42 protein-coding genes and 2 pseudogenes (1 of these 44 running past the window's edge) are annotated in these 57671 nt (G+C 40.0%); 29 read left to right on the top strand and 15 right to left on the bottom strand.

Going from position 1 to position 57671, the window contains the following annotated elements; translation table 11 throughout:
• Both recD and L1264_RS11890 read left to right on the top strand, forming a co-directional pair.
• A protein-coding gene (recD, locus tag L1264_RS11895) for an exodeoxyribonuclease V subunit alpha (protein ID WP_199526350.1) crosses the window boundary here: on the top strand, positions 1-1330 show its 3' portion. The gene continues 746 nt to the left of window position 1, outside the view; only the last 1330 of its 2076 coding nucleotides appear in the window; the start codon falls outside the window, past its left edge; its stop codon occupies positions 1328-1330.
• Positions 1317-1772 carry a GNAT family N-acetyltransferase gene (locus L1264_RS11890; protein WP_199526351.1) on the top strand — a complete coding sequence of 152 codons (456 nt, stop codon included), beginning with the start codon at positions 1317-1319 and terminating at the stop codon, positions 1770-1772. The genes recD and L1264_RS11890 overlap by 14 nt, the downstream gene beginning before the upstream one ends.
• Here the strand turns inward: L1264_RS11890 and L1264_RS11885 are convergent.
• Positions 1769-2398 (bottom strand): trimeric intracellular cation channel family protein, encoded by a 630-nt coding sequence (locus tag L1264_RS11885; RefSeq protein ID WP_062565213.1) that lies wholly within the window; start codon positions 2396-2398, stop codon positions 1769-1771. The two genes, L1264_RS11890 and L1264_RS11885, sit on opposite strands and share 4 nt — an antisense overlap.
• Positions 2399-2514: 116 nt before the next feature.
• Entirely contained in the window at positions 2515-3804 is a 1290-nt protein-coding gene (locus tag L1264_RS11880; RefSeq protein ID WP_199526352.1) for an amidohydrolase, read from the bottom strand.
• A gap of 56 nt (positions 3805-3860) precedes the next feature.
• On the opposite strand from L1264_RS11880, the gene L1264_RS11875 reads away from it, so the two are divergent.
• From L1264_RS11875 to L1264_RS11850, 6 genes and pseudogenes are all read left to right on the top strand, one after another.
• The gene (locus L1264_RS11875) at positions 3861-4523 is read left to right on the top strand and encodes a Crp/Fnr family transcriptional regulator (protein WP_199526353.1); all 663 of its coding nucleotides are present in this window, start codon (positions 3861-3863) and stop codon (positions 4521-4523) included.
• 54 nt (positions 4524-4577) lie between these two features.
• Positions 4578-4982, top strand: a complete 405-nt coding sequence (locus tag L1264_RS11870) for a hypothetical protein (protein ID WP_199526354.1) — start codon at positions 4578-4580, stop codon at positions 4980-4982.
• Positions 4983-5087: 105 nt separating this feature from the next.
• Positions 5088-5591, top strand: a complete 504-nt coding sequence (locus tag L1264_RS11865) for an Mpo1 family 2-hydroxy fatty acid dioxygenase (protein WP_199526355.1) — start codon at positions 5088-5090, stop codon at positions 5589-5591.
• A gap of 21 nt (positions 5592-5612) precedes the next feature.
• Positions 5613-6401, top strand: coding sequence for an SDR family oxidoreductase (locus L1264_RS11860; RefSeq protein ID WP_199526356.1), 789 nt, complete (start codon positions 5613-5615; stop codon positions 6399-6401).
• 177 nt (positions 6402-6578) lie between these two features.
• Positions 6579-7580 (top strand): annotated as a pseudogene (locus tag L1264_RS11855) (branched-chain amino acid aminotransferase); the annotation flags it as partial.
• 171 nt (positions 7581-7751) lie between these two features.
• On the top strand, positions 7752-9905 hold the full coding sequence (locus tag L1264_RS11850; RefSeq protein WP_199526358.1) for a prolyl oligopeptidase family serine peptidase: 2154 nt from the start codon (positions 7752-7754) through the stop codon (positions 9903-9905).
• A gap of 63 nt (positions 9906-9968) precedes the next feature.
• Here L1264_RS11850 and L1264_RS11845 read toward each other — a convergent pair whose 3' ends face one another.
• Together L1264_RS11845 and L1264_RS11840 are read right to left on the bottom strand one after the other, a co-directional pair.
• Positions 9969-11060: a DUF481 domain-containing protein gene (locus tag L1264_RS11845; protein ID WP_199526359.1), complete on the bottom strand. Its 1092-nt coding sequence runs from the start codon at positions 11058-11060 to the stop codon at positions 9969-9971.
• Between the two features lie 226 nt (positions 11061-11286).
• On the bottom strand, positions 11287-12582 hold the full coding sequence (locus L1264_RS11840; protein WP_135925001.1) for an anti-phage deoxyguanosine triphosphatase: 1296 nt from the start codon (positions 12580-12582) through the stop codon (positions 11287-11289).
• 216 nt (positions 12583-12798) lie between these two features.
• Between L1264_RS11840 and L1264_RS11835 the strand changes: the two genes are divergently transcribed.
• From L1264_RS11835 to L1264_RS11820, 4 genes are all read left to right on the top strand, one after another.
• On the top strand, positions 12799-13617 hold the full coding sequence (locus L1264_RS11835) for a glucosaminidase domain-containing protein (RefSeq protein WP_138558904.1): 819 nt from the start codon (positions 12799-12801) through the stop codon (positions 13615-13617).
• Positions 13610-14278, top strand: coding sequence for a DUF2987 domain-containing protein (locus tag L1264_RS11830; protein WP_199526360.1), 669 nt, complete (start codon positions 13610-13612; stop codon positions 14276-14278). Before L1264_RS11835 ends, L1264_RS11830 begins: the two co-directional genes overlap by 8 nt.
• A 528-nt stretch (positions 14279-14806) precedes the next feature.
• On the top strand, positions 14807-15697 hold the full coding sequence (gene ppk2 / locus L1264_RS11825) for a polyphosphate kinase 2 (protein WP_135924996.1): 891 nt from the start codon (positions 14807-14809) through the stop codon (positions 15695-15697).
• A 15-nt stretch (positions 15698-15712) separates the two neighbouring features.
• Positions 15713-16027: a hypothetical protein gene (locus L1264_RS11820; protein ID WP_199526361.1), complete on the top strand. Its 315-nt coding sequence runs from the start codon at positions 15713-15715 to the stop codon at positions 16025-16027.
• Between the two features lie 371 nt (positions 16028-16398).
• Here L1264_RS11820 and L1264_RS11815 read toward each other — a convergent pair whose 3' ends face one another.
• Complete coding sequence (locus L1264_RS11815) at positions 16399-18621, bottom strand: NADP-dependent isocitrate dehydrogenase (protein WP_199526362.1); 2223 nt, start codon at positions 18619-18621, stop codon at positions 16399-16401.
• A gap of 487 nt (positions 18622-19108) precedes the next feature.
• Entirely contained in the window at positions 19109-19324 is a 216-nt protein-coding gene (cspD, locus tag L1264_RS11810; protein ID WP_036968098.1) for a cold shock domain-containing protein CspD, read from the bottom strand.
• Between the two features lie 208 nt (positions 19325-19532).
• Between cspD and clpS the strand changes: the two genes are divergently transcribed.
• Together clpS and clpA are read left to right on the top strand one after the other, a co-directional pair.
• A complete protein-coding gene (clpS, locus tag L1264_RS11805; RefSeq protein ID WP_171040478.1) occupies positions 19533-19841 on the top strand; it encodes an ATP-dependent Clp protease adapter ClpS in 309 nt (102 codons plus the stop codon).
• A 72-nt stretch (positions 19842-19913) separates the two neighbouring features.
• Positions 19914-22178, top strand: coding sequence for an ATP-dependent Clp protease ATP-binding subunit ClpA (clpA, locus tag L1264_RS11800; RefSeq protein WP_199526363.1), 2265 nt, complete (start codon positions 19914-19916; stop codon positions 22176-22178).
• A 174-nt stretch (positions 22179-22352) separates the two neighbouring features.
• Here clpA and infA read toward each other — a convergent pair whose 3' ends face one another.
• From infA to trxB, 4 genes are all read right to left on the bottom strand, one after another.
• Positions 22353-22571 carry a translation initiation factor IF-1 gene (infA, locus tag L1264_RS11795; protein WP_002962494.1) on the bottom strand — a complete coding sequence of 73 codons (219 nt, stop codon included), beginning with the start codon at positions 22569-22571 and terminating at the stop codon, positions 22353-22355.
• 90 nt (positions 22572-22661) lie between these two features.
• On the bottom strand, positions 22662-23366 hold the full coding sequence (locus L1264_RS11790) for an arginyltransferase (RefSeq protein ID WP_199526364.1): 705 nt from the start codon (positions 23364-23366) through the stop codon (positions 22662-22664).
• Complete coding sequence (aat, locus tag L1264_RS11785) at positions 23359-24075, bottom strand: leucyl/phenylalanyl-tRNA--protein transferase (RefSeq protein WP_199526365.1); 717 nt, start codon at positions 24073-24075, stop codon at positions 23359-23361. The genes L1264_RS11790 and aat overlap by 8 nt, the downstream gene beginning before the upstream one ends.
• 104 nt (positions 24076-24179) lie before the next feature.
• The gene (gene trxB, locus L1264_RS11780) at positions 24180-25130 is read right to left on the bottom strand and encodes a thioredoxin-disulfide reductase (RefSeq protein WP_135924978.1); all 951 of its coding nucleotides are present in this window, start codon (positions 25128-25130) and stop codon (positions 24180-24182) included.
• A gap of 288 nt (positions 25131-25418) precedes the next feature.
• Between trxB and pssA the strand changes: the two genes are divergently transcribed.
• On the top strand, positions 25419-26744 hold the full coding sequence (gene pssA, locus L1264_RS11775) for a CDP-diacylglycerol--serine O-phosphatidyltransferase (RefSeq protein ID WP_138558710.1): 1326 nt from the start codon (positions 25419-25421) through the stop codon (positions 26742-26744).
• Positions 26745-26803: 59 nt separating this feature from the next.
• Here pssA and L1264_RS11770 read toward each other — a convergent pair whose 3' ends face one another.
• On the bottom strand, positions 26804-27547 hold the full coding sequence (locus tag L1264_RS11770) for a YciK family oxidoreductase (RefSeq protein WP_135924973.1): 744 nt from the start codon (positions 27545-27547) through the stop codon (positions 26804-26806).
• Between the two features lie 228 nt (positions 27548-27775).
• Between L1264_RS11770 and L1264_RS11765 the strand changes: the two genes are divergently transcribed.
• Entirely contained in the window at positions 27776-30208 is a 2433-nt protein-coding gene (locus L1264_RS11765; RefSeq protein WP_199526366.1) for a VolA/Pla-1 family phospholipase, read from the top strand.
• Between the two features lie 114 nt (positions 30209-30322).
• The gene (gene sohB / locus L1264_RS11760) at positions 30323-31339 is read left to right on the top strand and encodes a protease SohB (protein ID WP_199526367.1); all 1017 of its coding nucleotides are present in this window, start codon (positions 30323-30325) and stop codon (positions 31337-31339) included.
• 81 nt (positions 31340-31420) lie between these two features.
• On the opposite strand, the gene L1264_RS11755 is transcribed toward sohB, so the two are convergent.
• Positions 31421-32752 carry a dicarboxylate/amino acid:cation symporter gene (locus L1264_RS11755; protein WP_135924966.1) on the bottom strand — a complete coding sequence of 444 codons (1332 nt, stop codon included), beginning with the start codon at positions 32750-32752 and terminating at the stop codon, positions 31421-31423.
• A gap of 193 nt (positions 32753-32945) precedes the next feature.
• On the opposite strand from L1264_RS11755, the gene L1264_RS11750 reads away from it, so the two are divergent.
• A complete protein-coding gene (locus tag L1264_RS11750; protein ID WP_135924963.1) occupies positions 32946-36272 on the top strand; it encodes a hypothetical protein in 3327 nt (1108 codons plus the stop codon).
• A 303-nt stretch (positions 36273-36575) separates the two neighbouring features.
• The gene (topA, locus tag L1264_RS11745) at positions 36576-39242 is read left to right on the top strand and encodes a type I DNA topoisomerase (RefSeq protein WP_138558714.1); all 2667 of its coding nucleotides are present in this window, start codon (positions 36576-36578) and stop codon (positions 39240-39242) included.
• Positions 39243-39326: 84 nt separating this feature from the next.
• Here topA and L1264_RS11740 read toward each other — a convergent pair whose 3' ends face one another.
• Entirely contained in the window at positions 39327-39569 is a 243-nt protein-coding gene (locus tag L1264_RS11740; RefSeq protein WP_135924959.1) for a hypothetical protein, read from the bottom strand.
• A gap of 238 nt (positions 39570-39807) precedes the next feature.
• Here L1264_RS11740 and L1264_RS11735 point away from each other — a divergent pair, with 238 nt between their 5' ends.
• Positions 39808-40356, top strand: a complete 549-nt coding sequence (locus L1264_RS11735) for a TIGR00645 family protein (protein ID WP_235404037.1) — start codon at positions 39808-39810, stop codon at positions 40354-40356.
• Positions 40357-40416: 60 nt separating this feature from the next.
• Here the strand turns inward: L1264_RS11735 and L1264_RS11730 are convergent, their stop codons facing one another.
• Positions 40417-42042, bottom strand: coding sequence for an alpha-glucosidase family protein (locus L1264_RS11730; RefSeq protein ID WP_199526368.1), 1626 nt, complete (start codon positions 42040-42042; stop codon positions 40417-40419).
• Between the two features lie 675 nt (positions 42043-42717).
• On the opposite strand from L1264_RS11730, the gene L1264_RS11725 reads away from it, so the two are divergent.
• From L1264_RS11725 to L1264_RS11690, 8 genes are all read left to right on the top strand, one after another.
• Positions 42718-45507, top strand: coding sequence for a TonB-dependent receptor (locus L1264_RS11725; RefSeq protein WP_135924951.1), 2790 nt, complete (start codon positions 42718-42720; stop codon positions 45505-45507).
• 104 nt (positions 45508-45611) lie between these two features.
• Positions 45612-47108, top strand: coding sequence for a tryptophan halogenase family protein (locus L1264_RS11720; protein ID WP_235404035.1), 1497 nt, complete (start codon positions 45612-45614; stop codon positions 47106-47108).
• Positions 47109-47110: 2 nt separating this feature from the next.
• Positions 47111-48961, top strand: coding sequence for a glycoside hydrolase family 13 protein (locus tag L1264_RS11715; protein WP_199526370.1), 1851 nt, complete (start codon positions 47111-47113; stop codon positions 48959-48961).
• Between the two features lie 94 nt (positions 48962-49055).
• A complete protein-coding gene (locus L1264_RS11710; RefSeq protein ID WP_425343227.1) occupies positions 49056-50930 on the top strand; it encodes an alpha-amylase family glycosyl hydrolase in 1875 nt (624 codons plus the stop codon).
• Positions 50923-52404: an MFS transporter gene (locus L1264_RS11705; RefSeq protein WP_199526372.1), complete on the top strand. Its 1482-nt coding sequence runs from the start codon at positions 50923-50925 to the stop codon at positions 52402-52404. The genes L1264_RS11710 and L1264_RS11705 overlap by 8 nt, the downstream gene beginning before the upstream one ends.
• A 15-nt stretch (positions 52405-52419) precedes the next feature.
• Complete coding sequence (locus tag L1264_RS11700; protein ID WP_235404034.1) at positions 52420-54819, top strand: glucan 1,4-alpha-glucosidase; 2400 nt, start codon at positions 52420-52422, stop codon at positions 54817-54819.
• Between the two features lie 233 nt (positions 54820-55052).
• On the top strand, positions 55053-55454 hold the full coding sequence (locus tag L1264_RS11695; protein WP_168246736.1) for a hypothetical protein: 402 nt from the start codon (positions 55053-55055) through the stop codon (positions 55452-55454).
• Between the two features lie 26 nt (positions 55455-55480).
• Complete coding sequence (locus L1264_RS11690; protein ID WP_235404032.1) at positions 55481-55900, top strand: hypothetical protein; 420 nt, start codon at positions 55481-55483, stop codon at positions 55898-55900.
• Positions 55901-55908: 8 nt separating this feature from the next.
• Here L1264_RS11690 and L1264_RS11685 read toward each other — a convergent pair whose 3' ends face one another.
• Positions 55909-56553 carry a hypothetical protein gene (locus tag L1264_RS11685; protein ID WP_199526374.1) on the bottom strand — a complete coding sequence of 215 codons (645 nt, stop codon included), beginning with the start codon at positions 56551-56553 and terminating at the stop codon, positions 55909-55911.
• Between the two features lie 319 nt (positions 56554-56872).
• Between L1264_RS11685 and L1264_RS11680 the strand changes: the two are divergent.
• Positions 56873-57465: pseudogene (locus L1264_RS11680) on the top strand (DUF1287 domain-containing protein).
• Positions 57466-57671: the final 206 nt, after the last annotated feature.

Genomic DNA, 57671 nt, shown 5'->3' with positions numbered 1-57671 from the left:
CACCACGGTAACTAAGCTACTAGCTATTTTACAATCTTTGTATGTCAGTGCGCCGCTAACAATTAAGCTGGTTGCACCGACAGGCAAAGCGGCAGCTCGTTTAACCGAGTCGATTTTAGGGGCAAAGCAAAAGCTCAGTATGATCCCTAATAATATCGCGCCACTTATTCCTGAGAGTGCGCAAACGATTCACCGTTTACTGGGCGTTATTCCGCATACCAATAAGTTTCGCCATAATAAGCGTAACCCACTGCATTTAGATGTACTGATCATTGATGAAGCATCGATGGTTGATTTGTCACTTATGGCAAAACTCATCGAGGCATTACCGAGCCATGCAAGGCTTATTTTACTGGGTGATAAAGACCAATTAGCCTCGGTTGATACGGGCAGTATTCTTAGCGACCTCTGCCAAGGGTTAGAGCTTGGCAAAATGCCAGATTACAGCAGTGAAAGAGCAGCGCAGCTTAATCGCGTTTGTTTTAATAATCAGAGCGAGATACCTGCGGCGAGCAGTCATTTTGTACTTAACGATTGTATTGCGTTTTTACAGCAAAGTTATCGTTTTGATGGCAGCAGCGGCATTGGTCAATTAGCACAAGCTGTAAATACCAATAACACAGGCTTACTGGGCTATGTAGAGCAAACGATTAATCAAGGTGGCTTTAAAGACCTTAAACTTAATTACAGCGTAATTAGTAAACCGATAGAGCAGTTTGTGCAACAAGCGGCGTTGCAATACCACGATTATTTGCAACTTATACAGCAAGGGGCAAGTGTTGCCAGTGTGCATAAAGCATTTGCGCATTATCAGTTACTAGCTGCCGTCAGAGAGGGAGATTACGGTGTAAATAGCCTTAATCAGCGTATTGAAAAAGCACTGGCTCAACAAGGTTTAATTTCGCCATATCAAAGGCATTATGTGGGTATGCCAATTATGATCAGTCAAAACGACTATCAGCTAAAACTGTTTAATGGCGACATAGGTATTTTAATGCATGATGAGCAAGGTCAGTTAAAAGCCATGTTTGTTGATGAACAAGAAAATATTCGCGCCTTTTCGCCTGCACGTTTACCTGCTCACGATAAAGTGTATGCCATGACAATTCATAAGTCGCAGGGCTCTGAATTTGCTTACACTGCAATGATTTTACCACCAATAAAACAGGCTAATCAGGGCATTAACAGGCAATTGGTCTATACGGGGATCACCCGTGCGAAAACCACATTTGAGCTGGTGGCCGATAAAAATGTATTGCTTATGGCGATGAATAAATCTGTTACTCGTGCATCAGGTTTATACGATAGATTAAAACATGAAGCTAGTTAAAGTAACGAGTGAGCAACTCAACGAGTTAATGGGTTGGTTTAACACAGAGGCAGAACTGCGTATTTGGTCTGGGCCATTTTTTAGTTATCCATTTGATACGCAAAGCTTTAAAAACGATTTAAACCTAGATAAGCTGAATTCTTACGCGCTGGTTAATGACGAAGGCCGCATGTTAGGGTTTGGGCAATACTATTTACGCGAAGGGCGTTGCCATTTAGGGCGGCTAGTTATCGCGCCAAGCGAGCGTGGTAAAGGTCTTGCAAAAGTGCTGATAAACTTACTAGGAGAGCAGGGCAAACAGCAGTTGCAGTGCGATAGCTTGTCTTTGTTTGTGTATACCCACAATACCCTTGCTAAAACAGCCTATGAAAAACTGGGTTTTATACAAACCCAGTATCCAGAGGACATGCCACTCGATGGCTGTATTTATATGACTTGCTAAGAGCGTTTAAAGCTGCTTTTACGAAACAGATTAGGTTGCCAGCCAAAGTGTATGGCGCCTAATCTTAAACATACCGTCACAGCAAATGCGCCAAGAATGCACCAAATATAACTCACCTCAAGGGTGAATAAAGCCGCGTAAGTTAATCCGCCAGATAAGCAAGCGGTTGAATAAAGTTCTTCGCCCATTACTAAAGGCACTTCTCGGCAGATCACATCACGCATCAGGCCACCAAAAATACCTGTGGTCATACCCATGGTGATGGCTACAACCATATCTGCGCCGCCAATCAGTGCCTTTTCGATACCGATAATGTTGAAAATCGCCATCCCTACAGCATCCATTAATAGCATGGTGGTGTTACTTAAATCGGGTAAGTGACGAATAGATAAAATAGAGGCGAATATGGCTATATAAGTTGCGTACAAATAATCGGGCTGAGCTATCCAAAATACTGGTTTGTTAAGCAATATGTCTCGAAGTGTTCCACCCCCAAGGGCTGTGACTGTGGCAACAACCACCACACCAAAACCACCGACACTTTTTTCATGGCCCAGCAAGGTGCCAGAAATAGCAAAAAACGCTACACCGATAATGCTTAAAAAATGAAAGTATTCAGATGTCATGGGGCTTCCTTACCTGTTTATAGTAATCTAACCCTAGCAAAATGAACTTTATTGATGCTGAACAGCTAAGAAAATAGGGCGGGTAGTGATGTCACCCGCCGGTAAGAAAATTATTATTATTTTAGGTAATCAACCACTAATTGCGTCATTGCGTTTACACCAAGCTGTAAAGCTTTTTCGTCTGCAAAAAAGTGTGGTGAGTGGTTACTAGGTGCTGTAACTGCATCTTGACCTTTTGGTGTGACACCTAAGAAAAAGAACATGCCTGGTGTTTCTAAGGCGTAGTAACTAAAGTCTTCGGCACCTGTGATAAGTGGTGTTGTGATCAGGTTTTCTTTACCAACTACACCAGCAAGTGTTGGTGTCATTTTCTTGGTTAATTCAACATCGTTCACTGTTACTGGGTAACCATGGTCAATGTGAACATGTGCTTCTGCGCCACCTGATTCAGCTACCATCTCAGCGGTTTTAGCTAAACGTTTTTTTATGTCAGCACGCATTTCTTGGTCAAAGGTACGAATTGTGCCCACCATTTCAACTTCATCAGGGATGATGTTGTTACGCACACCGCCATTAATGGCACCAAATGAAACCACAGAAGGCGCTTTGGTCACATCAACTTGGCGAGAAGCGATGGTTTGTGTTGCCATAATAATTTGTGATGAAGCTACAATTGGGTCAACCCCATTCCAAGGACGTGAGCCGTGAGTTTGGCGGCCTTTTACTGTGATTGTAAACTTGTCGGCGCTGGCCATTAGCGGCCCTTCACGAAAACCAATTTGTCCGGTATTAAGTGAGCTGGTTACGTGTAAACCAAACACGGCTTCTGGCTTTTCTTTAAATAAGCCTTCTTTAAGCATAAGCTCAGCACCACCTTCTTCGCCATCTGGTGCACCTTCTTCAGCAGGTTGGAAGACAAACAGAATATCACCCGCGAGCTCTTCTTTAATTTTTACTAAAGACTCAGCGGCTGCCATTAAAATAGCCACATGGTTATCATGACCACAGGCATGCATTACGCCAACGGTATTGCCTTTGTACTCTGTTGTTTGCGTTGACGCGAAAGGTAAGTCTACTTGCTCTTTCACAGGGAGTGCATCCATATCAGCACGCAGGGCAATAAGCGGGCCTTTTTTGCCCCCTTTAAGTTTGGCAACAACACCGGTATGAGCTACACCTGTTTGAACCTCAAGGCCTAATGAACGTAAATGCTTAGCCACGTATTTGGCTGTTTCAAACTCACGGTTACTAAGCTCTGGATATTGGTGTAAATGACGGCGCCATTTAATGACCTTTTCGCTGACGCTTTTATTGGCAGACTTAAGTTCAGTATTAATATCACTAGCAAATGCAGGGGTCGAAATCGCACTGAGAAGTAGGCTGGTCGAAAGTAGTTTGTTTAACATCCCGTATCCTTTTATTATTAGTTACTAATTATTTAATCAATGTAAAGTATAACCACTTGAATGAACAAGATCTTTCGGTAATTAACCAAGACAAATGGTTTAAAAATCGCACACAATTATTTAAAGACAAGCTAGTTAAACATGCTAAATTAATCACCTTAAAGGCAGGTGATGCATTGTTTTTGCGTGGTGATGAAAATACCGGTCTGTATTGTGTTATTAATGGCGTGCTTAGAGTTTCTGGGGTTAATAGCCAAGGCAAAGAAGCGGTGCTTAGTTTTGTAACCAGTGCGATGTGGTTCGGTGAGGTTGCTTTGTTTGATGGCGGTCATCGCACCCACGATGTGTATGCACAAACTGCGGTACGGCTACTACACGTGCCTGAGCGGGCATTAACTCAGTTATTACAAGAGCATCCCGCTTATTGGCATGATTTTGGGCTGTTGCTTACCGATAAAGTGCGAAGCCTGTTTGACTCCTTAGAAGATCACGCACTCCTTACAGCAAAGCAAAAGGTGAGTAAGCGGTTATGTATGCTTTATCAGTCGTCACTCCAAAGGTGTTTGCCGCTTACCCAGCAACAACTTGCCGATATGACCTATTTAACACGGCAAACCATTAATCAAATATTACAATCCCTACAAGCTGATTCAATTATTAATCTTAAATATCAATCAATTGAAGTAATTGACATCGAAAAATTACAATCTCAATGCTAGTTTGGAACTAAAATTGCTACAAAGTTGTAATGAAGCTTAAACGGAAGATAACTTGTGGCAATAACATTTCATAATCAATATAACCCTTATCACGCTTCGGCTGCTGCTAAGCTGTCGCAAACAACCCGCATCGATGATGTGAAGGCCATGCATACGCCTGCATCTTCAGCACAGCAACTTTTACAAAAGCAGTCTGAGCCCAGTTCTTTTTTAGCACAGGCGCAAGAAGCCTTGGTTTATCAGCGACTCGGGGTTGATAAAGAGAAAATTGACGAAATAAAAGCGCAAATAGAAAAACTTGCCGAACAAATGCAGCAACAAGGTGCCGACACCAAAGCGCTGCAAGAAAAAATGAATGAGCTGCAAGCGATGCTTGATGAAGAATATCAAAAAGGACGCGAACGCATGGATATGCAACCAGAAGCTGAAAAAGGCAAAGTTATTGATGCGCTGGTTTAATGTGTGAGTTTAATATAGCCATTTTGAAATGTCGGTTAGTTGACATTCTTGACGGTGAATTTTCTGCTAATCTGAGTTTTGAACACAGTTTTGGCAGGAAAAATAATGAAAACTTTAAAACAACAACTGACAAATTACGCTCTCTATCACCGCTCTAAACGTAATATTTACACCCATTTTATTGGCATCCCATTAATTGTATTTGCGATTATTTGTTTATTGCAACGCGTCACGCTTATTTCAGAGCCTGCTGTTATCTCCTTGGCAACAGTGGTGATTGTACTTAGCTGTCTTTATTACTTGATGCTAAGTTTATCAATGGGGTTAATTATGGCTGTATGCTTAAGTTTGTTGAGCATTGCCGCTGAGCCCGTGGTGTCACTTGACGTGGAATTATGGCTAGCGGTAAGTATTGGTAGTTTTGTTGTAGGTTGGGTATTTCAGTTTATTGGCCATTATTTTGAAGGTAAAAAGCCAGCCTTTGTTGATGATTTAATTGGTTTAGTAATAGGGCCTTTATTTGTATTAGCTGAGTTATTGATTATGCTTGGTTTTTATAAAGATATTGCTGAACATATCGAACAACATGCAGGCCCTAACAAAGCATAACAACAATAAAAAGGAACACATATGCAATTAAATGGTAAAACAGTTTGGGTAACTGGGGCATCTTCTGGAATTGGTGAAGCACTTTGTGAGCAATTAGCTGCAAAGGACGCAGTACTGATATTGTCTGCTCGTAATGAAGAAAAACTCAACGCTCTAAATACAAGGCTCGGTGGCAATCATCATGTGGTTGCCCTAGATTTGGCAAAACCCGAAGCCTTACTTGAAGATATGCCCGCAGTGATTGAGCGAATTGGCCGCATTGATGTGCTTATCAATAACGGTGGGGTGTCGCAGCGTAGTTTATTTTTAGAGAATGAATTTACGGTTTATCGCCAACTGATGGAAGTGAACTATTTTGGTTTAATAGCTTTAACCAAAGCGGTAGTACCGCAAATGGTTGAACAGGGTATGGGCATGGTCGTTTCAATTAGCAGTGTAGCGGGTAAAGTCGGTTCAAAGTTCAGAACAGGTTATTCGGGTTCTAAATACGCGGTAGTGGGTTTTATGGATTGCTTAAGAGCAGAGTTAGCCGACAAAAATATAAAATGTTTAACCATTTGCCCAGGTTCAATTAAAACTGCAATTGCGCATAATTCGTTAGATGGCCAAGGTAAACCGCAAAATAAGCCAGAGGAATCAATCGAAAACGGCATGGATGTGGCAAAAGCGGCTGCAAAAATGATTAAAGCCATTGAAGCCGAGAAAGATGAAGTTGTTATTGGTGAAGGAATAAGTGGTTTAGCACCGACTATAAAGCGTTTTTTCCCGGGCTTTTTTAATCGCCTCACAGCAAAAATGAACTACAGGTAATTTCGCTTAGTAAGCGTATAAATAATTATCATTAAACAATGCGCACATGGGTTGCGCATTTTTTATACCAGGCGAACGTTTTTTTATCGTTTTTATCGAGAAAAGGCACTAGTTTGCTATGGTTAAACAGGGATGGATTAGCATACAATGGGGCAAAAGTAGTCCAAACAAGAGAGAACAACAATGGCCGCATTTGGTACTGTATTTATGCCACAAATGATCCAAGCACGTTTTGCTGATAACTCATGGAGTGAAAGCGCGCTGGTCCCATCTGATAAAATCGAATTACATGCGGGTGCACACGTATTACATTACTCAAGCACCTGTTTTGAAGGATTAAAAGCGTTTCGTCACGAAGATGGCTCGGTCTATATCTTTCGTATGGATGCTAACATTGCTCGTATGAAGCAAAGCTCTAAGTTACTAAACTTACCTGACTTTGACGAAAGCATGCTTGAGCAAATGATCAAAGACATTGTTAAAGAGTATGCAGACGAAACACCAGCACCGCCGGGGTCTATGTATATTCGCCCAACTCACATTGGTACAGAAGCCGCAATTGGTAAAGCCGCTGCGCCGTCAATGAGTTCCTTGCTTTATGTATTACTTTCGCCAGTGGGTGATTACTTTGCAGGTGGTGCTACTGCACTGCGTGTATTACTTGAAGAAGACGGCATGCGCTGTGCACCTCACATGGGTATGGTTAAAAGTGGTGGTAACTATGCAAGTGCATTAGGTCCAATCTTACAAGCTCGCTCTGATCATCAAGCTGACCAAATTTTATTCTGCCCAGGTGGCGATGTTCAAGAAACCGGTGCTGCGAACTTTATTCTAATTGATGGTGATGAAATCATCACAAAAGCACTTGATAGCACATTCCTACACGGTGTGACGCGTAATAGTATTTTAACGATTGCGAAAGATTTAGGTATGACCGTATCTGAGCGTAACTTTACTGTGTCTGAGCTACTTGAAAGAGCTGCTAAGCCGGGCACTGAAGCTGCATTATCAGGTACCGCTGCGGTACTGACGTCGGTTGGCACGCTTATTCATAACGACCAAGAGTTTAAAGTGGGGTCGGGTGAACCAGGTGAAAAAGTCGCTAAATTACGCCAAGCATTGAATGATATTCAATGGGGCAAATCAGCAGATACTCATGGCTGGTTAACAAAAGTATAATTACGCAAACAGTGTTTACTATTGCGAAAAATTAAAGGCCACGCTATTGCGTGGTTTTTTGTTTTTACATTGGTTTACAGCGCTTCCTGTGTTTGACCGCAAATAACTAGACATTCTTTTGTATTAACTTTACTTTCATTTTGTTAACAATAACTAAAAAGTAAAATTATTATGATTAAAAAAGCGCTTGCTTGTGCAATTGTGGTTGCACTGACGGGGTGTAGTGAATCTACCCCAACACAAACAGAACAAACTATAAAAACTGCAGAGGTTAAAGCTGCTGTGAATTATCCAGAAACGAAAAAAGGCAATGTTGTTGATGAGTACTTCGGCCAGAAGGTAGCCGATCCGTATCGTTGGCTAGAAGACGACATGAGCGAAGAAACGGCGCAATGGGTAAAAGCCGAAAATGACGTTACCTTTTCTTATCTTAAAAATATTCCTTATCGCGATGAGCTTAAAACCACTCTTGAAAAGCTGATGAACTATGAAAAAGTCACAGCGCCATTTAAAGAGGGTGAGTACACTTACTTTTATAAAAACGATGGCTTGCAAAATCAGTATGTGGTTTACCGTAAAAAAGGTGACTCTGAAGCTGAAGTGTTTTTAGATCCAAATACTTTCAGCGCCGATGGCACAACCTCAATGTCGGGCTTAACTTTTACTGAAGATGGAAGTTTAGCTGCTTATCAAATTTCTGAAGGTGGTAGTGACTGGCGTAAAATTATCGTTATTGATACAGCGACTAAACAGCCTATTGAAGAGGCATTAGTCGATGTTAAGTTTAGCGGTATTTCGTGGTTTGGTAACGATGGCTTTTATTATTCAAGCTACGATAAGCCAAAAGGGAGTGAGCTGTCGGCAAAAACAGATCAACATAAGGTCTATTATCACAAGTTAGGCACAGCACAAGCTGATGACCAATTAGTCTATGGCGGTACAGAAGCACAGAAACATCGTTATATTGGCGCTGAGGTAACGCGTGATAATCGATACCTAATAATTGCTGCAAGTACTTCAACATCAGGTAATAAACTGTTTATCAAAGATTTAACTAAGCCTGACAGCAAGTTAGTGAAGATTTTAGATAACACTGACTCAGATACATCAATTATTGATAATGATGGCTCGAAACTGTATTTAGTGACTAACTTAAATGCGCCAAATATGCGTGTAGTGACAGTTGATGCCGCTGATCCAAGCCCAGAAAATTGGCAAGATTTAATTCCTGAAACTGACAATGTACTTAGTATTTCAAAAGGCGGTGACTATTTCTTTGCTAAGTATATGGTTGATGCGATTTCGCAAGTAAAACAGTACGATAAGTCAGGTAAACTAGTGCGTGACATTCGTTTACCGGGTGTGGGCACCGCATATGGCTTTAGCGGTAAGCACGACGCTGAAACGCTTTATTATTCATTTACCAATTACACCACACCAGGCAACATCTATTCATTTAATGTTGATTCTGGCCAGTCTGATGTATATCGCAAGTCGGGCGCTCAATTTAATAGCGAACAATACACATCTGAACAAGTGTTCTACACATCTAAAGATGGCACTAAAGTTCCGATGATAATTTCATATAAAAAAGGCACTGAGCTTAACGGTAAAAATCCAACAATTTTATATGGCTATGGTGGCTTTAATGTAAGTTTAACACCAAGCTATAGCCCAACTGTTGCCGCCTGGCTTGAGCATGGTGGCGTGTATGCTGTTGCTAATATTCGTGGTGGTGGTGAATACGGGAAAGAGTGGCATGTAAATGGTACACAGCTTAAAAAGCAAAATGTTTTTGACGATTTTATTGCTGCTGCAGAATACCTTAATGAAAAACAATTCAGCTCACCTGATTACCTAGCGGTACGTGGTGGCTCTAATGGTGGCTTATTAGTTGGTGCGGTTATGACGCAGCGCCCTGAGCTATTTAAAGTAGCACTACCTGCTGTAGGTGTATTAGATATGTTGCGTTATCACACCTTTACTGCCGGTGCTGGTTGGGCGTATGACTACGGCACCAGTGAGCAAAGTAAAGAAATGTTCGAGTACTTAAAAGGCTACTCGCCAGTTCACAATGTTAAAGAAGGTGTTAGCTACCCTGCAACGTTAGTGACAACAGGGGATCATGACGACCGTGTTGTGCCTGCGCATTCATTTAAGTTTGCGGCTGAGCTACAAGAAAAAGGTGCGAAACAAAATCCGTATCTAATTCGTATTGAAACAAATGCAGGTCATGGTGCAGGAACACCAACCAGTAAAATTATTGATCAATACGCTGATATTTATGGCTTTACCTTATACAACATGGGTGTTAAATCGCTATAAGATAATATTTACTCAACTATAATAAAAACGCCGAGCTTAAGCTCGGCGTTTTTATAGCAATTGCTATAAATCTATACCCAGTGCGAAAATCATTTTGTAATCTTCTTTTTCGGGGACTACACCATTTTCATCGGCTATCGGGTCGGATAGATAATCCCAGACTAATGAAATATCAAAATCAATGTCATCAGTAACGTCTATTTCAAAGCTTGCCATTGCATACTGTGAATCGCCACCAGTGTCTTCACTGGCTGTCAAATATCGATAGTTAAAACTAAAATCGATATTTTTGGTTACTTCCAGTTCGTAATTAGTGCCAACAAAATAAGACATTGAAGAATTTGATTTATCTTCACCATTTGCAACGGTATCAAACTCTGTTTTTTGATAAGCAGGACCTGTTGAAAAGTCCCACTCAATTTTGTCGGTATCCATTACGTAATAACCTACACCCGCACCTACAGTGTATTTATTGGCAATGTTTTGAAATGGGTCACGATAGTATTCAAAGAAAATAGGGCGAAAATACATTTTTTGCGTATAAAACCAGTCGAAGGTTCCATTTGCTCGTATGTTATTTTTAGTGACTTGCTCATCGCTGGTGGTGCGATACCCTAAAAATTCAGCTAAAAAGCGACTCGACGCTGTTCTGCGTTTGATATCGGCTCTGGCTGAATATTCAGTTTGATCAGTATTACCTCGAGATAGGTCGGCGCCCAATGATATTTTTACTGTCCAAGCACTAAGCTCACTATCAATTGACGGAGCGATAGAGACTAAATCACGATAACGATACTTAGCAGGAGCATCACCTACTTTTACATAACCACCCGATATATTTAGTGTGCCGCTGAGTTCTTCACCATCATTAAAACGAACTGTGTGATGACGTTCAGAAATAATCATGTAGACATCTTCGCGGTCGATCATCAGGGTATCGAGTACGTCGCTATCGAATTCGAGCTCCTTATCGTACATTGAAACGAGCTCACCTTTGAGCCATTCACCAGAGTTAAGTCGGATCCAATCAAAATGAGTGGCATCTTTTATGATTATGCCGCGTTCTTCAAGTAGTGGATCAGGAAGTGATTCTGCTGCATAGCCTGTAAATGGGCTAGCAACTAATAAACCAAGAAGCAGGTGTTTTTTGAGCATTATTTCAATCCATGTTTAATAAAACCAGCCCACGTTACTATAGGCTCAAATTGAGCAGAAATACCTACAAAGCTCTGACAGGATGTACAAAGTTCATCAAAGTATTCGTGTCTCAAGCTGCCCATAAGGTAAGCAGATTGGCTAAAATCCATAAAGAATTAGTAGGTTATTTGCTAAAATAACCTACTTAATTTTAGAACATAATATTTAGCTGTTCAAAAAATAGTTAGGCTGAGGGTAAAAATAATCGTTGATAGGTTTTATATGCATACTCGTCACTCATACCTGATAAGTAATCACAGATCACCCGCATTGCATTACCATTATTGTTGTGTGCGTTTAACCACATCTCTTGAGTTGTTTCTGGTAATAAACGCATCGGGTCGCTAGCAAAAGCGCTAAATAATTCTATAAGCAGGTTTTGCCCTTTAAATTCAACCTGTTGCATTTTAGGTTCACGAATTAAACGCTTGAATACAAATTGTTTGAGCACATTGAGTATTTTTGAAAACTCATCAGGCAGGCTAACGGTATATTGTAAAATCTCTGATTCGAATTCGTTATTTTGTACCTCTAAAGAGGCATGGATAATAAATGTATTTACTAACTCACCAATGGCGTCTTTGCGTTCATATTCATGATGTGAGAAAAGCCTTGCGGTAATTGCACTTAAATGAGTTGTTAACCAAGGTGAATTGAGTTCTTGTAACTGAATAAGAGCATGGTTTTGCCAATCAGCAAACGTTAATACTTCAGTGGCAATCGCATCTTCTAGGTCATGAACTGCATAGGCAATATCATCTGCCAATTCCATTATTGCAGAGTCAATAGACTTATAATGAGTTTTAGACCTAAACTCATCCACCTTGTAGTGGCTAGTCAATAATGCTTTGTCGTTTTGTGATAGCGGCGCAATAATCCAATTAAAAACATCGTTATCATCTTTGTAAAGCCCTTTAGCCGGTCGCCAGTGATCGGCTTTTATGAAACTTCGCGTATCAGATAATGGTGGGATGGTATGCCATACATCATCAATAAACGCAGGGTACTTGATAAATCCCAACAAAGTCCGGCGCGTTAGGTTCATACCATAACCGTTGCTGTAGGGTTCAAGTTTAGAAACAATGCGTAAAGTTTGCGCATTGCCTTCAAATCCACCATGCTCGCGCATCATGTAGTTTAAAGCTATTTCACCACCATGACCAAAAGGTGGATGGCCAATGTCATGAGCAAGACATAAGGTTTCGAGTAAGCTGCCACTCGGGAAGTGTTCAAATTCAGGGTGCTGTTTTTTTAAATGGCGCAGCAAACCACTGCCGATTTGTGCAACTTCAAGAGAGTGGGTTAGGCGAGTACGGTAAAAGTCGTTTAAGCCAATACCCATAATTTGAGTCTTTGCTTGTAAACGTCTGAAAGCAGCGGCATGGATTATTCGAGAGCGGTCAACTTGCCATGGTGAGCGGTTGTCATTGGGACGATATTTTTGTTGATCTATAATTCGTGCTTGCCAAGGTTGGCACATAATAAAAAAGCCTATGGTTTCGCGACTGAGTTAATGAAAGTATACGCAACCGCTTGAAAATTGCGAGTATATTGAATGTATTATGAGACTTTTTAAATACGATTGAGGTGAAAAAAATAGCACCGAATTCGCCAAAGATTGGCTTGTTTGATATACTCCGCCTTTGTATGTGTGTGATGTTACCGCACATGAGTAGTAGTTTACTTGAGAGAATACATGCTTAAATACGTTTTTCAAATTTTACTAGCTGCCTTTTTTACTTGGGCACTGTTGTCACCTTTTATAGATAATGAAAGTGATGTTGACGTATCTTCACAAGACCTTGCAGCTAGCAAGGGCAGCCAGAAAACTATAAAAAAAGAGAAGCCATTACATAATGTTAAACTCCCTGATTTTGCTGCGTTCAGTGATGTAAAAGAGAAGAAACATGCATTTTTTGATTTTATACGCCCGCATGTTGAGGCTGAAAATAAGAAAATTTTGCAGCAAAGAGCAACATTAGAAATAGCTCGTATGATGCTGGAATATAATGAGCCTTTAACAGTTAAACAAAAATCAGATATAAAGAAAATCCTTACCAGTTATAAACTGCCGACGACGATTGATGTACTGTCACTATCTCAGGCATTACGCCGTGTTGATATTATTCCAAAAGAACTTGCTTTGATGCAGGCTGCGAATGAATCGGCTTGGGGAACATCGCGATTTGCGCGAATTGGCCTTAACTTTTTTGGTCAGTGGTGCTACAAAAAAGGTTGCGGTATGGTACCACGCCGTCGTGCTGATGAAGCTGCTCATGAAGTAACGGCTTTTAAGTCTGTAAGAGCTGCTGTAAGCTCTTACTTTAAAAACATTAATACTCATGCGGCATACAAAGATTTACGTTCAATCCGAGCAGATTTACGCCGTCAACAAAAGCCTATTGAAGCCACAGTTTTAACGCAGGGTTTGTTATCTTATTCTGAGCGACGAGAAGCTTACATTGAAGAGTTAAACACAATGATAAATCAAAACAGAGCATATTTTGATGAATAAAGTTATGTCATGTTTCAAGGCGGTAGTGTTAGCCGCTACCTTAGGTGCTTCTGTAGGAACAGCAACCGCAGGCGAGTTTGTTGTTGCATACGATGGCTTTTATGACCGCCTTAAAGTGGTTAACAAAGGTGACTTTCAGTACGCGCAAGTAAACTTTTATTTATCTGACATTGCTACAAATGATGTATGCAAAATTAAGTCAGGGAAAATAATAACAGAACAACAAGAATTTGATCTTACCTATACAGATCAAGCCCAGTTGTTGCTACCGTTTGATAAACAACTCGATACAGATAAGGCGGTAATTGTCGTACAACCTGAGAATCCTCAGCATGATTGCCAATTAAAGCTACAAATTGAAGCAACCAACCTGAGTGAGTTTGCACTGACAAAAGCAAACCTTTATGAGTTAAATGAAGAGTTTGATGAATTGCTATCTGATTTATCAGGATTCTTCGTCAGTAAATTAATGTGGTTTTTGTTGCCAGAGCAACAGGGAGTTGTGCTTAAATTTGCGGATGAAAATGTGGCAATATCAGAGGCAGATAATTGCAAGCAAAGCCGTTGTGCAATAATGGTGACTGATGATTGGCAAGACAATCAAACAAAACTGCAAACAAGTGCTCGGTTGATCAGCGCAACCCCATGGATTGTTAAATAACTGCATCAATAACACGCCCTGTGCGTATGTAAACTGTGCTATATGAGGGAGCTTTTTATGCTCCCTCATTTATTTTAGCTTGCTTTTATATTTAATTAACCCTTTCATCAACAAGTATTGTTCTAATACTATCTTCTCTATTTTTATTTTCTTTACTAATCTTATTTTGTTGGTTTTAAGTTAGGTAAAATAAAAATAATGAGTCAAAAAATATAGCTTTAACTAATTTAGTTAGTCTTCTTACAATAAAAGATCTTAATATGTGAAATTTAATTATTATTTATTAGTAACTTATGTTCTTGTCTATTTAAAGTTGGTAATTTTGTTTGCTAATTTAAAATTAACTAAAAATTATTACATATACTCCTTGGTGTTGTTAGTAAAAAATAACTAAATTAAATATTTTTAAGAGATTTCTATATCGATAAATAATAGATGTAGATCAATAAATAATGCTGCAACTGGCATAAAGTAAAAATATACAGTTCTTAATGAAGGTACGTAAATATTTACTAAAAAGGAGTTGCCATGCAGACAGTAAACGTCGAATCAGTATTAATTAAGCCTACAAAAGTAAGTAAGGGAAAAACTAAACAGGATGTTGTATTTGACTTAAATGTAAAGAACCCAAATTTAAAATGGAATGCTGATGGCCTATATCCATACAAGCGTAAAATGGATGTTGTTGAGTATGAGCGCCATAAACATGAACTTCAAATTGAGCTATTAAAAATGCAAGGTTGGGTGAAAGAGACTAACCAACAAATTGTTATTTTATTTGAAGGCCGTGACGCAGCAGGAAAGGGTGGAACAATAAAGCGCTTTATGGAGCACTTAAATCCGCGTGGGGCGCATGTTGTAGCACTTGAAAAACCCACTACCCGTGAACGTGATCAATGGTATTTTCAACGTTATATAAATCACCTACCTGCAAAGGGAGAAATAATTTTGTTTGACCGTTCTTGGTATAATCGCGCTGGCGTAGAGAAGGTCATGGGGTTTTGTGAAGACCAAGAATACCTCGAATTTATGCGGCAAACACCTCAGCTTGAACGCATGTTAGTTAACAGTGGTATTAAATTATTTAAATATTGGTTTTCTGTGAGTAGAGAAGAGCAATTTAGACGCTTTAAATCACGCCAAAACGATCCTCTAAAGCAATGGAAACTGAGCCCGGTTGATATGGCATCATTAGCCAAATGGCATGACTACAGTGCAGCAAAAGACGCCATGATGTTTCATACCCATACTAAAGACGCACCGTGGACTCAAATTCGTTCTGATGACAAAAAACGTGGTCGTATTAACTGCATGCGTCACTTTTTAAGTTGTTTAGATTATCCAGGCAAAGACCATGAAATTGTTGATCAAGTTGACCCATTAATTGTTGGTGAACCAACAAAAATGTCTCAACGTTAAGATTAGGAGAGTGAAATGGAAATTACAGATCCAATGTATGACGAGCGCCTAGCAAAGTTAGAGAAGAGCCTTGCTAAAAGTAAAAAAGAAGTACAAAGAACCGCTGCGATTGCAAAAGAGGCCGCTGAACAAGCCCAAGCAGCCGTTGATAAAGCAAACGAAGCTGAAAGTATTGCTAAGAATGCTCAAAAACGTCTTAAAGCAGCTAAAAAGCAACTAAAAGAGGCCATAGTGCTCAAGATAGCGCAAAAGAAAGCATCAAAAAAATCTGCCATTAAACGCGCTAAACGTATGGCTAAAAACAAAAAGGCGAAAACAGCAAACGCTTAGTTATAAGTTAAAACTGAATCGTAGCTATTGTTCTATGTTGTGGTTTATGAACAGCTGACTAGGTGGAAGGAATAATATCAGTTGGCAGTCATGCTTAATCATTTAAGAGATTAAAGCTTTTTAACAGCTTTAAAAATTACTTATTTATGACTGTATGGATGTAGTAATTAGCGCAATGTTGAGGCAATTTTCGAGAACAAGTAGATAACGAAGTTTGTGTCTTGTTATCAGCCAGTTTATTGCATCAAAGTAGACGGTTTAATTAAGCGAATTGGTATAAAAAAGAGAGTTGCTCTTTTGCTAAGGCTCATAGAGCCTCAGCAATCGAGGTAACTCTCTTATTTTTTAGAAGATTAGCGAGTTCTAACGAATTACACTAATTTTGCTAAAATATCGTTAAATGTTGTGCTTGGGCGCATTGCTTTGAATGCAAGCTCATCATTTGGTTGGAAATAACCACCCACATCCATTGCTGAACCTTGTGCATCGTTCAACTCAGTGATGATTTGCTCTTTTTGAGCTTCTAAATCAGTAGCGATTTGCGTGAATTGCGCTTTTAATTCCGCGTCATCATTTTGTGCAGCAAGTTCTTGTGCCCAGAATAATGAAAGGAAGAAGTGCGAACCACGGTTATCAATCTCTTTCACTTTACGTGAAGGTGATTTGTTTTCAGCTAAGAAAGTACCTGTAGCTTTGTCTAGTGTATCAGCAAGTACTTGGGCTTTCTTGTTACCTGTATTAACCGCTAGATGCTCTAAAGAAGCTGCAAGCGCTAAGAACTCACCTAAAGAATCCCAACGTAAGTGGTTTTCTTTTTCGAATTGTTGAACGTGCTTAGGCGCTGAACCACCTGCACCTGTTTCGAATAAACCACCACCATTCATAAGTGGTACGATTGAAAGCATTTTAGCACTTGTACCAAGCTCAAGAATCGGGAATAAGTCAGTTAGGTAGTCACGTAAAACGTTACCAGTTACTGAAATTGTGTCTTTACCTTCTTTGATGCGCTCTAATGAGAACTTAGTCGCTTCAATCGGTGCTAAAATGTGGATCTCAAGACCATCAGTATCATGTTGTGGCAGATACGCGTTTACTTTTTTGATTAATTCAGCATCGTGTGCACGGTTTTCGTCTAACCAGAAAACTGCCGGTGTGTTAGTTGCGCGAGCGCGGTTAACAGCAAGTTTAACCCAATCTTGAATTGGTGCGTCTTTTACCTGACACATACGCCAGATATCGCCTTGCTCAACAGCATGCTCAAGTAATGTTGTGCCAGCTGTGTCTACAACACGGATTTTACCAGCTGCTGTAACTTCAAACGTTTTGTCGTGTGAACCGTACTCTTCAGCTTTTTGCGCCATAAGACCAACGTTAGGTACGCTACCCATTGTTGTTGGATCGAATGCACCGTTTTCTTTACAGAAATCGATAGTTGCTTGGTAAACACCTGAGTAACAACGATCTGGAATTACAAAGCTTGTGTCTTGTAATTTGCCTTCGCTGTTCCACATTTGACCGCTAGAACGAATTGCAGCAGGCATTGATGCATCGATGATTACATCGCTTGGAACGTGAAGGTTTGTGATACCACGGTCAGAATCAACCATAGCAATAGCAGGGTTGTTGTCGTATACAGCTTGGATATCAGCTTCGATTTCAGCTTTTTTAGCTGCGTCTAGGCTTTCGATTTTTGAGAATACATCGCCAAAGCCGTTGTTTACGTCAACATCTAGTTCTTTGAAAAGATCAGCGTGTTTTGTAAATACGTCTTTGAAGAATACTTTTACAGCGTGACCGAAGATGATTGGATCAGACACTTTCATCATGGTTGCTTTCATATGTAACGAGAACAACACGCCTTTGTCTTTCGCAGCTTGAATTTCTTTAGCAAGGAAAGCTTGAAGTTTAGCGGCACTCATACAAGAAGCATCAATAACTTCGCCAGCTAATAGTGGCGTGCTTGCTTTAAGAACCGTAATATCGCCGTTTTCAGCAACATGTTCGATACGCACGTCAGTTGCTTCAGCTACTGTTACTGATTGCTCAGAACCGAAGAAGTCACCTTCTTCCATGCTTGCAACGTAAGATTGAGAATCTTTGCTCCACGCACCCATTGAGTGTGGATTGTTGCGAGCGTATTCTTTAACTGAACCAGGTGCTCGACGGTCAGAGTTACCTTCACGAAGAACCGGGTTTACAGCGGAACCTTTGATTTTGTCGTAAGTTGCTTTGATTTTCTTTTCTTCATCAGTTTTTGGCTCTGATGGATAATCAGGTAAAGCGTAGCCTTTCGCTTGCAACTCTTTGATTACAGCACGTAACTGAGGAATAGACGCACTGATGTTTGGTAGTTTGATAATGTTAGCTTCAGGTGTTTTAGCCATATCACCTAATTCAGCAAGTGCATCATCAATTCGTTGTTCTTCAGTTAAATACTCAGGGAAGTTGGCAATTACACGGCCCGCTAATGAAATATCGCGAGTTTCAACTTCAACACCTGCAGCGTTTGTGTACGCTTGGATGATTGGTAACAATGAATACGTAGCAAGAGCTGGCGCTTCATCTGTTTTAGTATAGATAATTTTTGATGTCATCATCATTCCTAGATAGTTGGCGTAATGTTTGATTGTAACTGCGCTAACAGTAACCCTTAATTAGCCATATTCAACAATGCAATTATACTGCTATGGTATATCAAGTCTTAAATATAAGTATTTCGATATAACGACAGCAAGCAGTCTGTTAGCTGTTGCAACTTAATACAGAGTATCAAAATAACCACAGCTGACAGACTGTAATACCAATTTGCAAAATAGATCTTTTAATTATGCAAAAAGGCATAAAATTCTTATAGCTCAAATAAGCTAGCTTTGAAATTAGCCAAAAGCCTTACGTCAAAATGACGAAAAAGCTAAATTTAAGCAACAAGAGTGTAACAAGCTTGGCTCTAAAGGGCTAATAACAATTAAACTATTGGGGTAAAGAAATGGAATTTCAAGTTGAAAATAAAAATCAGTGGGAGATAGGGAAGTAAGCGAGGATCTTAACAAGGTCGCTCGCTTGGTACTCGAATAGGTTCACCTAAGAGATCTCATCGTTAGGCGCAATATTCGTTGCGTGTAACCCTTTAGGACCTTGTTGCAATTCGAATGTTACATCTTGACCAGCTTTAAGTGTTTTATAACCGTCCATTACAATCGTTGAGTAATGAGCGAATATATCAGTCTCGCTGCCGTCTTCTACGATAAAACCAAAACCTTTGGCATTGTTGAACCATTTGACTTTTCCACAAGCCATACTTCTACATCCTTCTATAAGTTGACTAATTTAGTTATTCTAAACCGTGTAATTTGCTAGACTGACTAATGATTAATCAATCTATCTTTGACTGTAGTTTATTTGGCCAATCAGTCAAGTGTTTTGGGCTATTTTTTAACAATTTATTTATTTTTTTATTCAAGTTTGCTTGAGTTCTAAAGACAAGACTATATTTATTATGAGTGGTATGAAAGATTCTGGTGTTATTGATACAGTTCGCGATAGTGAAAAGCAAAAATTGCAGCCGCCGCGAAAATATAAAGTCATTTTAAACAATGATGATTACACGCCTATGGACTTTGTGATAGAAGTACTTATGACGTTTTTTAATATGGATAGCGATAGAGCAACAGATGTGATGCTTCAAGTTCATCATAACGGTAAAGCAATATGCGGTGTTTACAGTGCCGATGTAGCCCATACCAAAGCTGAGCAAGTTAATCGTTACGCACGAGATAACGAGCATCCACTGCTTTGTAGTTGTGAGCAGGAATAAATACCAAGGTAGGGTGAACCGATTAACCCGTCACAACGGTATATAAAATATTATCTCAGTAAGGGGTTGCCAATGCTAAACAAAGACTTAGAACTAACTCTGAATGCGGCGTTTCGCGAAGCGAGAACGCGTCGGCATGAATTTATGACCGTCGAGCATCTTTTACTTGCGCTGCTCGATAACCCTTCTGCTGGAGAAGCGCTAAACGCCTGTGGTGTTGATATGGGCGCATTAAAAGTTGAATTATCAGAATTCATTGATGAAACCACGCCTGTGATTCCTGATCTTGAAGAAGACAGAGAAACACAGCCAACATTAGGTTTTCAGCGAGTATTACAGCGCGCTGTATTTCATGTGCAATCATCAGGCAAAAATGAAGTTACTGGCGTGAACGTGCTGGTTGCTATTTTTTCTGAGCAAGAAAGCCAAGCGGTTTATTTACTGAAAAAAGCCGACATTAACCGTTTGGATATTGTGAATTTCATTTCGCATGGTATTTCTAAAACTGATGACGATCTTGGTGGTGAAGACCATGATGATATCCATGAAGAAGTGCAAGAAGTGCAGGGTGAAGAACCAACAAAACTCGAAAACTTTACAACGAACCTTAACCAACAAGCTATCGACGGTAACATTGACCCATTAGTAGGCCGCGATAACGAAGTTGAAAGAACGGTTCAGGTATTATGCCGTCGTAAGAAAAATAACCCACTACTGGTTGGTGAAGCAGGGGTTGGTAAAACAGCGATTGCAGAAGGCCTTGCTTATCGCATTGTCAATAAAGAAGTGCCGGAAGTTATCGCTGACGCGGTGGTTTATTCACTTGATATGGGGGCGTTGCTTGCCGGTACTAAATACCGGGGTGATTTTGAAAAACGTTTCAAATCACTATTGAAAGAGCTACAAGCAAAGCCTGGCTCAATTTTATTCATTGATGAAATTCATACCATCATTGGTGCCGGTGCAGCATCGGGTGGCGTAATGGATGCATCGAACCTAATTAAACCGCTACTTTCGAGTGGTAAGCTGCGCTGCATGGGCTCAACGACTTATAACGAGTTCAAAAATATCTTTGAAAAAGACCGTGCGTTAGTACGTCGTTTCCAAAAAATTGATGTTCTTGAGCCAAGTGTGGCTGATACCACGAAAATTCTTAACGGTTTAAAAGAGCGTTACGAAGAGCATCATGGTATTCGTTATACACAAAAGGCATTGAAAGCGGCAGCAGAACTTAGTGCTAAATACATTAATGAACGTCATTTACCAGACAAGGCTATTGATGTTATTGATGAAGCAGGTGCTAATCAGCGTTTACAGCCTGTTTCTAAGCGTAAGAAAACAATTGGCGTGGCTGATATCGAGCTAATTGTATCTAAGATGGCGCGTATTCCTCAGCAAAGCGTTTCATCTAGCGATAAAGAGACGCTTAAAAACCTTGACCGTAACCTGAAAATGCTAGTGTTTGGTCAAGACCAATCAATCGATGCGTTGACTTCAGCAATTCGTTTATCGCGCTCTGGCCTTGCTAACGAAGACAAACCAGTGGGTTCGTTCTTATTTGCAGGCCCAACAGGGGTTGGTAAAACAGAAGTCACTAAGCAGCTTGCTAAGTGTATGGGTGTTGAGTTTATTCGCTTTGATATGTCTGAATACGTTGAACGTCATGCGGTCAGTCGTCTAATTGGTGCACCTCCTGGCTATGTTGGTTTTGAGCAAGGTGGTTTGTTAACTGAAGCGGTAATTAAAAACCCGCATGCAGTTGTACTATTGGACGAAATTGAAAAAGCACATTCAGATATTTACAACATTCTACTGCAAGTAATGGATCACGGTACACTTACTGATAACAACGGCCGTAAAGCCGATTTCAGAAATGTTGTATTGGTGATGACGACGAATGCGGGTGTTCAAGAGACTGTACGTAAGTCGATTGGCTTTACCGAACAAGACCATTCTCATGATGCGATGAGTGAAATCAACAAAGTGTTTTCACCTGAGTTTAGAAACCGCTTAGATAATATCATTTGGTTTAATCACCTTGAGAAAGAGATTATCTTGCAAGTGGTTGATAAGTTCATTGTTGAGTTACAAGCGCAACTTGATAAGAAGTCGGTTAACCTTGAACTTACATCCAAAGCAAGAGAGTGGTTGGCAGATAAAGGCTATGATAAAGCGATGGGTGCACGCCCAATGGCGCGTGTTATCCAAGATGAGCTTAAAAAGCCGCTGGCAAATGCAATCTTGTTTGGTGAGCTAGCCGATGGTGGTTCGGTTAAAGTATCTGTGAAAGATAAGAAAATCCACTTTGACTTTGAAACTAGCCTAGAAACAGCTTAAGTTGTTTTTAGCTAAAAACAAAAAGCCCAGCAATTGCTGGGCTTTTTGTTTATTAAATGGAATTAAAACTAAATTAGTTTTAACACCATTTAACAAACGCTTTTAGCTCTTTGTAATAAACACACCTGCTCATTCAAAGCAGCAAAAAGCTAAATCTCTCGTTAACGCACTAACTTAGCGAGCACGGAATACGATGCGACCTTTCGATAAATCGTAAGGAGTCATTTCTACGGTTACTTTGTCGCCAGTTAAGATGCGGATGTAGTTTTTGCGCATTTTACCAGAGATATGAGCCACAACAACGTGACCATTTTCTAGCTCAACTCGGAACATTGTATTTGGTAAAGTATCAAGGACCGTACCTTGCATTTCGATTACGTCTTCTTTCGCCATGTTTAGCGTAACACCTCTTTAATAGTTAAACGCTGCAGATTTTGCCGAAAATACAGCAATAAGTAAAGCTACAGGGCTCAATTTTGTAAATTAAATCGCCAACCACTCGTCGCCAATGTGCTTTTGTGCAGGCAAAAATTGGGTTTTATATTTCATTTTAGTGCATTCGTCGATTTGGTAACCTAAATAGACAAATTGTTTTGCTTGTTGTTTTGCAAATTTAATTTGCTCCATGATCATGATGCTACCAATACTGTATTGCTCATAATCGGGATCAAAAAAGGTATAAATCGCTGATAGAGCATTGGTCATGCAATCGGTTACCGCAACAGCAACTAATTTATCGCCATCTCTTAACTCTATGAACGTAACGGGTAGCCACTGGCAAAACAAAAAGCTTTCGTACTGACTTTGATCAGGCGGAAACATTGAACCATCTTGATGCCTTTGCGTGATGTATTTGCAATATAACGGGTAATATTCTGCGCGTTCGTATTCACTATAACTGAATGTGAAAACCTTATTTGCTTTATTTAATTTGCGCTTTTGTGATTTTGAAGGGGTAAATTGTTGGGCCAAAACGCGCACTGAATTACATGCATTACAAATAGGGCAATGTGGACGATAGATTTGGTCGCCACTGCGTCTAAAACCCAATGCTAATAACTGTTCAAATTTATCAGGGCAGTAACAACTTGGGTCAAGTATAACAAGTAGTTGCTCCTGACGGTCGGGTAAATAACTGCAATCAAATTGCTGGCTTAAACCAAGCCTAGCGGGTAAGTGCTCAGTCATAAATATTAATCAACTCTTGTGGATGCCACATATCTTTTTTAGGCACATAACTGTGCGCTAATTTAAGTCTAGTTAAAAATTCTCTACGTGGGATAACTTTTGCACCTAAAGTGATTAAATAAGGGTTTTCTAGTTGGCAATCAATAAAATGGGCTTGGTGCTTCTTAAGCCAATTAACTAATGCCCACATCGCCAGCTTTGAGCCATTACTGACTTGATGAAACATGGATTCACCACAAAATATACCGTTTTGCATGATGCCATACAAACCAGCAACTAGTTCGTTTTCTTGCCATATTTCTACACTGTGAGCAATATTTTGATGATGTGCTTCGATATAAGCATGCATCATTTGCTCAGTGATCCAGGTACCTTCAGCGTCGAGTCGTTGCTCACGGCAAGCATTGATAACGTGCGAAAAAGCGTGATTAACAGTGACTCGAACCGGAGCACGTTTTAAGTGCTTTTTTAAACTACGACTGACATGAAATTCATTTAACTCAATAATACCGCGCATGCTAGGTGACCACCACATAATTGGTTCGTAATCACTAAACCATGGGAAAATACCATTTTTATAAGCATGTTTAATGCGGTTAACTGATAAATCACCACCAATAGCTAATAAACCATCAGGCTCATCGAGGGCATATTCAGGATTTGGGAAATCTACACTCTCGGGTGAGAGCTGATAAAGTTGCTTGATCATATCAGCATTATCGTTGTTATTTATTATGATTCTAGCAAAATTTTAGCCATAAAAAAGGGGCTGTTTTTCGACAACCCCTTACAAAGCTAGTATTTAGCAATAGATTATAGATTATCTAAAAAGCGCTCAGCATCTAGGGCAGCCATACAACCTGTACCTGCTGATGTGATTGCTTGACGATAAATGTGATCACACACATCACCTGCAGCGAATACACCTGGTACGCTTGTTTGTGTCGCATTACCGTTTAAGCCTGATTCAACTACTAAGTAGCCATCTTTCATTTCTAGTTGACCTTCGAACATGTCAGTATTTGGCTTATGGCCAATTGCGATGAACACACCTGCAAGGTCAAGGTTTTCAGTCTCTTCTGAGTCAGTTGCTTTAATGCGGATGCCAGTTACACCCATTTCATCACCAAGAACTTCATCTAAAGTACGATTGTAATGTAAAACAACATTACCGTTTGCCGCTTTTTCATTTAAACGATCAGCTAGAATCTTCTCGCTACGGAAGCTATCGCGACGGTGGATCACGTGTACTTCGTCGGCGATGTTAGATAAGTAAAGAGCTTCTTCAACTGCCGTATTACCACCACCTACAACGGCAACTTTTTGACCACGATAGAAGAAACCATCACAAGTTGCACAAGCAGAGACACCACGACCTTGGAAGTTTGTTTCAGATTCTAAACCTAAGTACTTAGCAGACGCACCTGTTGCAATGATTAATGCATCACAAGTATATGTGCCTGAATCACCTGTTAAAGTGAAAGGGCGCTTAGTTACATCAACTTTGTTAATGTGATCGAAGATAATTTCGGTTTCGAAACGTTCAGCGTGCTCTTTCATACGTTCCATTAATGCAGGGCCAGTTAAGCCATGCGCATCACCAGGCCAGTTTTCAACTTCGGTCGTTGTTGTTAATTGACCACCTTGTTGAATTCCTGTGATTAGAACAGGGTTAAGGTTCGCACGTGCAGCATAAACTGCCGCCGTATAGCCCGCAGGTCCAGAACCCAAAATTAATAGTTTACAGTGTTTAGCGTCACTCATGGTTTTTCCTAAAAACGTTTCAATACGATGTCTATGCGACCGATTCTAAGAAAAACAAGGCGGATGTAAACAAAAGGCTCGATTATTTTTTTTGGTAAATCGCAAAGCTGTCAAATAATCCTTACTCATTATGATTTAAGCTGCTCTTTTTGCTTGTTAAATGAACTATTTCTCAATTGTTATGCCTTCAAAGTACGTTTATTCATGACCAAGCAATATTTTTTTGGTATGTTTTAGCTAATTTTGATATTAGCTTTAGTTATGAGCTAAATAAATGAACAGGCAATTATGGTATTTTGGCAGGAAAAGCCCGCATTCGGGCTGACTACGGAAGACTTACAGGTCTTAACCAATGCAAAAGAGTATCGCATTGAACTATTGCGTTTAATTCGTTCAGCGACAAAAAGAATTTATATAACTGCTTTGTATCTTCAAGATGATGAAGCAGGTCGAGAAATTTTAACGGCATTACACGAAGCCTCATTAGCTAATCCAGATTTAGAGGTAAAAGTACTGGTTGATTTTCATCGCGCTCAGCGAGGTTTAATTGGCGCTGCAAAATCTGATGGCAATGCCAGTATGTATTGTGACTTTCAGGAAAAGTACCAGTCTAATGTAAAGGTTTATGGTGTTCCTGTTAAAGCGAAAGAGCTTTTTGGCGTGTTACATTTAAAAGGCTTTGTGATTGACGATACTTTATTGTACAGCGGTGCAAGTCTTAACAATGTCTATTTGCAGCAAGACGACCGTTATCGTTTAGATCGCTACTTTTTAGTGCATCAAGCTGGTTTGTGTAACTCAGTGGTAGAGTTTATTGAATCACACTTATTAAGTTCTGAGGCTGTTCCTCGTATTGATAAGCGACCTCTAGTTAACTTCAACGATATTAAAAATGCGCAAAAGCAGTTAATGCGTGATCTTAAATCAGCAAGTTATGAAAGTGCAGCAGAGGCGAGTGCGGGTGAATTAGGGGTTCGTCTTTTCTTAGGCTTAGGCCGTCGTAGTAATAAACTAAATCGTTTGATTAAGTCATTATTTGATACCACAGAAGAAGAATTAGTACTTTATACGCCTTACTTTAATTTCCCAGCACCATTAATGCGCTCTTTACGTCGATTACTAAAACAAGGTAAGCAAGTAACAATTGTGGTAGGTGATAAAACTGCGAACGATTTTTATCTGCCTCCTAGTGAGCCGTTTAGTAAGATTGGTGCACTCCCTTATTTATATGAAACAATCCTACTTAAATTTTTAAAGTCTCAGAAGCGTCACATCGCAAATGGCAATTTAAATGTTTATCTTTGGAAGCATGAAAGCAACTCTTTCCATTTAAAAGGAATTTGTTCAGATAAGCGTTTACATTTGCTTAGTGGGCATAATTTGAATCCACGAGCATGGGGTTTAGATATCGAAAACGGGATTTTAATTGACGATCCGAAGCAAAATATTCTTGAGCAAATAGAAAACGAAAAACACGCTATTTTGCAGCATTGTCGTCGTTTAAATGGCCCGCAAGACTTAGAGACAATGGATGATTATCCTGCGCCTGTTAAGAAACTTTTGGGTCAGGCAAAGCGTGTGAAAGTAGATTTTATTATCAAACGCTTTATTTAGTGGGCTTAAAGATTAAAAAAAGCAGCGAGAGCTGCTTTTTTTGTGTCTAGCTATTAGCTTTACTTCTGTTGAGCATCTAAAGATTGGCCGTTCACCTCTTTAGAGTCGTCGCTCATCAAGTATAAATAAGTTGGCATTAAATCTTCTGGCGTTGCTAATTTATCTCTATCTTCACCAGGGTATGCAGAAGCACGCATAGATGTGCGAGTTGCACCAGGGTTGATACAGTTCACGCGAATATTGGTTTTGCCCACTTCACAGGCCCAAGTTTGCATCATGCCTTCAACAGCAAATTTTGAGATTGCATATGCACCCCAATGCTCACGCCCTTTGCGACCAACACCAGAGGATGTAAAAATAACAGATGCACTTGGTGACTTTCGCAATAATGGAAACATAAATTTAGTGATCATGGCTTGCGCAGTCACATTCACTTTCATAATGTTTTCAAAGGTAGAAACACAGAAATGTTCAAGCGGCCCTAATGAACCCAAAATACCTGCATTGTTTAATAAACCATCTAACTTGCCAAACTGCATTTCTATAGTTGCGGCTAAATCGCGGTAGTTTTGTTTTGTTGCACCTTTTAAATCCATCGGCACGATAGCCGGCTGTGGGTAGCCTGCGTTCACGATTTCATCATAGACACATTCGAGTTTATTAGTTGTTTTACCAAGTAATATAACAGTGGCACCATGCTTGGCATAAGTTAATGCGGCTACGCGACCAATGCCATCACCCGCACCTGTTATTAGAATTACTTTGTCTTTTAGCGCATTCTCTGCGGCTTTATAAGTGTGCATAAAAGTACCATCAATTAGATTTTTTGCTATTTTAACATAGCAAAAAGCCAAGTTATCGAATTTATTGCAAATTAAGGTGGCGAAAATTGAAACTTTACGTTAACTTTAACTGGTCTAATGTCTTATTAATAATCTAATTACATTAATTTAACTTAGAATAAAGGTAGTAGAACAACTACGTTTAACTTTGAACACACAATAACAATAAGATTTGCGCGGAGCGAAATTATGAAAAAAATGCTACTCTCACTAGCCATTGCGTCAGTCATTACCGGCTGTGGTGGAGGAGAAACATTAGAAGATGTTAAAAATGACACCCCACCTGTCATCCCAACCGCGACCGTTAAATTTGACCCTGCAAATAGCGTTATCTCGGTACCTAATGACTTACTGATGAGTGGTACACTTGATGGCACTTTAAATATGCCGGGTGAATTAGACGACAACAATGTTAGTGTTGAACGCGCAGCCTATGCTGATCCTCAGCTTGCACTAGGTGCCCTTGATGGCTGGTCAACACAAACTCCGTTTAAAATCGATTTAGCATTCCCTGCGGGTATCTCACTTGATATGGCTTCTGCCGGTTCACCTGGTGCAGTTCGTATTTTTGAAGTAGTGATGGGCGCAAGTCAAACAGATGAAACCTGTTCGCAAGTACCTGCAGGCATTGCCTGTAAGTTGGTTTCTGAGCTTACCTTTGGTGTTGACTTCATCACACAAGGTTCTGGTGATGCGGTAGCTGTGATCCCACTTAAACCTTTTAAAGCGGGTAGCACCTACATAAACGTTTTAACAACGTCTTTAATGGACTCAGAAGGGCGTTCAATCGAACCATCTTCAACTTATGCACTTGTTAGTGAAGAAACACCGCTAATTACTGATTCACAAAAATCTCTGCAAGCGGTGATAAATAGCTACGAAAATGCAGTCACCTCAGGTGGCGCAATCACAAAAGATGAAATTATTTACTCTGCTGCGATGACAATGCAATCAGCAGGTCAAGTACTAGGTACTGTTAAGCAGCTTTTAGCAGCTAGCCTTTCGCAACCTGCCTTACCAACACCGATGGTTCAAATTCCTGAGCAACCTGTAATTACAGTTGAGCAAGTATTCGCATCACAAGGTATTACAGGTGTTTCACCAGTATTTGGTGGTGTGCAATATCAAAAGGGTAGCGTGATGTTACCTATGTATTTAGCAACGCCTACAGGCAAAACGGTTGATGATTTATCAGCAACTTATTGGCAAGGGCTATGCGACAGTGGTGTTGCTGTACTTGGCTATGCATCTACTGCAGGTGACTCATTCCCAACAGACCCAATCAGCGAAACTGATGGTTTATGTATGGCGTTAAGTGGTGGAAAACTGCGTGATTTAGGTTTAGATCAAACTAAACACTTAACCAAATACAACACAATTCCAAAAACACAAAGCATTGCTAACGTTCCAGTACAAGTTACTAAACCAATTTTACCTGTGATCAACGCAATACGTGGTCAGTTAGGATTGGATCCTCTGGTAATGCCTGAAGGTGGTTGGCCAGTAGTGATTCTTCAGCACGGTATTACTTCTAAAAAAGAAGATATGCTAGCAATTACAGCACAATTAACAATGCAAGGCTTTGCAACGGCTGCAATCGACCACCCAATGCATGGTGAGCGTGGTGTAGATGTAGACGGCGATGGTACTGATGACTTTAATGCTTCTACAGGTTCAGTTTTAAGCTACATGAACTTACAGTCATTATTAGTTGCGCGTGATAGCTTACGTCAATCAGTTGCTGATTTACTGGGGTTACGTTTAGGTCTTAACTTTACTGGTGCTGCTGATTTAAATGCCCAAGATGTTTCATTCTTAGGCCATTCATTAGGCTCTGTAGTTGCTCCAGCATTTGTTGCTGTGACTAATGCACCGCTAGCTGAGCAAGTTGATCCAATGTTCAACGTGAAGAGTGTTGCACTTGCCAGTGGTGGCGGTGGTATCGCTAGTTTCTTAATTGAATCAAATACATTTGGTCCTTTTGTGCAAGGCTCTGTTTTACTTGCAGCAGGCACAGCTGAATCTGCAGAGTTTGGTGCTTATGCACAAAATGAAGCGCTATCGAACTGTGGTTCACTTGCGTCTAACCAAACGGCTTTCGTTACATGTGCTTATAAAGAGTACGTAAGTTCGTTAACAATGGCGGGCGAAACAGCAAAATTAGCTAACATTCAAAGTGTGATCACTCAGTTTGCCTTTGCTGCGCAAACAGCACTTGATAGCGGCGACCCTTCTAACTACGCAGCATCTGTTGCAGCGCTTGGCACGCCAGTATACATGAGCGTTGTAGTGGGTGATGGTGAAAATAACAATGCTGATATGGTTATCCCACCAATGGTGGCGAGTAATCCAATTGCTGGTAGTTTACCTCTTGCCAACTTAATGGGCTTATCAACGGTTGCTGAGACACAAGGTCCAACTGCTGATGCGATGAGCTATGTGGTTAAATTCACTAAAGGTCATCACAGCTCAGTGTTAACGCCTGTAGCTACTGCTGACTCAGGTGCTACAGCACAAGAAAGTGCAGCTGCTACAGCTGAGATGCAACTGCAAATTGCGACTTTCTTAGCAAGCCGTGGTCAGTATCTTCAGGTTACAAACTCAGATGTTGTCACTGAATAACTGAAACCTATTAATTAAGTAATAACCAATTAAGTAAAAAGCCACATCATGTGGCTTTTTTTTGCTTTAAAGCATGGTAAATTGTGGCGAATAATTAATAAGTGGAGAGTTTGATTGGAATTTTTATATGAGTATGGGTTATTTTTCGCAAAAACCCTCACATTTGTCATCGCTATTGCTGTCATTGTTGCCATTATCATGGGAGCTGCAGTAAAACCTAAAGCGAAGAAGGGCGAGATAACCATTGATGATTTAAGTGAACAGCTTGATGATTTAAAACAAAGCTTTATCGAAAACACACTTTCAAAGAAAGAGTTAAAAGCTCACCAGAAACAACAAAAAGCAGACGCAAAAAAACAACACAGTGAAGACCCTAAGTCACGTCTATATGTAATTGACTTTAATGGCAGTGTAGATGCGCACGAAGTAGAAAGCTTACGTGAAGAGATCACAGCTATTTTAACTATTGCAGATAAAGAAAAAGATCGTGTTCTTGTTCGTCTAGAAAGTGGCGGAGGTGTAGTGCATGGTTACGGACTTGCAGCGTCTCAACTACAACGCTTACGTAATGCAGGTGTGCATTTGACTGTAGCCATTGATAAAGTAGCGGCGAGTGGTGGCTATATGATGGCATGTGTTGCTGATGAAATTGTAGCTGCACCATTTGCAATTGTTGGCTCAATTGGGGTTATTGCGCAGATTCCTAATTTTAATAAAATTTTGAAAAAGAATGATGTGGACTTTGAGCAAATTACTGCAGGCGAATACAAGCGAACATTAACCTTATTTGGTGAAAATACAGACAAAGGTCGCGAAAAATTCAAACAGGAAATAGAAGAAACGCATGGCTTATTCAAAACATTTGTTAGTGAACAACGCCCTTCACTTGATATAGATATGGTCGCAACAGGTGAGCACTGGTTTGCTACACAAGCCTTTGATAAAGGCTTAGTTGATAAAATTGACACAAGCGATGATATTTTATTGAGCCAAGCAAAAGAGCGTCAAATCTTTAAAGTGAAATACCGTATTAAGAAGAATTTGAGCGATAAATTAGCGGTGGGCTTAAGCACTGGTTTGAGTAAAGCAGGTGTGAGTTTAATGTCGCGCTTTAAAGGCTTAAACCCTTAAACTTCAGTTTTAAAAAGTATGTAGGCAATAAAAAACCCGCTATTTAAGCGGGTTTTTTATGAGTCGTTCATAAGTAAATTATTACTTAATCGACTTATGATAGTCTTCTAAATCTTTAGCGGCATTTGGATCGTTAAATACGTCCTCATCAAATTCACCTTCAGATTTTGCAACTACACAGGTCACCATACAATCACCTGTTACGTTTACAGCGGTTCGAGTCATATCAAGTAAACGGTCAACACCAATGATGATAGCAATACCCTCTACAGGTAAGCCTACTTGGTTTAACACCATCGCTAACATGATAAGGCCAACACCTGGCACACCGGCAGTACCGACAGATGCTAGTGTCGCGGTCAAGATAACCATTAAATAATCAGAAATTGTTAAATCAACTGAAAAGACCTGTGCAATGAACACGGTAGCAACACCTTGCATAATTGCTGTGCCGTCCATGTTAATAGTTGCGCCTAAAGGTACCGTAAATGAAGCAACTGAGTTGTGAGCACCAAGTTTTTTGCTAGCAGTTTCAAGGGTAATAGGCATTGTTGCACTTGAACTTGAAGTACTAAACGCAAACAAACAGGCGTTTTTCATTTTCTTTAAAAACGTCACTGGATTTAAACCAGTTAATACTTTTAATAAGATACTATAGTTTACAAAGCCATGAATTAAGAGCGCGAAGACCACCACGCCAAAGTATAAGGCAAGGCTTGTGATGAGTTTAAAGTCTATAGTTGTGAATAACTTAGCCATTAAAAAGAATACACCGTAAGGGGCGATATTCATCAGTAGGGTAACAAGTTTTAAAATAACGGTGTTTAAGTCTTCGAACACGGTTGCAACACGTTTACCTGCTTTACCGCTTAAAGCCATCGCCACACCAAATAACAAAGCAAACACAATAACTTGCAGCATATTGCCATTTGCCATTGCATCAATTGGGTTGGTAGGGAACATTCCAATAATGACTTGTGCAAGGGTAGGTGCTTCTTTAGCACTGTAGGTCGCATCTGATGGTAGGTTAATACCTTCACCAGGATTAACTAATAGCGCTAGTGTTATAGCAACGGTGATCGCTATTGCTGTTGTTACTAGATAGAGTAAGATTGATTTTCCACCTAATCGACCTAGTTTTTTAGGGTCACTTAAGCTACATGTACCACACACCAGCGATACAAAAACCAATGGAACAACCAGCATCTTTAAACTTGCGATGAATATTTGCCCACCTACATGGAAGATACCATCCACAAAAAATGCTTTAATTGGTAAAGAGAATAATCCTAGTGGAATTAGGAAATCGTCTTCACCCGCTAAAATCGCTTGAAAGATAAAACCAACAAGCACACCCAGTACCATACCTACCATGATACGAGACGTAAGGCTTAAAGATCGTACTTTTGACATATACCTAGTCTATATTTTTATAAATTTCGCCATAGCCTACCAGCCTGAAGATTTTTATACAGGAAAATTCGACAAATATTTTAAATTAATTCGCTGTAAATCTGATAAAAAAATTATGATATTCGTTCAATTTTTAGGTTAATATTAGGTAAATATATAAATAAATTTAAAATAGCTAACTAGGGAGAGGTCAATGCCTTTATTGCGATGGCTAAGTATTATAGTTTTCAGCTCATTGTTAGTTGCCTGTGGCGGCGGTGGGTCGTTAGAGAACGATAGCGGTTCACTTGATGGAGGGGATGGTGGTACGACTGATACCCCAAGTTACTCTGTATCTGTGAAAGGTTATACAGCGGGCACAAATGAAGAGTCGAGTTCTGTAACGGTCGAATCACCATTAACTATTTCAGCAACTCTGACCAATCAGGGGGTTGCTGTATCTGGTGAAGTGATAACTTTTAGTCTTGATGGTAGTATTGGCTTGATAACACCTGCTTCTGGTACGAGCTTGACCGATTCAAATGGTGTTGCATCAATTACTGTCACTGCAGGTGATACGGCAGGAGCTGGTATCATTACTGCATCCTACATAGTTGGTGAAGAGACTTTTAGTGATACTTTTGGTTTCACATCCGATGGTTCACAAACGGGTGATAGCAGTGGCACAGTTTCATTAGGGCTTTCGATTGTTGACAGTTCTGGTTTACCTTTCTCTTCAGACAACCCGGTTAGTAAAAACAACAAAGGAACGGTTACAGCTACTTTACTTGATGAAAGCACTCCAATTGCTGGCCAATTGATTTCGTTTACTACAAACTTCACAGGTAAAATTACACCCGTACTAGGTACTGCGCTAACAGATGAAAATGGCCAAGCAAATGTCACTTTAAGTAGTGGCGATTCAAAAGGCGCTGGTCAAGTTATCGCAACATATACAGATGAAAATGATAACACCATTACGAAAACGGTAGGTTTTATATCAAATGGTGATGATGCTTCTTCTGATGCTGCCCAATACTCAGTGTCTGTTCTAATGCTAACAGGCTGCAACCCTTCGTGGGATCAAAATCGAAATAATGTGAAGCTTGATCCAACTTCGCAAGCTTCTGGCTGTACTATTACTAATTCAATTTCATCAACCGAGTTAGGTGATTTATTTGTAGAAGTAATAAATGACCAAGGCGGTGATGGTGTTGCTAACTCATTGGTTGATGTAACAACTGATCTTGGTTCTGTATTACCTTCTTCAGGTCGAGCTCTGACTGATAACTTTGGTGTTGCACTTTTAAAATTACAGCCAGGAAATACAGGCGGTGCTGGTACTATTTCGGTGTCATCGTTAGGTGAAAGTGCAGATCTTAACTTTGCTGTTGGTATCGCTGATCTAGTGTTAGAAGTTGATAATGGACTAAACACAGATAGTGAAGGCAATACAATTCCTTTGAAAGCGGGTGGTAGTACTATTATTGAAGTTACCCTTCGCGACGAGCAAGGTAATTTATTTACCACGCCTACAGAAGTAGAATTTAACTCTACGTGTGTTTCAAATAATGACTCGACAATTGATGCATCAGTACAATCGTCAGCAGGTATTGCAAGCTCAACATACCGTGCTAACGGCTGTTCAATCAATGATGTGGTTAATATTACAGTTGAAACGGGCGGCAAAAATTTTACGGCGTCTACTGTTATACCTGTTGAAGTATCGGCTGTTCAATCAATACAATTTCTTGATGTTTCGGAGCCAGTGATTGCGCTTCCACCTGGTGAAGGTGGTTTACCAACACAATCAGTCGTTCGTTTCAGATTACTTGATGCGGATGGTATTGTTTCTGCACAGCAACGTATTGATTTTAAATTGACGGACTCAGTAGGTTTAGCAAAATTAACGCAAAAAACTGCTAATACAGACAACAATGGTGTTGTACAAACAACAGTGACTTCAGGCATCGTTCCAGGGCCACTTGTCGTTAAAGCATGTTTTGTTTCTAAAGAAGATGTTGCTGCCTTGCCTGAAGGTGATGATTTATCTTGTTGGACAGATGAAGTTGAACTATGCGAAGCTGAACCAAGCAATGAAATTTGCCCAGCAGGGACACTTCACTTAGTACCTTTAACTGAGCAAATTAACGCAGTGTCATCTCAACTTGCTTTATACTCTGGTGTTACAGATCAAAACAGTTTTGACTTAAGCCCAGAAGTCTTAAATCCAAATGCATTAAATTATAATGGCGTCACTAATAACCTGACAGTTTATTTTGGTGACCAATTTAATCAATTCAATAGTGATGGTGTTGAATCAACCGTTTTAACTGAGTCAGGTGTTATAGGTTCACAAAGTAATGAAGCAGTATGTCGTACTACTGATGCATCATGTGTTGTTACATGGCGCTCTCAGGGTGAACGACCTTTCTATGACTACAAATGGGGTAATAGAATTGGTGAAATTGATGGTAATACTGCAACTACTGAAGGAATAAACCCTAAAACTGGTGAAGTAAACTGCGACCCTTATTTTGGTATTGCAGCCCCATGTATTGGCACCTTAGTTCGCGCTAAAAATGATCCAAATGGTGTAATTCGAGGTGGACGAACAAGCATACTTGCGGTAGCGAAAGGTCAAGAGAGCTACGAGGATGAGGAGTCATCAGATGGCGTTACTCGTCGAAACGGGTTATTTGATGTTGGTGAATATTATACGTTATATGATTTACCTGAAGCATTTAATGACCACAATGAAAATAATACCTTTGACAAAGCTAACTGTAGCGATGCAACCAGAGATTCTTACGATGCTGATTCAGACCCATGCTCGGAGAAAAATTCACGAGGCGGTCATAATGAAACATGGCGAGATCTTGATAATGATGGTGTATATGACGGCCCTGATGGTAAATATAACGGATTGTTATGTAGTGAAGCTGCCTTTAATGCTGGGCAATGTACGCGTGATTTAATTGAAGTTCGTAAGCAGATTGAAGTAGTTATGTCTGGTGATGAACCCTATGTACGATTCGCCGTATTAAAATCAAATGAAGTAGTGACTGCTCCTTACGAAGTAGTTGTGCCAGCTGATTGTAGTTCGACATTTGCAGGTGGCTTTGAAGAATCAGATAATGCAAGCTGGTGTGATGTTGAATCGATTGATTTGTCGAGTGTTACACGCCCTAACCCGAATTACGATGAGGATGATCCTGATTCAGGCCCAGAAGATATTGATATAGGTTTAACGGGTATCAATATCCAAATTTTCTACAGTGATGAATTTGGTAATCCATTACCTGCAGGTACAGAGGTAACAATTACTGCAGACAATGGTGATTTTTCTATACTGCAACATCAAGATATTATCGGAAGCACAAATAGAGACTCAACAATGTCTTCAAGTGTACGTATAGCTCGAGAGGTTGACGGTAACCAAGACGCAGATGGTGTGCTGACCATTACATTTAATTTCGAGAATCAATTTGGTACTACAAAAACAGTAAGTAAATCAATTGCTATACTTGATGATAAATAAATTTAAGCACAATTAAATTTAAAAAATGCCAACCAGAAGGTTGGCATTTTTGTTGCTGTTCTATATATTCCCCTTGAAATTACCGCAAAACACCACATTGACTAAATTAGCAACAAAAATTGTTTAATTATTCAGTCAATGAAGAAAAGTTTCGATTAAAAGCTTGTAACAATTGGTGTTTGTAGATATACCTATAAATATTCGTGCTCCAATGTTAAAAAATCATACTTATTTGTTTAATGTGATGGATATACATTTATAAGGGCAAAAAACTTTAAAACTTTCGGTCAGAAATAGGCAACTATGGGCAAATCACTAGTAATTGTAGAGTCTCCGGCAAAGGCAAAAACAATTAACAAATACTTAGGAAAGGATTTTATCGTCAAGTCCAGTGTTGGGCATGTGCGTGATCTTCCAACTTCAGGTTCAGGCAAAACGAAAACAGCGGCGACCAAAACGCCTGCTGAAGTTCGCAAAATGTCACCAGAAGAAAAAGCTGCCTATAAAAAGCAACGAGATTATAAGAATCTTGTTGCCCGCATGGGGATAGACCCTGAAAAAGGTTGGGAACCACATTACGAAATACTGCCAGGCAAAGAAAAAGTTGTTCAAGAATTAAAAAAGCTTGCTGAAAACGCCGATAAAATCTATCTCGCAACCGATTTGGATAGAGAAGGGGAAGCAATTGCATGGCACCTCGAACAGATTATTGGTGGCGAGCCTGAAAAGTATAAGCGAGTTGTTTTTAACGAAATTACTAAAAATGCAATTCAACAAGCATTCGAAACACCGGGTGAACTAAACACTGATATGGTTTACGCACAACAAGCGCGTCGTTTTCTTGACCGTGTAGTGGGCTTTATGGTGTCACCATTACTTTGGGCTAAAGTTGCTCGTGGTTTATCAGCCGGTCGTGTGCAATCTGTTGCGGTGCGTTTACTCGTTGAGCGTGAGCGTGAAATCAAAGCATTTATCCCTGAAGAGTTTTGGGATGTACACGCTGATGTTAAAAATAGTGAAGCTGCATTACGTTTAGAAGTTACGAAACACGCTGACAAAGCATTTAAGCCTGTTAATGAGGCGCAGGCAATGGCTGCGGTTACTGACCTAGAGAAAGCTCAGTACAAGGTTGTTAGCGTTGAAGAAAAGCCAAGCAAGAGTAAGCCTAGTGCACCATTCATTACCTCAACCATGCAACAGGCTGCTAGTACACGTTTAGGCTATGGTGTTAAAAAGACTATGATGCTGGCTCAACGCTTATATGAAGCGGGTCACATTACTTATATGCGTACCGACTCAACCAACTTATCAAAAGATGCGGTTGAAATGTGTCGTGATTACGTAACCGAGCAATTTGGTGAAAAGTATTTACCAAAAGCACCGATCAGTTACAGCTCTAAAGGCAATGCACAAGAGGCGCACGAGGCGATACGTCCATCAAGTGTCTCGGTATTATCAGGCCATTTAGATGGTGTTGAAGCCGATGCGAAAAAGCTCTACGAATTAATTTGGCGTCAGTTTGTTGCTTGTCAAATGGTACCTGCTGAATATGACCTAACAACTTTAACCGTAGGTGCGGGTGATTATCAGCTAAAAGCAAAAGGCCGTGTACTTCGCTTTGATGGTTGGACAAAAGTTCAGCCAGCTGTTCGTAAAAAGAATGAAGAAGATCAATCATTACCAGCTGTAAAAGAGGGTGATGTACTAACGCTTGTTGAGTTAGATCCTAAGCAACACTTTACCAAGCCACCTGCGCGCTTTAGTGAAGCAAGCTTAGTTAAAGAGCTTGAAAAGCGTGGTATTGGTCGCCCTTCAACTTATGCATCAATTATCTCAACGATTCAGGACCGTGGTTATGTGCGCGTTGAAAACCGCCGTTTCTTCGCTGAAAAAATGGGTGAGATAGTTACTGACCGCTTAGTGGAAAATTTTGAAGATCTGATGAACTTTGATTTTACCGCTAAAATGGAAGGTCGTCTGGATGATATCGCAGAAGGTGAGCGCGTTTGGACACAAGTACTAGACAAATTTTACGCAGACTTTTCAACTCAGCTTGAAATTGCTTCAGGTGATGAAGAGCAAGGTGGTATGCGCCAAAATCAAATGGTTGAAACAGACATCGATTGTCCAACCTGTGGCCGTAAAATGGGGATTCGTACTGCGTCAACTGGTGTATTCTTAGGCTGTACAGGTTACAACCTGCCACCTAAAGAGCGTTGTACAACAACCATGAATTTGGTGCCTGGTGATGAAGCGATTGCCGCAGATGTTGAAGATGTTGAAACAGAATCACTAATGCAAATGAAGCGTTGCCCAATCTGTGAAACGGCAATGGATTCATACTTGATAGACGAAACACGTAAACTGCATGTCTGTGGTAATAACCCAGCCTGTAAGGGTTATATCGTTGAACAAGGTACCTTTAAAATTAAAGGCTACGATGGCCCAATTATCGAATGTGATAAATGTGGCTCAGATATGCAGTTAAAATCAGGCCGTTTTGGCAAGTATTTTGGCTGTAGTAATGAAGAGTGTAAGAATACGCGTAAATTACTCAAAAATGGTGAAGCTGCGCCACCGAAAGAAGATCCGGTTCATTTACCAGAACTAGAATGTGAAAAATCAGAAGCTTACTTTGTACTTCGTGATGGTGCTTCAGGTATTTTCTTGGCGGCGAATACTTTTCCTAAGTCTCGTGAAACTCGTGCACCTAAAGTTGAAGAGTTAAAACGTTTTAGAGATCGTATTTCTGAGAAGTTTTATTATTTAGCTGATGCGCCTACGCAAGACCCAGATGGCAACCCTGCAATTGTTCGTTATAGCCGTAAAAATAAAGAACAATATGTGATGAGTGAAGTCGATGGTAAAGCGACAGGTTGGACTGCTCACTACCAAAATGGCAAGTGGGTTGAAGAAAGTAAAAAGAAAGCGCCTGCAAAAAAGAAAACATCGACAAAAGCTAAGGAATAATTCCTTAGCTTTTCAAGACAATAAAAAACCGGAGCGCACGTCTTTGTGTCATTCCGGTTTTTTTATATCTGGTTTAACGACAAATTAAATTTGTACGTCTTTTACTTTCTTAAAGCCTTCAGCTTCAAGCTCATCGTTCACACATTTTAGTACGTATGGCTTTAATTCTTCGTTGCTGATGTCATCATCTTTAGCCCAGTTTAAACACATCTCAGTGTATTCTTTGATCATTTCAGCTGATGCTTCAGGTGCTTCGTTAGCGATTGCGTTAGACGCTGACACGCTTAATACAGGTGCCAAAATTAGTGCTAGCAATGCTTTGTTCATTTAATTATTCCTAATCAACATAATTAATAATTACTGGCTTAAAGTGCTCAGTAAAGGTGCGCAAAGGGCATACCGCTTTGCTTAAGTGAATTTATAAACGAAATCTGTAAAAAAGATAACGAAATATTTTTATCGTAAAGATAAACAAAAAATAGTCACAGTAGTGCGCTGCAAATATAGAAATTACTAATAAAAACCGCGTATTATCAAACTAATATTTATGAGAGTGATTTTAGAAATGTCAGAACAGATTAATCAAACTAAAAACAAAAAAGTGCCTTCTACATTAGAGAGAGTCGTCGAAAAATTTATTTTTCGTTGTCGATGGCTGTTAGCGCCATTTTTTATAGGTTTATTAGTCGCTGTAGTCTTATTGTTGTTAAAGTTTTTCAAATATCTTTACAGCATGGCCTTAAATACGTTTTCGGCAACTAATCAAGAGTTATTGGTGGGAATATTAACTTTGGTTGATACCGCGCTTTTAGCTGGGCTTTTGCTTATCATTATTTTTAGTGGTTACGAAAACTTTGTTTCAAAGTTGAATATAGACAATCACGAAGACAGACCTGTATGGATGGGAAAGGTTGGTTTTTCAGGGCTTAAGATGAAATTAATAAGCGCCATTGTCGCTATCTCTGCTGTAGAGCTTTTAAAGGTATTTATCAGCTCAAACAACCATTCAACGGATGAGTTACTTTGGAAGGTGTTAATTCATGTGACGTTTGTGGTGTCGGGAGTGTTATTTGCACTTACTGACTACATTAATAGTAAAACCATGAATCACTAATCGTGTTATTAGTAATAAAAAAGCCCTGCATTGCAGGGCTTGGTGTTTAACAACTGATAATTAATTCAGGGTTGCATAAAAGCAACCGAACCCGGGCAGAGTAACTGTATTATTGTTTAACTCAGCTGTGTGATGCGATAGCTCCGTATGCAGTGAAGACACTGTATCAGAGATTGTTAACTCGCTACTTTGTGCGCCTAGGTTGAATGCACACAGCATTTTGACGCCTTCAAAGGTTCTATAAAAAGCAAGTACAGGCTCTTGAGTGTTTAAAAACTCAATGTCGCCTTCTAACAGAACATTTTTATCTTTACGCCATGCCATAAATTCACGGTAGGCATTCAAAATCGAATTTTTGTCTTGATCTTGTGCATTAACAGCAACGGCTTTGTGAGCATTGCCTATAGGTAGCCATGGCTTAGCTGTTGAGAAGCCAGCCTGTTCAGTATCGCTTGCGTCCCATGGCATTGGAGTACGGCATCCATCACGGCCTTTAAAGTTTGGCCAGAAAGTAATGCCGTATGGGTCTTGTAAGTCTTCGAAGGCGACTTCAGCTTCACCTAAACCAAGCTCTTCACCTTGATACATACATACGCTGCCGCGTAGTGAAGCAAGCAGGGCGGTCAGCATTTTACATTGCTGCGGATTGATCGTGTTATCTTTACTCCAGCGACTAGCAACACGTTCAACATCGTGGTTACTAAATGCCCAACATGGCCAGCCTTCAGTCATACGCTCTTCTAATGTACTCACGGTATTACGAATATATTCTGCACTGTAATCATTAGTAAGTAATTCAAAGCTATAACCCATGTGGAGTTTATCACCACCTGAGGTGTACTCAGCCATAGTAGCTAATGAGTCTTCTGATGAGATTTCACCTAAAGCAACCGTGCCAGGGTATTTATTTAATAGGGCACGAATGTCCTGCATAAAGCTTAAGTTTTCTGGTTGCGTATTATTGTAGTAGTGATACTGGAACGCATACGGGTTATCTTCGCTAAAGCCACGACCCTGACGCTTTTCAGGCGGCTTAGCAGGATTGTCACGTAATTGTGCATCGTGATAACAGAAATTGATCGCATCTAAGCGGAAACCATCAACACCTTTTTTAAGCCAAAACTCCACATTATCTAATACGGCTTTGCGAACTTCAGGATTATGGAAGTTTAAATCAGGCTGTTCTGCAAAGAAGTTATGCAAGTAATATTGACCACGACGCGGTTCCCATTGCCATGCTGGACCACCAAATATAGATAACCAGTTATTTGGTTGTGTGCCATCCGGCTTCGCATCTGCCCAAACGTACCAGTCAGCTTTATCGTTGGTTTTATCTTCACGACTATCGAGGAACCACTGATGTTGATCTGAGGTATGGCTCAATACCTGATCAATAATAATTTTAATATCACGTTGGTGAGCTTGTGCAATTAAATCATCAAAATCAGCAAGGTTACCAAAAATAGGGTCGATATCACGATAATCACTTATGTCATAACCAAAATCTTTCATTGGTGATTTAAAGAAAGGTGAAATCCAAATAGCATCAACACCCAAGCTCTTAATATAATCGATGCGATCAATGATACCTTTGATATCACCAATGCCATCGCCATTGGTGTCTTGGAAACTGCGCGGATAAACTTGATAGATAACCGCACCTTTATACCACTGCTTTTGAGCCATGTTTTTCTCCATCGTGACACTCAGTGTTTGTAAACTGTTGGGCAACTAACTAGATGTTGCCGGAATGTCAAAAGCATACGTGAAGGCTGGGATAGTGTAAAAACTCTGCATACGTATGCACGCTAAATTCATATTTTAATTACTGAAAAAATATCCGTCGTTGCACCAGTTCAATTGGCTATTTCATCTATGAAAAAATTTACCAATTGGCTTTGCTTGTTATTTGTAAAAACAAAAAACCCCAGCTTGGTGCATAAAACAGTTGCTTCTGGCCAAAGTAGTGCAAATAAAATTTGGTAAGACCAATTTCCAGTTTGTCGAACTTTTTCTGTTTATTAACATTGCTTCTTTTGCTAACACCCTGTTGAGGAGGCTTTTGTGTTTCTACTGGAGAGTTAAGGTTCAAAATTATGGCGAAAATGTTTCATTCTTATTAAATTGTGCTGGTATCATACTAAAGTTAACAATTACAATGGGTTAAGTCTTAATTGTGTAAATGTATTGTTAATTTTTAAGTGGTTGAACTACGCTGAATACGTATGCATAAATTTGTTAAGGAAATAATCTCGGCGTTAATATTCATTCCGACAACAAAATCAGTCAACGACTTCAGCTATTAGATAATAAATATCTGCATCGCGTTGGCATTACAATTTGGGTAATGGGAAAAGCATCATGTCTATGTTCAAACCAAGTATATTAACTCTGGCTTTAACAGCCGCAGGTTTAAATAGCTTTGTAGCGTATGCTGCAGAAGAAGACCAAAAAGCAAAAAACGATAACGTTGAAGTTATCGAAGTAAAAGGTTTTCGTGGCAGTGTTGTAGAATCTATTAATACTAAACGCTTCACTCCTGAAGTTGTTGAGTCAATCTCAGCAGAAGATATCGGTAAGCTACCAGATTCATCAATTGCAGAATCAATTGCACGCCTTCCTGGTTTAACTGCTCAACGTCTAGATGGTCGAGCTAGCCGCGTAAGTGTTCGTGGTTTCAGTGAAAACGAAAGTGCTACTACTTTTAATGGCCGTGAGCAAGTATCAATCGGTGACAACCGTGGCGTAGAATTTGACCTTTACCCATCAGAAATTATGAGTGGCGTAACGGTATATAAAACACCAAGCGCTAGTCTTGATGCAGAAGGTATTGCTGGCGTAATCGACATGCAAACTGTTAAACCTTTAAGCAAAGGTGAGCAAGTTATCATGTTCAATGGCCAATATGAGCAAACTGGTTTTGATAAATTAAACCCAGACGGTGACGATAAAGGTTTCCGCGGTACTGTTTCATACATTGATCAGTTTGCAGATGACACAATTGGTGTTGCATTTGCTTACAATACAATGAGCTCACCTAACCAAGAAAAACGTTGGAATTCATGGGGCTACCCTGAGTTTACCGGTGGAGATGGTAACACGTATTCAATTTTAGGTGGTGCTAAACCATTCGTACGTTCATCGACTCTTGAGCGTGACACAGCGATGCTTGTTATTGAAGCTGCGCCGACAGATCGTCTTAACATGACATTCGATGCCTTATACGTTGATTTTTCGGATGAAAAAATCTTACGTGGTATTGAAGTGCCATTTGCTTGGGGCCAAGGTTCAATCGACCCAAGCTCAGCTGTAATTGATGCTGACTCTGGTTTTATCACAAGTGCAGTAACTGAAGGTCAACGTGTTGTTGTTCGTAACGACTACGAAGAGCGTAACGCTGAGCTAACTCAGTTTGGTTTTAATGCAAAATACGACATCAGTGATGACTGGTCAGTAGAATTTGACGTAAGCCGCTCTGAAGTTGAACGTCAAATCTGGAGTATCGAAAGCTACTCAGGAACAGGTCGTGGTGACGCAAATGGTGTTGCTGATACGATTGGTTACGAGTTTGACGGTGGTAACACTGGCGCGCAATTCAGCCACAACCTTGATTACAGCGACTACGACTTAATCCAACTTGGTGGCCCATTATCTTGGGGTGCAAGTGCTGCACTTAACGATAAGTATGGTTTAACAGGTACTGAATACCAAAATACAGCGCAAGATGGCTTTATCAACGCGCCAGAAATCAATGATGAATTAAGCACATTAAAACTTGCTGCAAGCAAAGTACTTGATAACGCTTACATCAGCCGTGTGTCATTTGGTATGTCTTACCGTGACCGTGAAAAGAGCAAAGTGTCTGAAGGTTACTTCATGACATTAAAAGATTTCTCTTTATCAAATCCAGGTATGTTATCAATCCCTGAGCAATACCGTTTAGGTACAGCGAGCCTTGACTTCATTGGTATGGGCAACATGGTTGCATACGATACCAACGGTTTAGTAAACGACGGTTATTATAACCTTCTTCAAGAAAGCTTAACTGATTCAAAACACAAGACACAATCTTGGACTGTACAAGAAGAAGTAACAGCGTTTTTTGCTCAAGCTGACATTAATGCTGAAATTGGTTCAATCCCTGTAACAGGTAACGTTGGTGTTCGTTATGTGAAAACTGAACAGTCTTCACAAGGCTTTGCCGCTAACACAGTGAATGGTTTAGTTGTTGTATCACCAACTGATGTAAGCCACGATTACAGCCACTTCTTACCAAGCATCAATTTATCGTTTGCAATTGATGAAGAGCAAACTGTACGTTTTGGCGCGGCGAAAACGATTTCTCGTGCTCGCTTAGATGAAATGAACTCATCAGTTAATGCTTCTTACAATCAACAACCTGATGAAAATGGTAACTACTGGAGTGTATCAGGTGGTAACCCTGAACTTGAACCAAAAGAAGCTACAGGTTTTGATGTAAGCTACGAAAACTACTTCCATGAAGAAGGTTACTTTGCAGCTGCTGTATTCTATAAAGATATCACTCAGTGGATTTTCGATGGTACTTATGAAATCGACATGAGTGGTGTAGCTGACCCGTCTACCGGTGAAATCCCTGCAACTTCAACCGGTACTGGTTCTGGTAAAGTAAATGGTGGTTCTGGTGACCTATGGGGTTATGAGCTTTCATTAACACTACCGTTCACTATGTTCAGTGAATCACTAGACGGTTTTGGTTTAATCGCAAGCCATACAGGTGTTGAGCAAGACTTAACTGACCAAAATGGTAACGAATATGAGCTACCTGGTTTATCTGACCAAATCGATAGCTTAACAGTTTACTTTGAGCGTAACGGATTCCAAGCACGTACAAGCATGCGTAAACGTAGTGACTTTAAAGGTGACGTATACGGTTTAGGTTTTGCTACTACACAAGTTGATATTAAAGGCGAAACAATTTGGGATGCACAAATTGGTTATGACTTTAGTGAAGGCGGTGTAGAGAGTCTTGACGGTTTATCTGTAACTTTCCAAGTTCAGAACATCACAGAAGAGCCGTTCACATCACTACAAGGTGATAACTCACTTCAAGTACGTGATTATCAAGACTACGGTCGTACATTCCTGTTAGGCTTCAGCTACAAGCTGTAATGAGCTAAACAGAGATATAAAATTGCCCTTGTGATTTGTTTTACAAGGGCTTTTTTATATCAGTGAGCTACACTCAATGAATTGAAATTGGCGTTAGGTGTACTATGGAATCAAAAAAAATAACCAAAGTAGTGATTGCTGGCGGTGGTACCGCAGGGTGGATAACTGCAGCATTACTCAATAAAGTGCTGGGTAAAGTGCTTGATATAACCCTGATAGAGTCAGCAGAAATTGGCACTGTCGGTGTCGGTGAAGCCAGTATTCCACCTATTTTGCATCTAAATGGTGCGCTAGGTATAACCGAAAAAGAATTTATTAAGGCCACTGGCGCAACGATTAAACTGGGTATTGAGTTTGAAAATTGGCGCAGCCAAGGTCACAGCTATATGCACGCCTTTGGTGAGATAGGTAAAGACTTCCCGTTTTGTGAGTTTTACCACTTTTGGTTAAAAGCAAATCAAGCTAATAATGCACCTGATTTTTGGGATTTTTCACTTAACTACCAAGCTGCAAAAGCACATAAATTTGCCCACCTTAAACAAATTCCAAATACTCAGTTAGCGGGCTTACATTATGCCTATCATTTTGATGCCACACGATACGGCGAGTTCTTAAAAGAATTAGCACAATCACGGGGCATAAAACGGATTGAAGGCAAAATTGAATCGGTTAATCAATGTCACCAAAGCGGGCATATTACCTCTTTATTGCTTAAAAATGGCGAGCAAATAGACGGCGACTTATTTATTGATTGCACCGGTTTAAGTGCTTTATTGATAGAACAAACTCTTAATACTGGCTTTGAAGATTGGTCACATTGGTTACCATGTGATAGTGCTGTTGCAGTGCAAAGTGAATCAGCTAACGATGCAATTCCATATACACGTTCAATTGCAAGAGACTCGGGTTGGCAGTGGCAAATTCCATTACAGCATCGTGTAGGCAACGGTCTTGTCTATTCTTCTCGTTTCTTATCAGACGAAGCGGCAAAACAACAGCTCTTGGATAACTTACCTGCTAAAGTACTGACAGAGCCCCGCGTTATTAAATTTAAAACAGGCCGCCGTTTAAAGCAGTGGCATAAAAATGTGGTATCGGTTGGCTTATCGAGCGGATTTTTAGAGCCATTAGAATCGACCAGTATTCATTTAATTCAAAGTGCAGCCATTCGTTTAATTAAGTTTTTTCCGCATCAAGGTATTAAACAAAGCCTTGTGGATGAATTTAATCAACAAAGTAAAACAGAATTTGAGCGAATTCGTGACTTTATTATTCTTCATTACAAGATTACTGAGCGTGATGACAGTGCGTTTTGGCGTTTTTGTAAAGGCATGGATATTCCAAGTAGTCTTAAAAAGAAAATTGAGCTATTTAAAACCAGTGGCAAGCTCGTAAGAGAAGACGATGAGCTATTTGCCGAAGTTGCATGGCAACAAGTGATGATAGGGCAAGGGCTTATAGCAGAGGATCACCATCCATTAACTAATGCGTTATCGGATGAGCAGTTAAATGAGCTATTTAGTAATTTAAAAACCCTGATTAATAGCACTGTAGAGCAACTGCCAAGCCACAGTCAATTCTTAGAAAAAGTACAAAATTAACTATGAAAACAACACGAACATTTTTAGCGTTAACGACCGCATTTACGCTTTTCAACTCGACAGCCAGCTTTGCAATTACTGCGTCACCAGAAAACTGGTGGGTAGGAATGCAAAATGACTCGTTACAAGTCATGCTTTACGATAACAATATTGCTAGCAAAACGTGGCAAATGATGCCTTATAAAGGTGTTGAGTTTAAAGGGGTGACAACAACGAATAACCCTAACTACGCGTTTTTAGATTTAACCATTAGCGATAATGCAAAGGCAGGAACACTAACCTTTAAAGCTGAAGATGGCACAGAATTTACTTACCCGTTAAATGCCCGTGATAAACAAAGTGCCAATCGTCATGGCTTTACAAATAAAGATACGCTTTATTTAATCAACCCTGATCGCTTTGTAAATGGTGATCCAAGCAATGACACCGTTGCTGGTATGAAGGAGGCTGCAAACCCAAGCTTTAAAGGTGGCCGACATGGCGGTGATATTCAAGGTGTTATTAATAGCCTAGATTATCTTGAGGACTTAGGTGTGACGCAACTTTGGTTAACACCGGTGCTTGAAAATGACATGCCAAGTTACTCTTATCATGGTTATGCCATTACTGACTTTTACAAAGTTGATCCGCGTATGGGCAGTAATGCGCTTTATAAAACCTTGTCGGCAGAAGCGAAAGATCATGGTATCGGTTTAGTGATGGACATGGTACTTAACCACTTTGGTTCATCACATCAGTGGATGGCTGATATGCCAACAGCTGACTGGGTTAACTTTGATGGCAAGTTTGAAAACGGTAAAAATGCCACTAGTCACGCCAGACAAACAATTCAAGACCCACATGCGAGCCAATACGATAAACGTCAATTTAATGATGGTTGGTTTGTTGAGTCTATGCCTGATTTAAATCAGCGTCAGCCGTTACTGTCTACTTATTTGATTCAAAATGCCATTTGGTGGATTGAATACGCCAACTTAAGCGGCATTCGTGTTGATACCTATTCATACTCAGATAAAGCATTTTTAGCCGATTGGACTAAAGCCATTATGACCGAGTATCCGAACTTTAATATTGTAGGTGAAGAGTGGACAACCAACCCGGCAATTGCTTCTTATTGGCAGCGCGGCAAAGTAAATCAAGATGGTTATACCTCTGACTTACCGAGTGTGATGGACTTTTCATTACAAGAAGCGCTGATCCAAGCACTCAACGAAGAAGAAAGCTGGAATACAGGTTGGGTAAAAGTGTATCAATCGCTAGCGAATGACTTTTTATATGCTGATACAGATAACATTTTAGTGTTTGCTGACAATCATGACATGAGCCGTGTTTACACTGAGCTTGGTCAAGACCTAGCAAAAACAAAATTAGCCATGACGCTACTGTTAACGACTCGCGGTATTCCACAAATTTATTACGGCACAGAGCTGTTACTTGATAACACGCCAAGTAATGACCACGGTGATATTCGCATTGACTTCCCGGGTGGGTTTCATGGTCAAAAAGCGAATGCTTTTACAGGCGAAGGACTTTCAGCTGATCAGCAAGAGATGTTAACTAGTATTAAAAAGCTGCTTCAACTGCGCCAAGAAAAACCAGCCCTAAGCGAAGGCCGTTTAATGCATTTTTCACCGAAGCAAGGCGTGTATAGCTATGTGAGAGAACACAATGGGCAAACTGTATTAGTTATTCTTAACAAAAACCAACAAGCCATTGATTGGGACTTAAGCTACATGCAAGAAGTGCTGAAAGGCAACAATAAAGGACGCGATTTAATCACCGAAAAACCTGTTGATCTTGCAGCGCCAATCCGCTTAAAAGCTATGCAAGCACGCTTAATCGAGCTTGAATAATTGCAACTAATAGGCTGAATACGTATGCATTTACTGTCCGTATGCAGCCCTTAACATTAGTATGAACTGATATTTACAGAAAAATGAAGTAATGATGACAACATACAAAATAACTGCGCTAGTAGTGGCTTCGGTTTTAGGTTTAACTGCCTGTGGTAACGATGCGCCAGTACAGCAGAACACGCAAAAGCAACAATCAGAATCTAGCCAAGCAGCTATCTCTAAGCCTGTGGTTTATCAAGTATTCACTCGATTATTTGGTAATACAAACACCATGAATAAACCGTGGGGCACATTAGAAGAAAATGGGGTAGGCAAGTTCGCTGATTTTAATGATGCAGCATTACAAGGTATTAAAGAGCTAGGCACGACACATGTTTGGTATACCGGTGTGCCGCGTCATGCATTAGTAACTGATTATACTGAATACGGTTTGTCTCAAGATGACCCTGATGTTGTAAAAGGCCGTGCAGGCTCGCCTTATGCGGTGAAAGATTATTACGATGTTAATCCTGATTTAGCAATTAACCCTGAGCGCCGCTTAGAAGAGTTTGTTGAGCTTATCAATCGTACTCATGAGCACGGTATGAAAGTTGTTATTGATATTGTGCCAAATCATGTAGCGCGTAACTACGAGTCGGTTGCCAAGCCTGAAGGTGTTAAAGATTTCGGCGCTGATGATGACACGACGAAAACCTATGCTCGCGATAATAATTTTTATTATGTAACAGGGCAGTCATTTCAAGTTCCTACCAGCGATAGCTACCAAGTGTTAGGTGGTAACCCGCATCCTCTTTCTGATAATCAGTTTGCCGAAACTCCAGCAAAATGGACGGGCAATGGGGCACGCGCTGCTAAACCCGACATCAATGATTGGTACGAAACAGTTAAAATCAATTACGGTGTGAAACCAGACGGCAGCTACGATTTCCCAACACTACCAGCTGATTACGCTGAAAAAGATTACCGTGCGCACTATGCTTTTTGGCAGGATAAAGACCTACCAAATAGCTGGTATAAATTCCGAGATATCGCACTATATTGGTTAGATAAAGGTGTTGATGGTTTCCGTTATGACATGGCAGAAATGGTGCCTGTTGAGTTTTGGAGCTTTTTAAACTCATCAATAAAAATGCAAAAAAGTGATGCCTTTATTCTGGCAGAGGTTTATAACCCAACACTTTATCGCCCTTATATTCAGCAGGGTAAGATGGATTATCTGTACGACAAAGTCGGTTTTTACGACACAGTTAAAGCTGTGATGCAAGGCAAGCAATCAGCAGAAACTATTTTTGAAATCCAAAGCCAAGTGGCTGATATTGAAGAGCACATGCTGCACTTTTTAGAAAACCATGATGAGCAACGCATTGCTAGCCCGGATTTCGCTGGTAGCAGTGAAAAAGGTAAGCCAGCTATGGTGGTTTCTACATTAATGTCGCGTTCGCCAACCTTACTTTATTTTGGTCAAGCTGTCGGTGAAGATGGCTCTGAGGACGGTGGTTTTGGCGACCCAACGCGTACAAGTATCTTCGACTACATGGGTGTACCTGCACATCAAGCGTGGATGAATAATGGTAAATTCGATGGCGGTGCGCTTTCAAAGCAGCAAGCTGATCTTCGCGCTTACTACACCAAGTTAATGTCGTTAAACACACTTCCTGCAATTGTTGGCGGTGACATGCAAGCGGTTGAATTGACTGGCTCAGAGCAAGTAATTGCCTTTACGCGTAAGCTAGGTCAACAGCTGGTGCTTGTAGTAAGTAACTTTTCAGAAAATCCACAGAATGTTGAGCTTACTCTTAACCAAGCGTTATTACCTAAACTTAACCACAGTGGTTTAACGTTAACTGACAATCTAGAAAATCATGCCGACATTGTGATTTCTGAGGCAGCAACGAAGGCGCCAATTCAATTACAACTGAACGGCTTAAGCAGTGCAGTATTTACCTTAAAGGCTGACTATGAATAATAACAAACCAACGCTAAGCTTCTGGCAAATATGGAATATGTGTTTTGGATTCCTTGGCATCCAATTTGGCTTTGCATTACAAAACGGTAATGTGAGTCGTATATTTCAAACTTTAGGTGCCAATGTTGATGACATTCCAATCCTTTGGGTTGCAGCGCCGCTTACAGGTCTTATCGTACAACCTATCATTGGTTACTGGAGCGATAAAACATGGAATAAGTTAGGTCGCCGTCGTCCGTTCTTTTTCTATGGGGCTATTTTAACGACGTTATCGTTATTCATTATGCCTAACTCACCAAGCCTGTGGATTGCGGCGGGTATGTTATGGATCATGGATGCGTCAATTAACGTGACTATGGAACCTTTCCGTGCACTTGTCAGTGATAATCTGCCGAAAAAGCAACGTGCAACTGGTTATGCAATGCAAAGCTTCTTCATTGGTATCGGTGCGGTTGTCGCGTCTGCATTACCTTGGATGATGACTAACTGGTTCGATATTGCCAATACTGCACCTGCTGGGCAAATCCCGGATTCTGTAAAATTCTCGTTTTATTTTGGTGCCGTTGTTTTAATTATTGCTGTGTTTTGGACCGTCTTTACAACTAAAGAATATTCACCAGAAGAGCTTGAAAGCTTTCATGAACAAGAGCAAAGCGATGACTCGGGCGATGTTCAAAGTGATGTCAACTTTAACAAAGGCGCTGCAATCTTTACGGTGCTTGGCCTTGTTGTACTTGGTATCGTTACCGGTCTTTCTCTTGAGAAAGAGCTGTATTTGCTTGCAGGTGGTTTGATTAGCTTTGGTGTTATTCAATTTATTGCCGGTGCTTTAAAAGCTAAAAACGCAACCAGTGGTGGCTTTTATCAGGTTGTGAATGATGTATTCACTATGCCAGAAACGATGAAACAATTGGCTTGGGTACAATTTTTTAGCTGGTTCTCATTGTTTGCAATGTGGATTTATACCACCTCGGCAGTAACTAGCTTCCACTACGGCAGCAGTGATACAAGCTCACTTGCTTATAATAACGGTGCTGACTGGGTTGGTGTGCTATTTGCCGCTTACAATGGTTTTGCTGCCATTGCAGCACTGTGTATTCCAATTATCGTTAAAAAAGTAGGGCTAAAAATGGCCCATGCTATCAACCTAGTGTTAGGTGCATTGGGCTTGGTAAGCTTTATTATTATCAAAGATCCAAGTTTACTAATCTGGCCAATGATTGGGGTTGGTTTTGCTTGGGCTTCAATTCTATCTTTACCATACGCAATGTTAAGTACCTCAGTACCAAGTAAGAAAATGGGTGTGTACATGGGTATCTTTAACTTCTTTATTGTTATTCCGCAGCTTTTAGCGGCAAGCGTATTAGGCCTAATTTTACGTCACTTTTTTGATAATCAACCGATTTATGCGTTAGTGCTAGGTGCAGTGTCATTTGTACTAGCAGCGGTCGCTGTACTGCGCGTTAAGCAATAATAATAAGGACACACCATGAAAAAATTTAATCTTATTACCGCAAGTTTTTTAGCGTTAGGTTTAACAGCTTGTAGTTCAGAGCAATCAGTTAATACATCAGTTGAGCAGGTGTCTGCGCCAGGAGCTCCGGGTGTTGAACCTTTTTGGGCATACTCAAGTAAAACAGGTATTGGTACATCTTACGAGCAATACCAAGACGGCCACTATAGTGATGCAGCTGCTACAGGGAAAGTATCAAAAGTTTGGTTTTCAATCGCGAAAGGCATGATCACCGAAACTATGTTTGGTTTAATTCACCAAGCACAAATCAAAGACATGCAGTTTGTTGTAGTTGGTAAAGACTTTACCGTTACAGAGAACGATGATCTGGATGTTAGCATTGATTATTTATACAAAGACGACGCAGGTCGCCCATTATCGCTTGCTTACAAAGTAGTAAGTAAAGATAAACAAGGTCGGTTCACTTTAGAAAAACATATCTTTACAGATCCTAACGGGCAAACATTGTTTGTTCGTAGCGTATTTAATACTGACCTTGAAGGTGTGAAAGCCTACGTTAATGTAAATCCTTACATTGATAACAACGGTTTAGACGATTTCGCAAAAGTGACCGACAAAGGTCTAGTTGCTTGGCAAGATGATAACTTTTTATCTTTACAAGCCGGTCAACCATTTAAAAAGGCAAGTGTTGGCTTTACAGGTGTGAGTGATGGCTTAAAAGAGTTAAAAGCATCGCAATCATTATCAACGACTTACCAAAATACCGGTGATAAGTCGGGTAATGTAAGCTTACTTGCAGAGCTTGGCGAAGTATCTAAAAACACCACCTTTGATTTAGCTTTAAGCTTTGGTAATTCTGAAGCTGCAAGCTTAAAAGAAGGCCAAACAAGTTTAAACCAAGGTTATGAAAAAGTGCTTGCTGCTTATAACGGCGAAGGCGCGGCAATTGGTTGGCAAGATTACTTAGCAAGCCTTGAACCTTTGAGCACATTAACTAACAGCACTGCTGATAATGGTAAATTGCTATATACCAGCGCCATGGTATTAAAAGCGCAAGAAGATAAAACTCATGCAGGTGCTTTAATTGCGTCACTTTCTAACCCTTGGGGTGAAACGGTTTCGGCTAAAACAGGTTCTACTGGTTATAAAGCCGTTTGGGTTCGTGATTTCTATCAAGTTGCTATGGCATTTATGGCTATGGGTGATACACGTACAGCTAAAACGGCGTTTGAATATCTAGAAAAAGTACAAGTGACGGACAGCACGCCAGGCAATGGCGGTGACACGGGTTGGTTCTTACAAAAAACGCACGTTGATGGTGAGCTTGAGTGGGTAGCTGTTCAGCTTGATCAAACAGCAATGCCGATTATGTTAGCGTGGAAACTACATCAAGCTGGCGTACTAAGCGATCAAGAGCTAACAGATTGGTATGGCAAAATGTTAAAGCCAGCGGCTGATTTCTTGGTTGATGGTGGCCTTGCGAAAATTCTTTGGAATGACACGCAAATCACACCGCCAGCAACGCAACAGGAGCGCTGGGAAGAGCAAAATGGTTTTTCTCCTTCAACAACAGCTGCGGTAGTTGCAGGCCTAGTAACGGCTGCTGATATTGCTAAAAAAGCAGGTGACACTAAAAATGCAGAGCGTTATCTAGCAACGGCTAAAACCTACAACAGTGAAATTGAAAGCACGATGTTTACGACTCAAGGTAACCTTAAGTCTGAAAACAGTGATGGTGAATATTTCATCCGAATCGGTCAAGACAAAGATCCAAACTCATCAACCACACTTAATGCTAATAACGGTCGTAAAGGCTTTGATAAAAAGCAAATCCTTGATGGCGGTTTCTTAGAGCTTGTTCGCTATGGTGTGCGTGATGCACTTGCTCCAAGCATTGTAAAAACTTTACCAGAGTATGATGACGAAACCTTAGTTGATAACCTGCAAGTGCGCTACACCTTTAACTTTGCTGATGGTTCGGGTTCATTCCCAGGCTACCGTCGTTATGGTAACGATGGTTACGGTGAAGATGAAGTGACAGGTAACAACTATGCTGAAGGTGGCAATAACACTCCAGGTCAACGTGGTCGTGTTTGGCCGTTTTTCACCGGTGAGCGTGGTCACTATGAAATCGCTGCGGCAAACGCAACCAATAGCCTTGATGCGATGAAGCAACAAGCGATTAAAGACACCTATGTAAAAGGCATGGAAGCATTTGCTAATGAAGGCATGATGTTACCTGAGCAAGTTTGGGATGGCGTTGGTAATAATAAAGCAGGCTATCAGTTAGGTGAGGGGACAAACTCAGCGACACCACTTGCTTGGACTCACGCTGAATACATTAAGTTACTCCGTTCAGTGAGCGATAAACATGTGTGGGACCATTACCCAGTAGTTGAAGACGCATTGAAATAATTCAGCTTCAGATGATGAAACCGCCGATTAACACTTGGCGGTTTTTTTTTGTTTTGCACTTTTTTACATTAATTTTCAAATAGTGTGATATTTTAGCATTACGTAAATATAATTTCTGAGACAAACACCTATTTAAGTAAAAGCAAAAATTGCACTATTTTTTTTAAAAATAGAGGTTTTGCTCAGGTTGAGTAGCTTTGTTTAAATTAAAAAGTAAAGGGAATTTAATTAATATGCTAAAAAGAATTTCACTTATATTATTACTAATTTTACAATGTTCTTGCTCTATTAATTCTAACTTCGGGAATTATATTATTGCTGACGCCGAAAATAGAGGAAGAGGTGAACAAGTCCAGGTTTATAACGATCGAGAAATTTTCAATTTTAGATCAACCTATTTAGGTAATGTAGAATCCAACTTTTGTCACGAAAAAAATGACTCTCTTATCCCTGAAGATGCTTATTATTACAATCCTTCCAATATAAAAGATACTTTACAAGATTCTTTAAAAGTTAAAGCACATAAAATGGGTGGTAATGGTATAGTTTTTTCTCAATGTTATACTACGTCAAATACATATCAGTGCTATAAATCAATGCGTTGTGAAGGCTCTGTTTATAATATTGAAAATTAACTGTGAGCTCTAAAACAATGAAACACATGCTTCGCTTTGTTTTTCTAATGCTACTTACTTACCCTTTCTTAAGTGTTGCTAATGCAAAATTAAAACCCTTCAGCAGTGATGGTTGCAGCTCTTTTCCTGATGGAACTATAGAACATAAAAACTTGTGGTTGGCTTGCTGTACAGCCCATGATCTCGCATATTGGCAAGGCGGTACTTTCAAGCAACGTGAGCAAGCTGATGTCGATTTAAAAGAGTGTGTTGCAAAAGTAGGTGAGAAAGAGATTGCGGTATTGATGCTTGCTGGTGTCAGAGTGGGTGGTACACCTTTTTTACCAACCAGCTTTCGCTGGGGTTATGGCTGGCCATATCCTAAGTTCTATGGCGAACTAACAGAGCAAGAGCGGATGCAAGTTGAAAGCCGTTTAGCCGAACTTAATACTGAGAAAAATAACTAATTAATCGTCTATCTAAGTTCTTTACAGGTTTTAGATGCATCATTGATTATAGTTGCTTCAGCGCTTTTGGCAAAACGTGTTGACATATAGAGGCCTAATTGGTGGTCTGGCATTTTTATGCGTGTAACGCCATCAAAGTGGTGAGGCTCGATATCTTTTGCAATTACAGTCGGTAGGGCTGTAATACCAGCTCTGTTTTTAGCAACAAACTCAACAGCTTGTTGCCATGTATTAACTTGTTGCTCATGGCTTAGTATTTCATTTTCATCAATGTCTAAATATTTAAGTATTAAGGTGCGCGCACCAGTACCGCGCTTATATGCTATGCCTTGTAATAATGCCTGCTTGCGTAAATTTTTAATACTTAAATCTGTTTCATTTGCCTGGATTATGAGCTGGTAACCAACTTGATAAATTGTTTTTGAACGAGTCGCAAATAGATCTCTTTGAGGAAGCAGTAATAATGGCATAGCGATATCTACTTCATTATTTTTTAACATTTTAATTAAACGAGCTTGCGGTACTGTAATAACGTCAAAGTCGGATTCGAGATGATTAATAACACAGCTATATGCTGACTTTAATTCACCATGAAATTGTTTACGGTAGTACTTTAAAGATTCGCCATTTTCACTTGATACACCTATCAGCAATTTAGCTGAAACTGAATGGCTGAATGAAGCAATAAATAAAGCACATAAGGTGATAAAAAACGTATAAAGTCCATTTATAAACTTGTCATGTTTTAATTAATTATTAATTTATCAATGACTAGCTATAAAAACAATATCAAGGTAACAACCTGAAATAACATCGTTGTATGTATTTAGCTTGAGTTATTCATTTATATATTTTAAAACAGTGCGTTAGAATTTTTTACTTGAGGGAAAAACTGGAAACTGCAATGTTGAAATCGTGTAGCATTTTGTAGCCTGTGAAGTACTGTATTATTTTTCCAAATGGAGTTTGTAAATGATAAAAACAGCCTTAATTTTATTTTCATTGATTGCGTTTAATACGCAAGCACAAAGCTTTCAAGCAAAATTAGTCAAAGCTGCGAAAGAGCGTACAGAACACGTTGTAGTTTATAACGGCAGTTATCGAAAAATTGACTACCCCAATGGCGATGTACCAAAAATATAGGTGTGTGTACCGATGTGATAATTCGCAGCTATAGAGCTTTAGGAATTGATTTACAGGCGCTTGTACATGAAGATATGCGCGACAACTTTACCTTATATCCTTCAAAGCGAATTTGGGGCTTGACCAAACCAGATACCAACATTGACCACCGAAGGGTACCTAACCTGCAAGTGTTTTTTGAAAAATTTGGCACAAGAAAAGTTATTAGCAAAACAGCTGCTGATTACCAAGCTGGTGATATTGTGACTTGGGTTTTACCTAATAATAGGCCTCATATCGGCATTGTTACAGATGAGCTATCTGAAGATAAATTAAGACCTCTCATTGTTCATAACATTGGCTGGGGGCCGAAAATGGAAGATATGTTATTTAACTATAAAATTACAGGTCACTATCGATTTGAACCAAATCTTAGCAAATAGTTTTTCCTGTATCAGAATTAAGCCATAAGCAATTGCTATCGTCTTGCATTTTATAACCTCGTGTTTTTGCTATAACAGCGGCGTTGTTTCCTAAAAGTTTGAACTATCTTGCCAGCCTGTGATCAGATCATCTATATCCTACTAGCCCGTGCAACAACAATGAGCAAAATCACAAACTGGTCTCACTATAATCAAGCCCTCGTTAA

It is taken from the genome of Pseudoalteromonas sp. APAL1, from assembly GCF_021532475.1.
Taxonomy (GTDB): Bacteria; Pseudomonadota; Gammaproteobacteria; order Enterobacterales; family Alteromonadaceae; genus Pseudoalteromonas; species Pseudoalteromonas lipolytica_C.
This window is presented reverse-complemented; position numbering and strand designations above follow the sequence as displayed.

Bases quoted from the DNA above. Each gene is read 5' to 3' on its own strand.
- L1264_RS11890 (WP_199526351.1), top strand. From the start codon at position 1,317: ATGAAGCTAGTTAAAGTAACGAGTGAGCAACTCAACGAGTTAATGGGT.
- L1264_RS11885 (WP_062565213.1), bottom strand. From the start codon at position 2,398: ATGACATCTGAATACTTTCATTTTTTAAGCATTATCGGTGTAGCGTTT.
- L1264_RS11880 (WP_199526352.1), bottom strand. From the start codon at position 3,804: ATGTTAAACAAACTACTTTCGACCAGCCTACTTCTCAGTGCGATTTCG.
- L1264_RS11865 (WP_199526355.1), top strand. From the start codon at position 5,088: ATGAAAACTTTAAAACAACAACTGACAAATTACGCTCTCTATCACCGC.
- L1264_RS11860 (WP_199526356.1), top strand. From the start codon at position 5,613: ATGCAATTAAATGGTAAAACAGTTTGGGTAACTGGGGCATCTTCTGGA.
- L1264_RS11850 (WP_199526358.1), top strand. From the start codon at position 7,752: ATGATTAAAAAAGCGCTTGCTTGTGCAATTGTGGTTGCACTGACGGGG.
- L1264_RS11845 (WP_199526359.1), bottom strand. From the start codon at position 11,060: ATGCTCAAAAAACACCTGCTTCTTGGTTTATTAGTTGCTAGCCCATTT.
- L1264_RS11840 (WP_135925001.1), bottom strand. From the start codon at position 12,582: ATGTGCCAACCTTGGCAAGCACGAATTATAGATCAACAAAAATATCGT.
- L1264_RS11835 (WP_138558904.1), top strand. From the start codon at position 12,799: ATGCTTAAATACGTTTTTCAAATTTTACTAGCTGCCTTTTTTACTTGG.
- L1264_RS11830 (WP_199526360.1), top strand. From the start codon at position 13,610: ATGAATAAAGTTATGTCATGTTTCAAGGCGGTAGTGTTAGCCGCTACC.
- ppk2 (WP_135924996.1), top strand. From the start codon at position 14,807: ATGCAGACAGTAAACGTCGAATCAGTATTAATTAAGCCTACAAAAGTA.
- L1264_RS11820 (WP_199526361.1), top strand. From the start codon at position 15,713: ATGGAAATTACAGATCCAATGTATGACGAGCGCCTAGCAAAGTTAGAG.
- L1264_RS11815 (WP_199526362.1), bottom strand. From the start codon at position 18,621: ATGACATCAAAAATTATCTATACTAAAACAGATGAAGCGCCAGCTCTT.
- cspD (WP_036968098.1), bottom strand. From the start codon at position 19,324: ATGGCTTGTGGAAAAGTCAAATGGTTCAACAATGCCAAAGGTTTTGGT.
- clpS (WP_171040478.1), top strand. From the start codon at position 19,533: ATGAAAGATTCTGGTGTTATTGATACAGTTCGCGATAGTGAAAAGCAA.
- clpA (WP_199526363.1), top strand. From the start codon at position 19,914: ATGCTAAACAAAGACTTAGAACTAACTCTGAATGCGGCGTTTCGCGAA.
- infA (WP_002962494.1), bottom strand. From the start codon at position 22,571: ATGGCGAAAGAAGACGTAATCGAAATGCAAGGTACGGTCCTTGATACT.
- L1264_RS11790 (WP_199526364.1), bottom strand. From the start codon at position 23,366: ATGACTGAGCACTTACCCGCTAGGCTTGGTTTAAGCCAGCAATTTGAT.
- aat (WP_199526365.1), bottom strand. From the start codon at position 24,075: ATGATCAAGCAACTTTATCAGCTCTCACCCGAGAGTGTAGATTTCCCA.
- trxB (WP_135924978.1), bottom strand. From the start codon at position 25,130: ATGAGTGACGCTAAACACTGTAAACTATTAATTTTGGGTTCTGGACCT.
- pssA (WP_138558710.1), top strand. From the start codon at position 25,419: ATGGTATTTTGGCAGGAAAAGCCCGCATTCGGGCTGACTACGGAAGAC.
- L1264_RS11770 (WP_135924973.1), bottom strand. From the start codon at position 27,547: ATGCACACTTATAAAGCCGCAGAGAATGCGCTAAAAGACAAAGTAATT.
- L1264_RS11765 (WP_199526366.1), top strand. From the start codon at position 27,776: ATGAAAAAAATGCTACTCTCACTAGCCATTGCGTCAGTCATTACCGGC.
- L1264_RS11755 (WP_135924966.1), bottom strand. From the start codon at position 32,752: ATGTCAAAAGTACGATCTTTAAGCCTTACGTCTCGTATCATGGTAGGT.
- L1264_RS11750 (WP_135924963.1), top strand. From the start codon at position 32,946: ATGCCTTTATTGCGATGGCTAAGTATTATAGTTTTCAGCTCATTGTTA.
- topA (WP_138558714.1), top strand. From the start codon at position 36,576: ATGGGCAAATCACTAGTAATTGTAGAGTCTCCGGCAAAGGCAAAAACA.
- L1264_RS11740 (WP_135924959.1), bottom strand. From the start codon at position 39,569: ATGAACAAAGCATTGCTAGCACTAATTTTGGCACCTGTATTAAGCGTG.
- L1264_RS11735 (WP_235404037.1), top strand. From the start codon at position 39,808: ATGTCAGAACAGATTAATCAAACTAAAAACAAAAAAGTGCCTTCTACA.
- L1264_RS11730 (WP_199526368.1), bottom strand. From the start codon at position 42,042: ATGGCTCAAAAGCAGTGGTATAAAGGTGCGGTTATCTATCAAGTTTAT.
- L1264_RS11725 (WP_135924951.1), top strand. From the start codon at position 42,718: ATGTCTATGTTCAAACCAAGTATATTAACTCTGGCTTTAACAGCCGCA.
- L1264_RS11720 (WP_235404035.1), top strand. From the start codon at position 45,612: ATGGAATCAAAAAAAATAACCAAAGTAGTGATTGCTGGCGGTGGTACC.
- L1264_RS11715 (WP_199526370.1), top strand. From the start codon at position 47,111: ATGAAAACAACACGAACATTTTTAGCGTTAACGACCGCATTTACGCTT.
- L1264_RS11710 (WP_425343227.1), top strand. From the start codon at position 49,056: ATGACAACATACAAAATAACTGCGCTAGTAGTGGCTTCGGTTTTAGGT.
- L1264_RS11705 (WP_199526372.1), top strand. From the start codon at position 50,923: ATGAATAATAACAAACCAACGCTAAGCTTCTGGCAAATATGGAATATG.
- L1264_RS11700 (WP_235404034.1), top strand. From the start codon at position 52,420: ATGAAAAAATTTAATCTTATTACCGCAAGTTTTTTAGCGTTAGGTTTA.
- L1264_RS11695 (WP_168246736.1), top strand. From the start codon at position 55,053: ATGCTAAAAAGAATTTCACTTATATTATTACTAATTTTACAATGTTCT.
- L1264_RS11690 (WP_235404032.1), top strand. From the start codon at position 55,481: ATGCTTCGCTTTGTTTTTCTAATGCTACTTACTTACCCTTTCTTAAGT.